The sequence below is a fragment of the Euryarchaeota archaeon genome (assembly GCA_016207515.1).
Lineage (GTDB): Archaea > Thermoplasmatota > SW-10-69-26 > JACQPN01 > JACQPN01 > JACQPN01.
In genome coordinates this window covers 57,672-115,342 of the sequence record JACQPN010000019.1, presented here as the reverse complement: position 1 = coordinate 115,342, position 57,671 = coordinate 57,672, and the positions used below count along the sequence as shown (strand labels likewise).

Below are 57,671 nucleotides of genomic sequence, written 5' to 3'. Positions count from 1 at the left end.
CGCCGGCGAAGGACGCGGCGTAGACGGCCCGTCAGTGACGTAGAAGTGTCATGCCAATCCCCCACGACTGCCCCGGGCGCCTTTACATGTCAGCCGCCCGGGGTGTTTTGGGGAGAAATGGCCAAGCGTCGCCGGACGTTCCCATAAATAGGTTTGGAGGAAAATAGTGCCCGTGGATCGAGACGCTACTCTTGTCGTTCTCGTCGTGTCAAGCCTAGTGATCGCCACGGTGGCGCTCCCTTTCGTTTCAGACAGTCTCTTTCCCCTTTCGCGCGACCGTGACGATTTTGTTGGAGACGACGGCCAGGCGCCACGGGCCTCGACGCCCGCAACAGGGCTTGCCCGCGCCGGAATCCCCGAACAGCCGGCGGAAGTGCTCCGGTCTCTTCCGGGTGAGCCGCTGGGCCCATTGCCGATGCCGCAGGATTTCAGTGGGCAACTCTGCCCGTTGGCGTTGGCGGCCGAGTCGCTGTATGCAAGCAATCAATTCAATCCTCCTGCGGAGTCATTGACGCAACTCCACGGCACAGCCTGCTCCTTGCCGTTGGAAATCCAGCGCCCAATCGCCAAGCTAGTGGCCGCGACCGCGCTTGCCACATCTCTTGAGCGTTCTGCGTGGAGCGCATTGACCACCGAAGATTGGAACGCGTTGGCCGAGTACGAGAAGCAAAGGGACGGACCGGATCCGCGCGCCCCGTCCAAACGCGCGCAATCAGCGCTAGCAAAGGTCGACATGCCGAGCTCAAGGATCGCCGCGGCGGTGATGCTCGAAGCGATCGCGGAGACTCGATCACAGTTCGTTTCCTATTCGTTGGCCAAGAGCCAGACGGAAGGGCTCTCGTCGATAACGCCAAACGGCGACGACGACACGGAGGACGACATCATCTTCTCCGACCCCACGGGCCTCATAATCGTCGGTGGGAGCGGGGCCACCACCTACGAGGGTCCGTACAACCCCAAGGTCGAGGTGCCGACCGTGAAATACGACCACACGGCAATCTTAATCGTCGATCTCGGCGGCAACGACACCTACAGCATGGCCGCCGGGGGAAGCATGGGTCTCCCCACGCAGCTCGGCGGCGATGGCATCATCGTATCGGCCGTTTTGGATATCGCCGGGGACGATACCTATTGGGGCACCGACTATTGCCAAGGCGGCGCCAGTGCGGCCATCGGCATCCTACACGATGAGCAAGGTAACGACACGTATTCTGGGATGTCGACCTGCCAGGGTGCGGGACGGCTTGCAGGGATCGGAATCGCCGTCGACATCGGGGGAGACGACAATCGTAGTTCAGGCGTCGAGTCTCAAGGCTCGGGCTTTTTCAGGGGTGTGGGCATCTTCCTGGATTACTCGGGAGATGACGGCAATTGGATTGTTTCGCAAGGTCAGGGTTACGCCTGGGGCGGTTTCGGCACGACGGGAGATCGGGCCATCGGCGTCTTCATCGACCAATCGGGAAGCGACACGCACAACGCCAGCATCTGTTGCGCGAGGGCGTACACCACGGGCGATCAAGCCTACGCAAGGTTCTCCGACCGTTCCGGTTTCGACAATTATTGGACCAAGGCCGCCTCGAATGGCTTCTCCCACGACGTGGGCGGAGACGCCGTTTTCCTTGACGAGGGCCCGGAAGCCGACTTCTACGATTTCGACCATAACGTCCCCGTCGGCCCTTGGGGCAATGACATCGAATGGGATCAGGGAGAATCCGGGCGCGGGGTGGGTCGCGATGGAACCGCCGCCTCCGGTACGGGAAGCCCGCCGGTTCGCGTTTGAAGGACGGGCGTCACCAAACCAGCGCGGCCTATATAGCCTTCGGCGCCCTTTCCGGAACGCCTAAATGTGGCCGCTCTTAGACTACTCAGACTCAGACCGCTGGAGAGGTGGAAGGGTCCGGTTGGTGGCATGAGCAAGAGATTGAGCGGAGACCAAGGGCAGGTCCAGGTCTTGGAGGCCGTGCTTGTCGGTATCTTGATCCTCGCCACGGTGCTCTTCGTATTGTCGTTCTCTTTGCCGTCGTCGCCGACGTCAAAGACGCGGGCCGAGCTCGAACTGCGGTCTAGCGATGCCCTGAACGTCGTCCACGAGCTCCCGGCCACTGACTGGAAGTACGGGGACAACACGCTCTCGAAGTACGTGGCGCAATCAATCCAAGGCGATTCGACGAACCTCACTAGCAAGCTCAATAACCTGCTTGGCGTCGGATCCATCTACAGCGTCTACATCGACAACGGGTACGAGCCGTTCGAGATATACAAGAAGCGGGACCCGCTGGGCGAAACCGTGACTGGGAGTCGCATCATCACGCCACAATGGTCGTACGACCTGGTGGTTCCCGATTTGAATTTCTACGACGGACTCGCCGAGATGGGCGTCTATTCCCTTCCTGTAAAAAGTTCGAAAGTCGAAGAGATGAGAGGCGAATTGTTGAATATCACGTTGGCGGGGGCCGGATTGCCGATGATCAAACAGCACGAAATCACGGCGGAAGGATCAACGTTGGCCCCCGTCCATTCATCGGAATTGTTGTTTACAAAGAATCAGAACCCACCGCATATTCCACAAGGTTTCAGGAAGATCTCGGTCACGGAGCTTTCGACGACCAGTTCAGTACCGATTACTTTTTTCATTCGCCTCCGCGAGACGCAAGATGGCACACTTCCGAACGGGAGCACACTTACCGTAATGCTTCCGCCCGATTGGGACGACGCGCTCCCAGACGACGTCACGAATAGTCAATACAACTGGGCGGCCGCCAAAGTAACGGGCAACAGCGACCTCGGATGGAACATCACGGCAAACCGAACCCTGCCATTGGTGAACGATACGCGTATTTTCAAATTTTCCACGGCAATCTACACGACCAAAGCGACCAAGCATTTCTACGAGTTCTCCGCCTTCCTGGGGAACGGCTCGTTGGGCCGCGCGCGTTTCATCGTCGAGATGCCGGCCGGCGTTGGCGCGGCATCACTTCGCCCGCTCGTCTCCACGGCCGTCCCGTACCCGCTAGGCGTCAACGCGCAAACGACCTTCACGGCCGGGTTCGCCAACGGCATCGCCGATGTGAACCTTGGTCGGTTCAGCGTGTCGTCGATCAACAATAGATCGCTCTTTGCCGGCGTCATCGGGTTGACGCCGTCCGCGAAGTTCGATCCGAATGTTGCCGTTCTCAACGCCAGCCGTGCCTTCGCCGCGACAGGCATCGACCGTGAGAACTTCTGGCTCATCGGTGGTGAGCGGGCGGGTTACGTGACGGCGGACATCACCCGTGTGAACGCCACGATGTTCCAATCGAACGCCACGTTCAGGCTGCCGGTGAACCTTTCGCACATGGCATACGCGCAGACGGAGAGCGATGGGTCGACGCTGCTATACGGCGGGAAACTGCTGTCGGGCTATTCGCCGTACGTCTATAATGTCCTCCCGCACAGTGGGGATTCGCCAGGCGAGGTGTTGAACCTCTCCGCCGATTTCACGACGTACGTCAACACGACGGCGTTGTCGAGCGATTTCGAATCGTCGCCGGGATGGACGTTCGCGTCGCAAAGCGACACCTACAGCGGCGCTCCGGGCGTCGACGGCGGCCTTGTGACGACACAAGCGCACGGCGGGTCGAAGAGTTACAAGATAAACCTGGCCGGGAACCAATCCAACGGTAACAGGACGTTCATCTACCGCAGCGTGACAGTCACACCGAACGTGCCCACGCTCGTGTCCGCTTGGATCTACGATGCCTACGACCCCGCGGGCGTCCTCAACAAGAAGTACCTGCGACAGTACCTCCAGATCGACGGCGACACCAAGGATCGACACGACCCTTGGAAAGGCAACGGGACCGCCGCGACCGGTTGGTTGCAGCTCTCCACCATGGTGGTCCCCACGGCGTCCACCATCAACGTGAGTGTCGGTGTTTCGACGATGAACGACTGGTTCGGCGCCACGCTCGACTATGACGCGATGACGACCACATACGTCGACGACGTGACCGTGGTCCAGCATTCATTGCCGCCGGCCCGGGCCGGCGCCAGCGCCGCGTTCGACGCGCGCGACCAGATCTTGTACGTCTTCGGCGGCTACAACGGCACCCAGTTCTTCAGCGACATAATGAAGATCGACCTCCCGAACCAGAAGATCACGCTCGCCGGGAGCCTTCCATCTGCGCGCGCCAACACGTCGGCGATGTGGGATCCAATAACGCGCCGGGCGTACACGTTCGGAGGGCACGACGGGACGAATTATCTCAACACTACCGTCATCTACGACGCGGACACCTCCATCGTCTCGGCGCCGGCCTCCGCGAACCTGCCATGGCCGATAGCCGGCGCGCTGCTCTTGAACGACGAGCAATTCCGCGAGGCATACCTGTTCGGCGGCCTGAACTCCGGTGGATACAACAGCTCAATCACGAAATTCCATTCTGAGACGGAGCGATTCATGGTCGAGACCCAACGCGTCGTCGTCACGCCGACGGCTTTTGCGCAGGGCGGCTTCCCGGCGGGGAATTCCTCCGCCCGGATACTCGGCGGCATCACCACCGGCCCGACGGCGGTCCACACGGGAACGAAATTCACGACGTCGGGGTGGCACCTCTTCAATGCCACGCGAGTCTATTGGACGGGAGCAAGAAGCGTGACAAAGACCACCGCCGCGGAATTCATCTTCAACGTGACGGCCAATGGTTATGCAACGGGGTTGCAAAACGACTCGTACGCATTCACACCTGTCACGTTTGATAACAGTTACCAGACGACTCTCGATCGGTTCTCGGCCTCCCCGTCCGTGTACTACCGCGACATCCCGCCCGACAAGGTCAACAGCACCAGCGGCGCCTTGATGTCCACAGGGTACAAGGCCCGGGATTCGACCACAAAACTTGTGATAAACAACACTTTCAATGTGACGTCGTCCCTTCTACTTGGAAAGAAGGCGGTCGCCGGAAAGACCACGTACGATGCAAACGGCGTTTCCACGTCCACGCTTGTGGGGACACTCCGTAGCGCTCTTTACAACAGCACCATGGACGTCGAGCGTCGCTACTACACTCTCGGCGGCAACGTGAACATCACGGTCCGGGCGCAGTCGCTCGTCGATCAATTGTCAGGGCTCGGGGCCTTGAACATCATCGAGACGACCAGGATCTACGGTCCTGCCTCTCTTGATAGCGGTGTCCCGATCAAGACCTTGGTCGGCGCCTATGCTGAGGGCACCGTGAGCGCGTTGTCGAAGGTCAACATCATCAATTCCAACGGCGCGGGGGCAAACGACGTCGTGGTCGGCTCGAAGACGGGTGTCGTCTACGCAATAGATGGCGATGGCGCGCATCCGCAGTTGTGGCAGAAGGGCGTCGCTTCGCAAGTGACTGCGATGGCGTCCGGCCGTCTGAGTCTCACGAACTACGGCACCGTGGTCGGCACGTGCGATGGGGCGCTTTACGCGCTTGCCGGGTCATCAGGGGACACGGTGTGGAGCTACCGGTTCAATTACAGCGTGAACGCAATAGCGCTCCACGACAACGAAGGCGACGGCATCATCGATTACGTCTACGCGGGCGCAGGTGGCACGTGTCAGAACTCCACGGTGTACGATGGACAACTTGCGAAGTTCACGTCGGCGGGCACACTCCAGTGGGCAAAACAGTTGCTCATACCTATCGGAAGCATGGCCTTGGGCGCCGTCGGTAACCACACGGGGAGCGCCACCTGGGCCCGTTCGGGCGGCCTCGTCATCCAAGGACTCGACGGCACAGTTGCGGGTTTCACGTTCGAAGGCGAGGGGAAGTGGACTTACACCCCCACGGGGGTCCCGCGTAGGAACGTCACGTACGGCGGTACACCGGTGGCCTCCACGGCGGCGCTCGACGGGCCGAAGCCACCGATCGTCGTTCCGAAGGTCGTCCAAAGCGACTTGAACGGGGACGGGATCAGCGACTACTTGACCCTCGCTCCCACGAGCAAGGTCCGCGCGTACAACGGGATCTCCGCGGGGAACGTCTTTTCGGGAGTACTCTCGTCCGGGTTCGTCGCGACGACCGTCTATGATGCCGCTTTCATCGACGAGGACCGTGGCCTCATCGTCGGCGATAGCGGAGGGACGGGGATACTCGCGCCCGTCGTACGCGGGACGCCACCCAGCTCTTACATCATCATCAACGCGTCCAAGACCCTGCGCCTCACTTCCGTCACCTACCCGACGACGAGTTTCTTCGCCATCGCGGGCGTCGCAGGAGGCGTCACCGAAGAATCGTTCGGGACGGACCCGCTCGAACTCGGCGACGGGTTGGTCTGGGTCTGCGACAACCGCGGCATCGAGGACCCGCGGTGCATTGATGCATTGGCGAACACCATGGACGGATCCAACTTCACCCTGTTCCCGAAAACACCCATCCACGCGATCCAATTCGTGAACGCAACGACGGGCTATTGGGCCGGTCATAACGCCGTGTACAAGACCAACGACCGCGGCGTCACGTGGACGAACGTCACCCCGACGCCCCCGAGCGTCGCAGGTGGGTACAGTTTCATCAGCGTCCACTTCGTAAGCGACACCTTGGGCTTCGTCGTGGGCGAGGACGGGTACGTGTTCAAGACGACCGACGGCGCCACGACGTGGTCGAGCCTGCAGATCGAGGCCGAGTCGGGCAAACCCTTCGGGCTTACGCTGCGGTCCGTGACGTTCGCGAACGCAACGCACGGCTGGATCGGGGCCGGCGGCCTCGTCGAACCGACCGAGGCGTACTGCACGCAGGTGACGGGAAGCGCCCAGTTCTGCGCGAGGGTCAAGGCCAACTTGACCGGGAACAACAACACGGCCGTCGCCGACATCTATTATACGACGAACGGTGGGACATCGTGGTCGCGCGGCTGGGTCGAGGGATTGAACGAGGTCGTGAATTCGGTGAGTTTCTCGAACGGCACGCACGGGTGGGCCGTGGGCACGAACTCCAGGCTTTGGAGGACGGTCGATGGAGGCCTCAATTGGCATTCGGAGCCGTCCCCGGGGATCAATAATTGGACCGTGGTAGTGACACCGGGCGCAAACTACACCTACGTCTACGGGGGCCGCTCCAGCGACACGAGCTACCTTATGGGCCATTCCCTTGTGGCGAGTTCCGAAACGTTGCGATCAAAGAAGGTCGGCTCCTTTGCGGGGCTCGAAACCATCGCCAACGTGTTCATCGAGGTCCCAAAGGACGAATGGATCCCGTACTTCGTCCCAGCATCGGGGTCGACGACGGCGCCAATAACGCTCGAGGTGTCAAACGACGGCGGCGCAACGTGGGTGACCGTGACCGGTAACAACAGCGTCATCAAGACCATCACCTTCGGGACCCTTGGCAACGACCTCCGCTGGCGCATGACCCTGGCGACAAACGCCCTGGGGCTAAGCATCGCGCCCCGCGACTACTATCTCAACCTGAGCTACAACGGCACCCTTGGCTCGTCCGCCGTATATCGCGAGGATTTCTCATCGACGACCAATTACGACGTGTCGGTCTCGGGGGCCGAATGGAACACGACGTTGAAAAGCGCCCGCCTGCAGACCTACGGCGACCTATGGAGCTGGGACGTCCAGTCGATCTACGGAACTAACGCGACGCTGGTCTCGAACACGTCGTCCCAGGTGCACGACATAGATTCGAGCGTGGACTTCACGGGAGACGGCGTGAACGAGACGCTTTTTGACGTCGGTGCCGAGGTCTATGTCGTCGACGGCCGAAAGGGGACGAAGGCACAGGTGCTAGATGGGGCGCTTCTCGAGCCCGACGCGGTTCCTTACATCATCAGGTCCTTCGCCGATGGCGTGAATACACGCGTGCTCATCGTGGCGTTGAACGATTCTACGGATGCGACGCCGGGTTACCGCATCACCCTCTACCAGACGACGACTGTGGCTGGTCAACCGATCTTCGGGTGCGGGCTGACTTTTGCAGGAGCGCCGGCACAGATAAACGACGTCGTCATCGGTGAACTCGTCACGTCCAACGTCGGCTTGGAAGTGGCCGTGGCGCGCGAGGACGGTGCGGTCGCCGTGTACTCCGCCGACCCGTGCGGGGGAACGGGAGACCCCCTGTGGACCAAGACCCCGCAGGCGATCCCCGGCAACTACCGACACTCGTGGACTATCCCACAGAATTCGTTCTTCGGCGCATACCCTGTCATAACCGAGATCTCATGGACGCAGGTGGTGGGCGTCTCGATCGCCGGGTCCGCCCGTCTCGTCGATTATTTCGTAGTGACGCTTCCCGACGGGACCGTGGCAGAGAACCCTGCATACAACGTCAAACTCGTCGCCTGGTTCGAGGATTGGGGCTGACGAGGAAGGAGCGTGTCCCGCTGCGACGAGGGGCTCCCGTGGGCCTAGGTTATTAGCAAGGGCACGGTTCGCTCCCCAACAATGGAACGCGAACTCCTCGCCCCGAAGGTCATCGAGGCCGTCTCGAAGCTCCCGGCATCGACGCTTTGCGATCGATGCCTCGGTCGGCGCTTCGGCAAGGTAGAGCACGGGCTCTCGAACCCCGAGCGCGGGCGGGCGATCCGGGAGGACACGAGCGTCCCCTCAGGCCCTTCGGAGCCGGATTGCGGGAATTGCGAGGGCGTCTACTTGGCCGTCAGGGAGTTCGTCGACGCCGGAAAGCGGGCGTTGGCCGGTCTTGAGTTCAGGAATCTCCTTATCGGGACCAGGCTTTCCAACGCGTTCGCGGATCGCGAGGCGGCCCTTGACGCGATCACCCCGGAGGAGACGCGGGAGGCAGCCACGTCGGAGATGAACCGTGAGATCGGAAAACGCCTCTCGATCGAGTTAGGCAAGGACGTCGAGTTCAAGAAGCCCGACGTCACCGTCATAATCGATACGCGCTTCGCCCATGCGACGGCAGAGATCTCGCCCATCTTCGTCTACGCAAGGTACCGGAAACTCGTGCGAGGCATCCCCCAGACAAGATGGCCATGTTCCAATTGCAAGGGTACCGGATGCCTCGAATGCGCCTTCACTGGTCGCCAATACCCTACGAGCGTCCAAGACATCGTGGCGGGCCCCTTCGTCCGACTTTCACAGGCGACGGACAACGATTTCCACGGGATGGGCCGCGAAGACATCGACGCGCGTTGCCTTGGGCGGGGACGACCGTTCATCCTCGAACTGCGGTCCCCGCGCGTGAGATCCATCGACCTCGCGGCCGCCGCCTCCGAGGTGAACCGCTCTGGTTCCGTTGAGATCGAGGGTCTCCGGTTCGCAGCGCGCGCCGAAGTGGCCGCCGTCAAGGAATCGCGGGCCGTGAAGACCTATCGGGCCAAGGTACTCTTCGACAGCCCCCCGGATGGCGAAAGGTTCTTAAAGGTGGTCGCGGCATTACGCGGGCGCGCCATCGCCCAGCGCACGCCACAACGGGTCACGGCCCGGCGAAGCGACCTCGTGAGGTCGAGAACCGTTCTCGACATGAGCGTGGAGTCCCTCGCAGGACCAGAGGCCACCGTGGTCATCAAGGGCGACGCCGGCCTGTACATCAAGGAACTCGTGAGCGGCGACGACGGCAGGACACGCCCATCGCTCTCGGAGCTGATGGATTCCCAAGCCCGCGTCGTCGAACTCGATGTCGTGGACGTCGAAGACCAGGAAACGGTCAAGACGACGTGACGCCCGGGCGCGCGAGTCCTTGGCGCAAGGCAGGCGCATAGATACGATCACCGGTCGAGCGCGAAAGACGATCGACCAACCCCCCGAAAGGAGGATCCACCCATGGCAGAGAGATCGAAAGGACCAAGGAGCAAGACCCGCCACAAGTTCCAGAAGAAGCTACGCGAGCGGGGACGGCCCCCCGTGACCCATTCGCTTCGAAGCTTCGACGATGGCGATCACGTCGCAATCGTCGTGAACCCCAGCGTCCACAAGGGACAGCCCCATTCCCGCTTCCACGGCCAGACGGCCGTCGTCACCGGCCGGCGCGGCACCTCGTTCGTATTGAGGGTCAGGATGGGCGGCAAGTACAAGACGGTGGTCGCCCGCCCCGAGCATCTTCAGATACACAAGGCGTCCCAAGTCCAGAAGGTGCAGTGATGCAGGTCCAGTCGACGGAGGGCCGCCGCGTCCTGCAGGCCGAGGTGCGGGACATCCTGGAGAAGGAACAGGCCGACCGGAAGGAGGAGCTCTCCTACGAGCAGAAGCTCGCGTTGGAGCACGCGAAGATATTCGGGCGCCTCCCGACCGAGACCGCCGCTGAACTCCTCAAGGCCGTAAAGGCGTTGAACGTGGTCGGCGACGAAGTCGCTTTCAAGATCGTCGATACCCTCCCGACCCACCCAGATGACCTGCGCGGGCTCTTCCACAAGGAAAAGACCAACCTGTCGAAAGAGCAGCTAGATAAGATTATTGAATTGGTCCTCTCTTACAAGAAGTGAGGTCGGCCGTCTTGGAGGAGTACGCTTACATATTGGACCACTTGCCCCAAGGCAGGCCAGACGACCCACGTCGCGGCCGTGACGCCCTGGCGTACGGCCTCGGAGAGCAGAATTTCGCCCTTCTTGAGATAGTGCCAAAACCGAACGTCGTCCTCGTCGGGGGCGAGCGCGTCTACGTCGGCAAGGACCAACCCGAAAAAAGGGAGAAGATCGACCATGTCCGTGGCCGAGTCCGCTTCGAGGAGATGACCCATGCGGCGCAATCGGAGCTACGCTTCGCGATCGAGGCGATGGTGACGAAGAACGAGGAGCGTTTCATCCGCTTCTACAACGAGGCGCCTCCGATAACCACGAGGTTACACGTCCTGGAATTGCTCCCGGGCCTCGGCAAGAAACTGATGTGGGCCGTCTTGAACGAGCGCAAGAAGGGTGTTTTCAAGGGCTTCAAGGACATGGAGGAGCGCGTCAAGCAGCTCCACCAGCCCGCGAAGCTCCTGGCGCATAGGATCGAGTTGGAGATAACGGACCCCAACCAGAAGTACCATCTCTTCGTCCGGCCCCCCGAGCCCCGGGACGCCTTCGGGCCCCAACACGGCGGAAGGATGCACTAGGGCCCTTCCCACCGAGGTGAGAACGCTTCCCAAGGGGGATCACTCCGACACGAGGGTCTGGGACGTTGAGACGGGTGCGGGGCTTGTCGGGCGCAAACGGGTCTTGCGCCCACGACCGAAACCTCCATCTTCAAAGGCACCTTCGCCTCCCTCGTGGCCACCGAGACCAAGACCGCAGTGATCGCCGCACTCCTTGGAAACCTCGCGATCGCGCTCGTGAAACTCTTCGCCGCCATCATCGGCGGGAGTTCCGCGATGCTAGCCGAGGCCGCCCACTCCTTCAGCGACGTGGGAAACCAGGTGATGCTCTACATCGGGCTACGCCGCTCCCATCGACCGCCCACAGACGAGCACCCGTACGGGACGTCCAAGGCCGCTTACCTATGGTCGTTCCTGGTCGCCATAATCCTCTTTGGGGTGGCGGGTGCTTTCTCGCTTTTCGAAGGAGTCGAGAAGATCCAGCACCCGCACGTGGTGGACGACATCACGCTCTCGCTCGGCGTCCTCCTTGGCGCGTTCATCCTTGAGGCGTGGTCCCTTTCGGTGGCCTTGGGCCAGGCGAAGAAGGCGGCCCGTGCCCGCAACATCGTCGGCTTTCGCCAGTTCCTCGAAGAGAACCGGGACGCGACCCTTCTCACCGTGCTCGTTGAGGACTCGCTCGCCCTGGTCGGGCTCCCAATCGCCGCCGCGGCCCTTCTTCTCACCCATTATACGGGGAATCCGGTCTGGGACGGCGTCGGGAGCATCATCATCGGCCTCATGTTAATGACATTCGCGGTGTTTCTTGCCAAAGAAGTGGAGGCGCTCCTCGTGGGGCGTGGCCTCTCCAAGCGGGACTTGTCGACCGTGCGGAAAGTGGTGGACGGCGACGCGGCGGTGGAGGGTGTCTTGTCGGTCGAGAGCATGTACCTGGGAGCGGACACCGTGCTGTTGGGGCTCGAAGTGGACCTCGTCGATGGGATGCCCTCGCACGAGATCGAGGCGACGCTCGTGAGGCTAGAATCCGCTCTCAAGACCGCGCTGCCGGTCCTCAAGTACGTCTACGTGGAACCAAGAAAGCTGGGCAAAGGCCCCACAGGGTGATAAGGCCGGAAAACCGCAAGACCATTCGCCTTTCCAGGAAACTAAGCCTTCGCCAAAGCGTCTCGCACGACTTCCTCGGCCCTCTTCATCGCCAAGGGAAGCTTCGATGCATCGGGCCCGCCGCCCTGCGCGAGGTTCGGTTTTCCACCGCCTCCTCCTCCCATCGCCTTGCACGCCTCCCGCACGACGTCGCCAGAGTTCACTTTCAGGTCGTCTGAGCGGGCCACCACGATCTTCGCCCCGCCCTTCGTTGACCCAAGGATGACGATGGTCGACGTCCCCTTCGTCGCTTCGCTGGCGAGGAGCACAAGGTCGTCCATGTCCGACTCGTCGGTCCGGACGGCGAGGCGCACGTTTCCGACGGTTGTCGCGGTCGAAAGAAGCTCCTGCTTATGCACGACGGCCGCGTAAGGCTTGAGGGCCTCCACCTGTTTTCGCAGCTCCTTCCATTCGGTGAGGAACCTTTCAGCGGTCTTTGGCAATTGCTCGGGAAGCACGTCGAACACCTGGGCTGCTTCCTTGAGTATCGCGTCCTTCTCCTGGATGCGGCGTAAGGCTGCGAGCCCGGCCGAGAATTCGAGCCGGATTATCCCGTCCTGGATACGCTCGGCCTTGAGGATCTTGATGGGTCCCACCTCGGTCGTGGTCTTCACGTGCGTCCCGCCGCAGCACTCAACGTCGAAGTCGCCGATCTTGACGACGCGGACCTGCCTCGTGGGCGGTATCCCGCCTTGGTAGAGTTGGAAGCCGAACCGCTTCTCCGCCTCGTTGCGGTCGAGCCACAGTTTCTCCACCGGGTAACCTTCAAGGACGACGGTGTTCGCGAGCGCCTCGATCTCGCGAAGCTCCTCCTCACTGATGTTCCTGAAGTGCGTCACATCAAGGCGCGACCTCTCGGCGCCTTTTTGCACGCCGGCCTGCCAGACATGCGGCCCCAGGACCCTGCGCGTCGAGGCCAGGAGGATGTGGGTGGCGCTGTGGTGGCGCGTGTGGCTGGTGCGTCGCCCCCAATCCACCCGGCCGCGCACGACCTCGCCGCGCCGAACCTTTGCGTTCTTCGGCTCTATCGTGTGCACGACCACGCCGTCTCGGATCTGTACGTCCTTCACTTCCGCCATCGCGTCGGCCGTCGACAGGAATCCGTGGTCTGCCGGTTGGCCGCCTTTTTCGGCGAAGAACGCCGTGCCGTCGAGCACGACCTCGTCGTTTTTCACGCCAAGGACGATCGCTTCGAACTCGCGCGTGTCCTGGCTCTCGTAGTAGATGAGGCGTGTCTTCGGGAATTCCATCTTGGCCTTGACCGGTTTCGTGGCCGTCTCCCTGCTGTGTAGCGCCGCGACGCGTTGATAGAAGTCGTCCGGGACTTCGACTTTGACGCCTTTTTCACGCGCGACCGCGCTCACGATGTCGGGCGGAAGACCGTGCGTGTCGTAGAATTCGATGAGTTTCTCTTCGGTGAATCCCTTCTCCTTGAGCTTCCCCGCTTCGCGCTCCACGAGGCGCGATCCCTTCTCCATCGTCTCGCGGTAGCGCTCCGCCTCGAGCGTGCACATCTCCAGGATGGTCTCGCGGGCCTGCGACAGTTCCGGGAAGTCGCCGCTAAGAGAATCGAGCTGTTCGCCGATGAGTTCCGCGAGCGTCAGGTCGAGTCCCAACTCGTCCAGTAGGCGCAGTGTGCGACGTATGAGAAGCCGCGCCAGGTACCCTTCCTTGACGTTCGACGGCACTATGCCGTCGCCTAGCATGAAAGCGACGCACCTCGTGTGGTCGATCACGGCGAAGATGGATTCGAGCGGGCCCATGATGGAGGCGAGCTCCGCTGGCGTGGTCTTCACGCCGCGTTCGGCAAGCCTCGCCGTCACGGCCTCCCGCAGCGACGCCACCTTCGCGCCTGTGTTCACTTCCATGAGGCTAGCTAGCCTCGCCGTCTCCGAAAGGATCTTTGCGTGTCTTGGGTCCTCAAGGTCGTGCGAGAGGCCGGCCTTCTCGACGAGGCGTTTGACCATGTCCGGGTAGATGGCGTCGTAGATCGTCGGGCTCCCGGTCGTCGCCCACACGAGCCGTTCAAGGCCGTACCCCGTGTCCACGATCTTGAGGTCCATCTGCTTGTACCGCTCGCCGTAGAGCTCGATCGGGCCCGCCGGGTCCGCCTCAAGCGACATGAACACGAGGGTCGCGACCTCGAGACCCCCGACGAGCACCTCGAAGGCCGCCCCGGCGTTGCCGCCTCCTGCCCAAGGCTTCTCCTTGTAAGTCACCGAAGCGCCCGGGATGCCAAGCTCCTTCGTGAGGAATTCGTGGCAGTACTTCGTGCATTCCTCCTTGAAGTATGGTTGGCCGAACTCCTTGCTGTTGAACGCGTGGTGCGCCATCATCTCGAAGTTCGTGAGGTGGCGACCGCTTTTGCCGACGGAGTCGACGTCGTTCAAGCGGATGCACGGTTGACTGATGCATAGTGGGTTCGCGGGCGGCGGGACCTCACCGCTCGTCACATGCGGTTGGAAGTCAGCGATCGACGCTATGGTGAGGTATATGTCGTCGCGCCAACGCGCCACAACAGGAAACCGTTTCACGCGCGTGTGGCCATGCGCCTCGAAGAACCGGAGGAAGGTCTCTCGCATCTCGCGGAGGTCTAGGGGTTTCTTCGCCTCCGGGGCACCGATGAAGGTGTACTCGTTGCATGGTGGATCCCCGCATAGCGTCCGCTTCTGGTCTTGGCTCCAAAAGTAGGAATTGCATTGGGCGCACTTGCGGCGGGAGAAGCCGTTTTCCTTGAAATAGCGGAGGTCGTACTCTGCTTCGAGCATCGACGCGGCGACTACGGGGACCCGGTATTTAGGCTTAGCGGGCCCGGTTCTTGGGCCATGGAAGCCCCCTCGCCGCGGGCCCGTCTAGTCGTTGAAGAACACGTCCACGTAGGTCCGGCGGCCCGCCTCGACCCCCGCCGCGGCCAATAGCATGAATACCGCGACCGCGGCGATCGTCGCCCCGGGCGCGGGGCCCGGGCCGGCTAACCAAGCGGCCGATTCGCCGGCGAGGCGGAAGGGAAGAAGCGTCCCGATCGTGGTGAGGGCCCCGCCGACGCCGGCCAGTTCTTCGGCGGGCGCCACGCTTCCGGCGATCTCGCGTTGCGCGGCGGAATATATCGAGATGACCGTCCCGGATGCGGCCAGCGTCGTGGCAAGGCCCAGCACGCTGATGAGAGGGACCAGTAGCGTCGGCCCATGGCGGGCACTCTTACGCCAGGAGTAGAGGACGTTCGAAAGCGCGAATGCTTCGAATACTATGAGGCCGACCGCCCCCACAAGGGCCAAAAAAGGCCCGAAGAGCACGGGAAGGAGCGACTCGCCCGGGATCGTCGCAATAACGTTCGGGAGTGCGAGGAGCGTGACGACGAGCAACAGGACACCCACGGAGAAGGTGATGCTCAACGATTTCGCGAAGTGGAGCCAATTCACGCCGACGGGGTAGGAGGCGAGGATCTTCACGGTTCCTCGCGTCACCTCGCGTCCGTAGAGCCTGCTTGTGAGGGTGACGAGACCTATGAAGGCCACGACGGCGCCGAAGGACAATTGCCCAGTCACCGACGATCTCACGCGTTCCGGCGCGGCGCGCGGCACCTTAGAGGAGTAGAAAACATCGAGCGTCTCCGTGTCCAGTTGGTCGACCTTTGCCCCGTCCTCGTCAAGCGTCAGGAGTCGGATGGCGTACAGCTGGTCTCCGAAGCGTTCGCCGCCGATCGACACCAGGTCCAGGCCGATCGACAGCCCGTCGTCGCCGGCACTTGCCGTCGATGGAATGGCGGTATGGGTCGGCGTCGATGGGAGTTCGTTGGATCGGGGGGCGATGGTGCGGATCGCGAGGCCGGCCTTCGATGTCCAGCCCGTACCGTTGGAGCTGGCATTCACCACGACAAGGTGCGGCGTCGCGACGGTCCCGCCGTCGCCTATTGTGGAAAGGAACCCTACGAAGAACGAACCGTCCGTGGGACGGGCCCTCGTCTCGACGACGAGCGTCAAGGAGTCCCCCGCGCCCGCGACGACTCTCGCGCCGAGGATGTCGTGCGAAGCGTCCCGTACGTCGCCTCCCGGTTCGCCTATCGGGCGCGCCTCTTCCCGCCCAGCGAGGAACACGGCCGCGAGGACCAAGGACAAAGCAAGGGCAGGTACGAGGATCCATTTCACGTCCCGCAGGTCCTTCGACACGATTCCGAGGACAAATGAGAAACGGTGACTAGGCGCCGCGACCACCCTCCGGATCGTTTCGAGGGTTCGGCCCGCGCTCGGCCGAGGCGCCGCGGCTGTCGGCGAGTTTGAAGAACACGTCTTCCATCGTGCCCGCCCCTCGTAGCTCCAGGACCCCGACGCCGCCTTCGACAAGGACCCGTACGACGCCGGCGGCAGACTCCCGCCTGTCGAACACGACGCGCAAGGCCGAATCGTCGTCCTGGACGTCGCGCACCGAAGGAAGGTCCTCGATCAGCCTTCGCGCTTTCTTGCGGTCCGTGACATCGAGGCGGAAGACCGGGAGAAGGAACTTCTCCCGAAGATCCTTCGCTCCCCCCACCGCGAGGATGCGCCCGCTCACGATGAACGCGAACCGGTCCACGAAGCCTTCGCTCTCGACCAGGTTGTGGGACGTGAAGATTATCCCATGGCCGTCCTTGAGCAGCGTCCGTAGGTGCTCTCGGATCCTTCTACGCATCTCCACGTCGACGCCGTTGAACGGCTCGTCAAGCACCAAGAGCTTCCTGTCAGGTATGAGAACGCGCGCTATCTCCATGCGTTGCCGTTCGCCGAGGCTCATGTGGACAAGCCTCTTGTCCATGAGTTTCGCGACGTCAATGAGCCGGCACACTTCATCGACGCGTTGCCTTGAACGCGCGCTCGAAAGGCCAGATACGCGGGCAAAGGTGCGTAGGTAATCGCGCGCGGTGAGCCCCTCGTAGACAAGGGGCGCCTCGAGGAGGATCGACATCTGGCCTCGCACGTCGTTCGGCCGCGCCACGGCATCGACGCCGCAGACCCAGATCTTCCCCTCGTCCGGTCGCGTCATGCCGGAGACGAGTCGGAGACTCGTGCTCTTGCCGGCCCCGTTGGGGCCGAAGAGACCGAAGACCTCCCCGGCGTTCACCTCGAACGAAACGCCGTCCACGGCGCGCCTTGCCTCGCCGTCCTTCTCGCTCGGGCGGTGAGGGTCGGGAGCCTCTGCGGCGCCCGTCGCATTGGAGCGCGCGCGGCTCCGCGTCGCCTGCCTGGCTCCAGGGTAGGATTTCACGAGTCCCCGGGCTTGAAGAAGCACGGGTCCCGAGACGCCCGAGCACCCGGAAAACGTTTGCTATTTTCCAGGTCACAAGTGGGACTGCAACGCGGCAAGACTAGCCCCGGTGTCGGCCTTGAAGCCCTGCTTGTCGAGGGCGGCCCCGATGACCGTGAGAGCCCCTGCGATGTCCCGCAGTTCGACCGTCCCCATGTGTCCAAGGCGGAAGATCTTCCCCTTGAGCCGGTCCTGTCCCCCGCTTATTATGACGCCGCGTTCGCGCAAGTACCCTCGAAACGCCGAATCGTCGACGCCTTTCGGGTACTTGATCGCGGTGACGGTGTCCGATTCGTAGCCCGGTGTCGGGAACAGTTCCAGGCCCATCGCCTTCGCGGCCGCCCGGGTCGCTTCACCTATCCGGTGGACGCGGGAGAAACGCGCTTCCCGCGTCTCCTCCCTTATCATGCGTAACCCTTCAAGGGCGGCGAGGAACATGTGGGTGGCGGGCGTGAACGGGTACTGGCCGTCCTTTCGTTGCCTCTCGAGGTAGCTGCGAAGGTTGAGGTAGAGCGACCGTGGGTGGGGCATCCTCTCCTCGGCCCGCTTCGACACACTCACGAAGGCAAGGCCAGGTGGTGCGCCGATGCACTTCTGGCTTCCAGTGATCGCGATGTCGATCCCCCAGTCATCGACGGGCACTGGCAGGCCGCCGATGGATGAGACGCAATCGGCCACCACGAGCACGCGGTGCCGGTGGGCCATCGCCGCGATCTCCTTCAGGGGGTTCGCGACCCCGCAGGACGTCTCGTTGTGCGTCAGGAAAAGCGCCTTGGTGCCGGGCTTCGCCACCGCCGCTTCCACCGCGGCCAGGTCCGGCGGTTGGCCCCATTCGAAGTGGAGGATCTCGGGTCTCCCGTAGAGCGAGACGAGGTCGGCCATCCTGTTCCCGAACTTGCCGTTTTCGATGGCCACGACGCGATCGGTCGGATCGAGCAGGCTCGACGCCGCCGCCTCCATCCCGGCAGTGCCGGATCCCGAGAGGACGACCACATCGTTTTTCGTCTGGAACACGTACTTGAGCAACTCGATGAGTTCCTTGTTCACTGCCGCGAACTCGGGGCCCCGGTGCGAGAAAGTAGGCGCGGTCATCGCCCCAAGGACGCGCGTGTGCATCTTCACGGGGCCGGCGAGAAGGAAGACATTGTCCTTGGGGTCGAATGGCACGGGTCTCGTCCTCGTGATTCCTTCGCTCCTATTTGGCGGTTGCCAATGTAAAGGCTGAAATCTTATCTTCATGTGGACGATGTGCGTTGCGTGAAAGTCGAGGAGCGGGTGCTCGCTACGACGAGTCTTTTCCACCTCGTCAACGACGGAGGCGGCGCGGTCGTGCCCGCCCTCATGCCGTTGATCCGCCTCGCCTTCGACCTCTCATACACCGAGATCGGTCTCTTGACCGCCGCCGGGCTCGTGCTCACGGTCGGCCTACAAGTGTACTTCGGCAAGCTCGGCGACCGTCGCTCGGCCCGCGGCCCCCTTGCCATGGGCATCATCCTCCTTGGGGCGGGAAGCCTCCTCGTCGCCATTTCCAACACGTTCTGGGCGCTTTTCGTTGCCCTCATGATCATCCGCATCGGATCATCGACTTACCACCCGTTGGGGGTCGCCTGGCTCTCGCGCACGTATGAAGGCGGGGGCCGCGAAAAGGCGATCGGGATAAACAGCAGCGCGGGAAACGTGGGCCACGTGTTCGCGATCACGGCGGCCGGGATCGTCGGCGCGGTCTACGGTTGGAACGCGCCTTTCATACTTTCGGGGACGATGATCATCTCGGCAGGTGTGTTGGGCCTCCTTCTCACGGCGCCGGTCAAGGAGACGTTTCCGGCTCGCACCGACCCGGCCCGGCGCGCACGCGACGAGGCGCGCCGCTTCGGGTCCGACCTCTTTCTCTTCGCAGTGGGGGGTGCCGCGTTCAACGTGGCCTCCAATTTCGGTCCGCTGCTCTTCGTCGACCGTTACGGCGTGGCTCCGAGGGACGCAGCGTTGCTCCTGGCGGCCGCCGTCGGTACGGGCGTCATCGGAGCGTACTTCTACGGTGAGTTCAGCAGCCGCGTCGGGCGCAGGAACGGCCTCATCATCTCGTACGCGGGGATGAGCGCGGCGTTCACGGCCATGTTCCTCAACACGTCCGCGGCGCTCCTCCTGCCGATCATGGTCTTTCTAGGCATGTTCCTCTTCGTGACCTACCCGGCCGTGTTCTCGCATGTCGCAGAGACCACGGCAGCCGCGGATCGTGGAACGGCGTATGGTGTCGTTTTCGCGCTGCAGCTTGGCGGCGGGGCCTTGATGGCGAGCATCGCGGGCGCAATAGCGGACGCTTACGGGATCGAGTGGCCCTTCCTGGTCGTGGCCGGGTTGTCACTCGTGTCGCTTGCGATGTTCGTGGCCTCGCCAAGGAAAGGAACAGGGATGGCGGGGGGGAAATAGGGGAAGGAATTGGAGGGGCCCCTTAGGGGCCCCAACCCAGTAGTCTAACTGGGGACCCCCGACCGGAAGGTGGGGGGCCTAGCAGCCAGTGTCCAATCAGCCGGGACAAAGCATAAGTCTTTCTCATCGCCAAATGGGGTCGGGCGCCGAGACTACGGCGCCACGCCCGGGTAGTCTAAGCTGGTAGGACGCTGGCCTGAAAAGCCAGTGGCGTAGCAGCCATGCGGGTTCGAATCCCGCCCCGGGCGCACACCTCTAGGCGTGCGCTGCATACGACTCCCCCAAGGGCGCCGATACTTTCGTCGGCGGGAGGGGGTGCAAGCTTACATATACCTCCATTTATCCATATACCCATGATGCCCAGCCTGAGGCCGCCCAAGCCCAAATTCGCCAAGACGGGCGCCAACCCGACGCTTGCGACGATTGAGCTCGTCCGGGCCATACTGCAAGAAGCCGAGGAGCCCATCAGTCGAAATGCGATTCTCGAACAGCTTGCGAGGTGGCGGCACTCGACCACGCGCCAGAGCTTGAACGCGATTCTCCGGTTTCTTGCGGAGGACGGCTCCGTTCTCGAAGGAAGCAAGGGGATTATTTGGGTCCCTGAGGCGTCGCCCGAACTCGCGGAAGCAATCCGAAACGGCCGCAAACTTTGACCGGCGTGCGTTCCCAGGACGTTTTCCTCACGGAGGAAGCCTTCGAAGGCCTTTCGCAGCTGGAGCGCGAGCATTCCAAGCGAGCCAAATCAATAGTTCGGCGCGTCAATGCGATAAAAAAGGCATTGCTCGCGGACGCGCTCCACGGCGAAGTCGTGCGAAGATCCGCCATTCCACCTGCGCTTCTCGGCAGGTACAGGCTTTCTTGCCTTTACGTCGAAGACTTGCCGTCGTTCTGGCGACTACTCTATACCGTGTTCAATCGCGCTGGCGTCCCTTGCGTTAGCGTTATTCGGATTGTGGACCACGAAACCTACAGCAAGTGGTTTCCGGGGAGGGGACGATAATGTGTTCTTGGACCTGTCTGGCTAGGCCAAGGCGCCCAGGCAGGACGCAGAGGCCCACGGAGTGGCGCTCCCTACTTCTTCTCGACGGACCACCGCACCCTCAGAATCCGCACATCTTGGCCGTCAACTGTGAACGTGACATAATCACCGGGCCCCACCTGCAGAACGGACATGACCTCGGAAGGTAGCGCTACCCGATTCTGACGGTCGATGAGTCGGGGCTTTCCGCGGTCTTCTCCTCTTCGTGGCATCCCCCTATAAGAATGCCATTCTGGCTTTCTCTTTATTTGTGGATGATTATTTATGGGGATTCCCCATTTACGCCTGATGGCGGGGTCGTGATGAATCGAAACGTTTTGCTGACCATTGGCCTGCTGATTGCGTTGCCACTCGCGGGGTGCACGAGCAACCCGGAGTTAACCAAACCGAACATCTCGCTAACCGTTACCGCTGCTTCGGCGCTGGTAGGCGGTTGCGTTTTCTCCGCGAAGGACAAAGTCTGCCATACGCTCACCGTCCACGTCTTGAACAACAATACGAAAGAGGATTTTTCCAACAACATGTTCTATTGGGAGGCGGCGAGTTCAAACGGAACCATCATAAAGACGCCCAATACGGAAGGGGCCGACGCAATTACGCCCGGAAATCAGGGGGACCTCACCCTCAGGTTTGACTCCACTGGCACTGCAATCCTGACTACACTTCGATACAGGGCGATCTGGATGAGCGAAGCCGCGACCGCCGCGATTCCCCCCTATGCGATAACGCCATGGACGGCCAACATCGGAATCACAGTAACTTCGGCCGAGAAGACGGTCGGGGGGTGCATCTTTGGCGACGACAAGACATGTCATACGATCATCGTTCACGTCAAGAACGACAACGCGAAGGAGAAGGTCGATGGAAGTCAGTTCTACTGGAAGGGCTTAAACGCGGACGGCAATTCCTTCAACGCCTATAACGTGGATGGGCCGGACGCAATCTCCCCGGGCAGCCAAGGCGACCTGACGATCCAGTTCGAGCCTTCCGGCGATTCAAACATCGCCAAGGTCCAGTATGAGGCCTCTTGGATGTTGGAGCCCGAGACCGCGGCGGTTCCGCCATATTGATTAGGCCGTGCCATGAGCCAGGACAGTCCAGTGGTTCCAAGCGTTCCCGGCCAGAATCTCACGCGCTGCCCCGACTGCGGGAAGGATGTAAGCAAAACGGCCCAAAGTTGTCCCAATTGCGGGCGCGTTTTGCGGACGGTGGAGATCAATTTCAAGGTTCCCAAGGGTTTCCGATGGGGGGCAGCGGTTGGCGGCGGCTTGATCGTGTTGGTCTTCGCCAGCTTCCACGCCACCTATCTCAGCGCCACCTGGCTCCCCATCGTGGTGGCGGTGCCGGCAGGCTACTGGATCGGGAAATCGAAATTCAGAGCGTGGCCCCGCATGTGGCTGATTTGCACGGTGCTTTCATTCCTCGTGCCGTTGAGCGCTACCGTTTTCGGGGCCCGACAGGTTGCTGATGCATCGGACGAGTCCGGGGGCGCAGCCTTGGGGGTGGCCGCGGGGGCCGGTCTTGGAATCATATTCATTGGTTTCATCTTCTTCTTCGTGGGGATCGTCTTCGCGATCGTGACCTACTTTGCGACCAAGGGAGCGAAGGAGAAGGAAGAAAGATGTCGTGCGGCTGGCGTCGACATCTGAGCTACTGATCGCTGCAGAAATGACTGCCGACCCCTGGCCGAGGTGTCCGTCCGAAATGCTGCCTGAGCTGTCGAACGATCTTTCCTTCGACGATCATAGGGCCCCCAAAACTAAGGGTAGGCCCGGTTCGTCGTTCTCGGAAACGTCGATGACTTCGCTTCGCTCGTCATCTTGTTTCCGCGCACTATGGGTACGCCCGATTAATGGTGCGCGGAAACGGCGTCGCATCCCTGATATGCTCGGCCTTCGTGAGCCACGTGAGAACACGCTCGGTGCCGAGCCCGAACCCTGAGTGCGGCACGCTGCCGTACCTCCTTAAGTCGAAGTACCACTCGTACGCCTCCAACTTGGCGCCCTCCGCTTCGAGCCTTTTTTTCATGTAATCGATGTCGAGCCCGCGTTCGCTTCCACCTATGATTTCTCCGTATCCCTCGGGGGCGATCATGTCCGCGCAGCGTGCATGGTTTCCCTCCTGCGCCATGTAGAAGGCCTTGATCTCGCTCGGCCAGAGTGTCACGAAGATGGGCTTCTCCTCGCCCTCGACGAGCGCTCTCTCGTGGGGTTGGCCGAAGTCCTCGCCCCACTCGAAGTCCGGGAAACCCCGTTTCTGCAGGATTTCGACGGCCTCGTCGTAAGTGTAGCGTCTGAAAGGCGCGGTCACCTTCTTCAGCGCGGCGGGTTCGCGGCCGAGTTCCACGAGTTCCGTCTCGCAAGTCTTCGCGACGTGTTGGGCCACGTGGGACACGAGTTGCTCCTGGATCTCCATGTTTCCTTTGTAGTCAACCCAAGGCTCCTCCGCTTCAAGGTGGCCGAATTCGGTGAGGTGTTTTGTCGTGCGGCTCTTTTCGGCGCGGAAGCTCGGCGTGAGGCACCAGACGTTGCCGAGGCTGAAGATGAGTGCTTCGAGGTACATCTGCGAGCTTTGGGACAGGAACGCCTCCTGTCCGAAGTAATCGAACTTGAAAAGCGTCGAGCCGCCCTCGCACGCGTTGGTCGTGATGACCGACGGCGTCGTCTCGCTGAAACCGTTCTCGTCGAACCAGTCCCGGAACCCATGGAGCATCTGTGCCTTGACGCGCATCATCTGGGTGAGTTTTCGAGAGCGTAGCCACAGGTGGCGCTTGTCCATGAGGTGCTCTGTCGATTGATCCTCGTAGATGGGGAAATCCGTGGAGCCGCCGATGATCTTGAACTCTTTCGCGCGGATCTCCTTCCCCCCGGGGGCCCGGGGATCGGCGTGGACGTCGCCGACGAGTTCCACCGACGCTTCGATGCTGGTCTTCGCGGCGCGTTGGAAGTCCTCCTCCGGCACGTTTCCCTTCTTCACGGCGACTTGAATGATGCCGGTCTCGTCGCGAACGACCGCGAACGCGATGCCACCGCTCGAACGGATGCGGTAGAGCCAACCTCGTAGCGCTACGCTTGCGCCCGGCTCTCCCTTGAGGATGTGGCTGATCTTCGTCCAATTGCGGGCGGTCATCGGCGTGTGTTAGCGTCGCGACGTTCAAGAATTTTTGTGCCCGACGGCCATGCGCCGATCACGGTCGCCGCGGCCCACCGTCACCCTTAAGTATCGAAACTTGATTCGTCGGCCTAACGGGTTTATAGGTCCGAAGGTGTGAGACGCTGAGCGACATCCTGATTGTTCCCCAACGATTCTTTGCGACTAGCGGGAAGGCCATCAGCAAGGTATCGGACCTCAACGCCTTCGACGAGGCGCTGATGCGCGCCCGCATCTCGGAACAGAACCTTGTGCCCGTGTCGAGCGTCCTTCCGATAGGCATCAAGAAGGTGGGTCGCACCAAGCTTCCCATGGGTGCCATCACCCATTGCGTCCTTGCGCAGCAGCGCGGAAGCGAAGGCGAGACCATCAGCGCGGGCGTCGCATATGGTTTTCGTGAGGACGGCCAAGGCGGCTACGTCGCCGAATCCCACGGCCACATGAACAAGCGAGCGCTGCAGGAGATCCTCCGGTGGAAGATGGAGGAGATCGCGAAACTCCGAGGCATCAAGCTCCTTCGCGTGCGCTACGTCATCGAGGAACTGAGCATCCCGATGGACCACTACGGCACATGCCTTGCGGCATTGGTGTTCGTTAAGTGAAGTTCGGCGTCGTGGCCTGCCCCGACTGCCGGACCGCGCGGATAATCGACCTTTCCCCCAAGACGTTCTCGTGCCAACGTTGCGGAAAGCGGCACGAGTCGGCGGCGATCAAGAAGTTCTACACGACCGATTCCGATGAGGAGGCGCGTCGCGCCCTCGGCGAGTTGAATGTCCGCCTTTCTGGGAAGCTCGAGGCCTACGAGGAGTTCCGCGAGGCCCAAAGCCGCCCCGTGCCGATGGGCGTCGAGGCAAGGCGCGGGGAGGCCGCGACCGTGGATTCACTTGTCGAGGGCATGCGCGGTGGCGTGGTCGAATTCGACGAGAAGGGTCTCGCGCAAAGGCTGGAGGCCGAAGGCATCGACGGAGATCGCGCCGCTTCCCACATCGAACGGCTGGTGGCCGGCGGAGTGATCTACGAACCCACGCCCGGAAGATTCCGTTTCGTCTGACCGGGATGTCCCTCAGGGCGCCACTTGTAGCCCCCTAGGTCGCGCTCTTGACGGCATCTCGAACGCGTTTCCTACTCGACCTCGTCTCGCGCTTGTTTCCTCTTCGCCCTTCGAAGCTGGCGCCTAGCCTCGTCGTCGAGGCCTTCGGGAAGGATCTTGTCCGTCGCCCAATAGAAGAGGGCGAGCCCGTAGGCTAGCATCATCGGGAGGTAGAGTAGCGCCCTTCCCCGGTCGAACTCGAACATCATCACGTAGAGCGGCGCCGTCAAGACGACCGCCAATGCGCACGCGTGGAACGGCGTTTTCTGCAGCACGCCCCGACCGATCGCGCTCCCTGTCGCGAAGTGGACGAGGAGCAGGCTCACTCCGACGATTATCACGTAGAACGCGGGTTCGAACGTGTCGAAGGTCTGGAAAGCGGGATCCCTGGCACTTCGCACGAGCGAGAGCATCGCCGCGAGTCCCACGCCGAAAGCACCACCGTAGAAGACGATCGCCCGATCGTCCTGGTGCTTCTTCCGGTTGAGTATCGCGGTCTTCGCCAGCTGTTCGACGCCGGGAAAACCTAGAAGCGCCATGCCGCCCGGCGAGATGAAAACCGTGAAGGCCTCGAAAAGGGCGAGGAGAAAGCCGGCCACAAGGCCGCCCATGAACATGAGGAAAAGCGTCTCGTCCTTGAACCGCCGGTCGAACCGGGAAAGGGCCGCGACAAGGATCACGAGCGCCGGCACTATCGTGATGATCCCGCCGATCGTCGTTGCGTAACGGGCGAGGTCGGCCACGCTCCGCACTATCCGCGGCCGGACTAATTTACCTTGGCGTGTCAGAGCCGCCAGAAGGCGCTTGTGAGTCGAAGGCGGGCGAAGCGGGCCACGAGCATATACTTTGACGGGTGCTCATATCCAAATGAGAATTTGTTCTGATAGATGGGTCCGCCGAGGGCCAACGCGGCCTCCACAACCAACTCTCATGTCACCGACGCCCCCCAGCGGGTCGCATCCCGCATAGACCGGTCTATTCCGACGCGCTCTCCCTCATGTACCTTTCAGCAGCGGCGAGCGTCTTTGCGTTGTCGTGCGAACCGGAGAGTCGGCCAAGATAATCGTGCGACATTGATTTCATCTCGAAGGCCGCCGAGGCCATGTTCGGCACCGCTCGCGTTACGTTGTCGACGATCGTGATGGTGGCGGCGCGGGCTGTGCGCGAGAGTGGGTTTAGGTCGATGGCGATCACGGTCTTTCCCATCCTCACGAGCGCCTCGCAACGGTCCCCGTCCTCAAGGGGCACTACTACCACATCGGCGGAGAACATCCCGTCCCTGTGGCACTTGGCCCTCGCATGGTCGATGCCCGGTATCATCGCGTCCGGGGGACCGGACAGGAGATGGTCGCAGCTCGATCCCCGTAGATGCTCTTCGATGGCCGCGACGCGCTTCTCCGTCCGGTGGAAAAGGTTCACCTCCAACGGCGCGCCCGTGGCCTTCGAGAGCAGGCCCAAAGCGTCGGGCACAAGTGCTGCGGCGTTGCCGTTCACGGAGATCACAGGGTGCTTTGCGGAAAGCAGCGCGGCCGCGCCGCTACGCGCGGCGAGAAGGGCGAAGTCGCGGCTCGCCTCGCCGAGAAGATAATCGTATGCCTCGCCGCGACCGTGGGCGATGAGCCCCTCCTCGACCACTATCCCTTCGCGGAAGGCCGCCACGAGCTTCTCGCGGGTCATGAGGCTCTCGTAGCGGGGGTGCGAGCGCGGGATGTCCACAGGTGTCGAAACCACCGGGGGGTGAAAACGGTTTGCGCCCGTCACACGGCGTCGACGGCGAATCCGCCTTGGCCGTTGAAGTTGGAGAAGGCGATGACGATCGTCCAAGTGCCCGGCGCACCTGCGCCCGTGGTCTTGCTGTTTCCCGCCTGCGCCGCGCCGCCGAACGCGTCGGAGAGTACTCTCGTGCCGGCGCTATCGGTGATCTGGACGGTGAAGGTGCCGGTCCCCTGTCCGCCCCAGTTGACGCTCGCCCTGGTCTTCGTGTTCTCCCATTTGAAGGTCTCTTCCCCGGACTTGGAGCCTTGAAGCCCGTAGGCGAAATGGTCCTTCTGGTTAGACACGCCCGCCTGACCGCCTGCCCCCTGGTTGAAGGTGCAACCGGAGAGAAGCCCCAAAACACATAGCGCTGCAAGCAAGGTGGGTTTAGTCATCGAAGTCCCTGGCCGTGGAGCCCCTCTACCATAGATAAAATCAACGTCCAGCGGGGAAGGGCTGGACCTTCACGTGGAGGCGGCGATCCCCAGCGAGCCCGAGCCGGTGAGCCCCTTGAACTCGATCATTATCCTCCAAGAGCCTGGGATACCGGTAGGGGTCACGACGCTACGTGTTGGCTTGGGTTCGGCCCGATAGACTTCCCGGCCTGTAGCGTCCTGTATCACGACGATGAGCGTTCCCCCTTGCTGCGCTTGGCTGAGGCCCACCGTCGCCTTGGTCTTCGAGTTCTCCCACAGGAAGTCCTCGGAGCCGGTGTGGTTCACGGCCGAGTACGTGAACCCGAACGAGTCCTTCGCATTGCCGACGCTTTTCGAGTACGTTGGTTCCTCCCCCGTACCCTTGGGCAGGTTGGTGCACCCGGCCGAAAGTAGCGCAAGCGCCAGGAAGAACGCCATCGCCGAAACCGTGTTTCTCCTCATGGGACCCGGTACTTGCACGCGAAAGGCGGAGATAAAACCAACGACGTAGCGCTCGCCGAGAGTACGTATAAGTACCTACATCGGGGCGTTGTCCGTCGCATACGTTAATAGAACGGGCTTCGTTTCCCGAGACGATGAGTGTCGCAATCCTCCTCGGAAGCAAATCCGATTTCGAGGTCGCGAAGAAAGCCGGCGCCGTCCTCAAGGAACTGGGGATCAAATACACCATCACGGTCGCCTCTGCTCACCGTAACCCCGAGCGCGTCGCGGAGCTCGCTCGAAGGCCAGAGATCGACGTCTTCATCGGGATCGCAGGAATGTCCGCAGCCCTCCCCGGGACGATCGCCGCCCACACAACAAAGCCCGTCATCGGCGTGCCGGTCTCCGGCAAGGTGAACCTCGACTCGGTCCTTGCCGTGAGCCAGATGCCGCCCGGCATCCCCGTCGCGGCCGTGGCCATCGACGGCGGCGAGAACGCGGCGGTCCTTGCCGGCGAGATGATCGCGCTCAAAGACTCCAAAGTCGCGAAGGCCGTCGAGGCCTATCGGCAGAAGATACGCGAAAAGAACATCGCGGATGCGAAGGACGTAGAAGCAAGCGAGGGGGCGTCGTGGAAATGAACGTCGCACGCGAGGGAACGACCCCTATCGCCGGAGTGTCCTGACTTGTTCAACGCCGCCAAATTCATCGAGGAACAGACCGCAGAGGTCAAGAAGACCATCGGCAACGGGCAGGCCGTCATCGCCCTCTCGGGCGGCGTGGATTCCAGCGTGGCCGCTGCGATCGTGAGCCGCGCCATCGGCGACCGCCTCGTCTCCGTTTTCGTCGACACGGGTTACATGCGGAAAAACGAGGCGGCCGAGATCCAGCAGAACTTCGGACATCTCCCGTTAAGACTCAAGATCGTGGAAGCGAGCCACGAATACTACGCGGCGCTCAAAGGTGTCACGGATCCCGAGAAGAAACGGAAGATCATCGGTGAGAGGTTCATTAGGATATTCGAGCGCGAAGCGAAGGGGACGGGCGCCGAGTTCCTCGTACAAGGCACGATAGCCCCGGACTGGATAGAATCCGGCGGAGGTTTGCGAGACACGATCAAGAGCCATCACAATGTTGGTGGACTTCCGGCGGATTTCGGCCTGAAGCTCGTCGAGCCGCTGCGCGACCTCTACAAGGACGAGGTCCGCAAAGTAGCGCGGGAACTGAAACTTACCGTCGCGGAAAGACAGCCCTTCCCCGGCCCGGGCCTCGCCATCCGCGTCCTCGGCGAGGCGACGCCCGAGCGCACCGAGGTGGTTCGCGAGGCGTGCGCCATCGTCGAAGAGGAGATAGAGAAGGCGGCGATGGCCAAAAGAATCGAACGGCCATGGCAGTACTTCGCCGTCCTCATCCCCGTGCGGACCGTCGGCGTCCATGGCGATATCCGGGCCTATGGCGACACGATAGTCGTGCGTTGTGTGGAGAGCCTCGACGCGATGAGCGCGAACTACATGCACATCCCGCACGAGGTGCTCGATGCCATCTCCGTCCGGATCACGAACCGGTTGAAGGACAAGGTGAACAGGGTGGTCTACGACATTACCCACAAACCGCCTGGGACGGTCGAATGGGAATGAGACCGTCACAGGGTCAGTGGACGAGCCAAGTGAGTCCACCAGGGCCTGGGACGGTCGAATGGGAATGAAGGGAAAACCGATGCGCCGCGATTGTCCGCGAGACCACACTCCATTGAAGCCGGAGCAGCGAAAGCGCGGCCTGTCGAACGTCACGATCGACGCCTGTTCCGAATGTGACGGGATCTTCCTCGACGTCGGCGAGATACGCAAGCTCACTGGAAACCGGGACCTCAACGCACTCCTCACGAAGTATCTCGGCATCGATACGGGATCGCAGCTCGTCTGCCCGTCGTGCGGCGGCCTCATGGACGACGAGAAGGCGGGAGACGTCATCCTCGACGTATGCATCTCTTGCAAGGGCGTGTGGCTCGATACGGGCGAGTTGAAGAAACTCGCCGAATCCAAGGAGGATTTCTCGAAGTTGAGCCCCGAGAAGTGGGCGGAAGTCTACGACGAGATGATAATGAAGAAGAGGGCCAGCGCGGGAAAGGGCCTCCTTGGCGGGCTTTTCGGGCCGCTACGCCGCCGATGAGGCGACTTAGGCGACGCCCGCGGCGGATATGAAGGCGAGGTCCGTTTCGTCGAGTCCGTAACCGCGACGGCCGTTCCTGCGCGCCGCCTCCCTCCCATCGACGAAAAGAACGAGCGTCGGGACGACGGGTATCCTGAAGGCGTCCCACCTCACGTCCTCCTCGTCCGAGATATCGGCCAATGCCCACGCCGTCTCGTGATGTCCGCCGGCGAACGCGACGAATCCGGGCATGAACTCCTCGCAATATCCGCACCAGTCCGCATGGAAGAGCACCGCGACGGCGCCGCCACGCGTCAGACGACCGTCTGGCGTGAAATCCGCGGCGGGGATCGTCTCGAGGGAGGCAGCCATCTTCGGCCCTCCCTATCCCGACCCCGCAAGATGTAGGTTTTGGGTCATCCCCGGGAGAAACGCGCCCTTTCCCGTTGTCCGCCCAAGCGTTTTTCACACTGTCACCCGATCGCGGTAACCCGATGTCACTTCTCTCGCGACAGTTACAACTTGTCACCATGGCGGCAGGCTACGCGTGCGGAAATCTAGGGAATCCTTATGTCGACTTCCGGACGGCGGCCGGGGCCCTCGTGCCCGGCCGACGATTCCCCATTGTAACCACCCATCAGTAACTCTTATCCATCCCCACCTCTGTCTTCGGAAAAGCGGAAGAAGGCGCGCGATGCACTATTACAACAACATCCTGGAGACGATCGGCAACACTCCCCTCATCCGGCTCAACAAGGTAAACGATGGACTCAAGCCCCTGATACTGGCGAAGGTGGAGAGCTTCAACCCCGGAAGTTCCGTGAAGGACCGCATCGGAATCGCCATGATCGAGGACGCGGAGAAGAAAGGCCTTCTCAAACCGGGCGGCACCGTCGTCGAGGGCACGTCAGGAAACACCGGTGTCGGGCTTGCGATGGTCTGCGCCATCCGCGGCTACCGCGCGATCTTCACCATGCCGGACAAGATGAGCATGGAAAAGATCCGCCTCCTTCGGGCGTACGGGGCCGACGTGATAATCACGCCCACCGCCGTCCCGCCCGACCACCCGGAGTCCTATTACACCGTCGCGAAAAGGATCCAACGCGAAACGCCGAACTGCCTCTACCCGGACCAGTACAACAACCAGGAGAACCCGCTCGCCCACTACAGGACGACCGGACCCGAGATCTGGAAACAGACCGATGGGAAAGTCGACGTGTTTGTCTGCGGCGTCGGCACCGCCGGCACCATCTCTGGGGTCGGGAAATATCTGAAGGAAAAGAATCCCGCCGTGAAAGTCATCGGCGTCGATCCCGAAGGCTCGATACTCAAGGACTACAAGGACAGCAATGGGAAGATCATCGGCAAGACCTTCCGCACCTACAAGGTCGAAGGGATCGGCGAGGACATCATCCCTAAGACCCTCTGGGTCGACTACATCGACGAGGTCGTCCGTTCGAATGACACGGAAGCGTTCAGCTACGCGCGCCGTCTCGCCCGGGAGGAGGGGATGGTGATGGGCGGAAGCGCCGGCTCCGCCATAGCGGGGTGCATGAAATACGTCCGCGCCCAGAACCTCGGCGAGGACAAGGTCGTCGTCGTGCTCCTGCCAGATTCGGGAGAGCGGTACTTGTCGAAATTCTACAATGACGACTGGATGAGGGAGAACGGATTCCTGACTGACCAGCCGAACCTCGTGCAGATACTCGACCGAAAGCACGGGCCGCGCGAGATTATCTCGGTGAAGCCCCACGACAAGGTGAGGAAGGCCATTGAACTCATGAACAAGATGGGCGTGTCGCAGCTTCCCGTCGTCGACGACGCGGGCGTTTCCGTTGGACTCGTCACGGAGACAGAACTCATGACGGCGGCGCTTGAAAAGGCGGCCGTCCTCGAATCCGACGTTGACAAGGTCATGCAAGGAAGCCTCCCGATCCTCGACGGCGCTTTGGACATCGGGCACGCGCTGGCCCTATTGAAAAAGCATCCGGCGCTACTCGTATCGAAGGCCGGGAAGCTGCAGGGGATATTGACGAAGTACGATTTCGTGGAGGAGTTCGCGAGGCGGTAGATCCGGAACCCCCATATTGAAAAACGCGCGCCAGGTCACACCTGGCGTTGCCCCGCTTCACACGCCCAGTGGAAGTCAGTCTTCGAGATTTCCGCGGAAGCGCTTCCGTCCGGCGCTGTCCTCTCCCGACTTGATGATGATGCTTGGCCCGGGCCGCTCAATCGGCCCCGCCTTCCGGACGCGGGATTTTGGCCTCTCGTTCATGCGTGTTCTCCTATCTGTCGCCACAATATATAAGCAAATGCCATGGAGTAGACCACGACGGCGCCGAGCCACAGATTCTTCACGTGTGTTTTTCAAACTTCGCCCACGTAATCGTCCGAAGTTGCGAGAGATGTTGGGAATTGATGATCGTTGGATCCAAGAACCAAGTGAGTACCCAGTGGTCATGGACGTGGATCTGCCGAAAACCCACGAGAGCGCCCGTCTTCGGGTCGCCAAGAAGCGGGTTCGCGGTCACGGCTTTCATCTTGGTTCGCAGCGGGTCTTTGAGGTCGCCATTTTTCGAGAGCGCACCCAGGACTTGTCGCTTGAATTCCGGGGTCTGCTGGACCCGCCACCCAGTTGTTGCCAAGCGCCACCCTAGTCGAGGCCCAGATCGGCAAGCAGGCTGTCTGTGGTGTCGTACTTGAGAACATTCCCCGCTTGTATCCGTTTCTTTGCGTCCAGAAGACTCTTCTCGAGTTCAACCGTGGTCCGGAAACCGGGCTCTTCCAGTAGTGCATTGAGATCCAGATCCTCGCCGAAATTGGCTTTTTCCCACGCGCTTGTGGTTTTTCCGATGATACTCAATTGCTCGGTCGTCAGGTTCTTGGTCCATTCATGGACTTCCCCCAGGAACCGTTCCTCGTCAGGCGTGAGCGGCACGGCCTGAACGGAATGCTCGGGGAAGAAAACCACTGTGGATTCGCCTCCCACGGTCATGTCGGGCGCCGGCTTCAGATCCTCCATTTGGCTCAAGGCAAGGGAAGCGACTTCGCTGTAGACGCCGTAGAAGTAGCGCTTGAACGTGATACCCAACAACGGTTTCCCCGTCCGTTCGAGGCTGTAGAGTTCCGCGAGAAAGAGCAGTTTCTGGATCCTCTTCTCGTGGAGGTAGCGATAGTGCTGCGCCAGCACCCTGATCGCCGCTTGGACCTTGGCGACCGATTCCCCGGAAGCCGGGGCGGATCCGGTGTCAGCGTCATGGGTCATTCGTTGGTCCTCCGTAGCGGTCTTATCATTTCTAATCCGCCTTCTCGATATTTAAGGGTGGTGCACGGTCCCGGCGGCGAATCTGATTGCCGACGGGGGCTTATGGGCGGCCGCCGAGATGGCAACGCTCCGGTGCGCCGCACCCACTTGGCCGCCGCGTGTTCCGGGAGAATGACCTAGAGTTTCGCTGGAACCGGACCGGCGAGGCGTCCATTGTGGTTCTCGAGACCTGACGCCCTGCCCCCCACCACTTTCCGTCACCCAGGACGCGCCTTTTTGAGAAAGAGTAAAGCTTATTGTCCGGTTGTTGGCGGTGGTGGTGGCGCTTGTCGGACGGTAGTCAAATCGAATGGACTGACGCGACCTGGAACCCCGTGACGGGGTGCACCAAGGTCAGCCCCGGGTGCAAGAACTGCTACGCCGAGCGCTTCGCAGAACGATTCAGGGGCGTCCCAGGGCATCCGTTCGAACAGGGGTTCGATATCAGGTTGTGGCCAGATCGCCTTGAGGAGCCCCTCCATTGGCGTCGTCCAAGGCGCGTGTTCGTCAACAGCATGAGCGACCTGTTCCATCCGGAGGTGCCGGACGAGTTCATCGAGGGTTGCTTCAACGTCATGAACGAGGCGAACTGGCACCAGTTCCAGGTGCTCACCAAGAGGCCGGAAAGGGCGCTGGAGATCGCGAATCAGCTGGAATGGGGACCAAATATCTGGATGGGGGTGAGTGTGGAAAGCCAGCTCTACACGAAGCGGATCGCGACCCTGAAGCAGATTCCGGCGAAAGTGCGGTTCTTGTCGTGCGAGCCTTTGCTGGGGCCGCTGAAGCTGAACCTTCGCGGGATCCATTGGGTGATTGTGGGGGGCGAGAGCGGGCCGGGATCAAGACCAATGCTCGAGGAATGGGTCAAAGACATACGGCGACAATGCCGCGTCAGCCGCGTGCCGTTCTTTTTCAAGCAATGGGGCGGTGTGGTCAAGAGTAGGACGGGGCGCTCTCTGGATGGCCGCACGTACGACGACATGCCGCGACAACTTTTGGCGGCCGCCTAGAACAGGGTGTCCTGGCCAAACAGAATACTCTCAAGCGTGCGCCCGCTTATCCAGTCGACTCGTTTTCGTAGGTCCGTCGCGATTTTCCAAAGCCATTCGTTTCCGCCCTTCGTTTGGGCCGCTGAATAGACTATCTCGTATGCGTATCTACTCTTGCCCGATTTGACATCGAAGGCCACGGTCGCGGGTCGACCGATGTCAGCAAGGCGCGTCTCAAAGAATCCTTTCACGGCCTCGTCGTTTCCGCCTTGAGGCCAAGCCGGCGTCCCGAAGAATCGAGTTGCGCTTTCCTTGGCGCGGTTAACGCCCTGAAATTGAAAATTGAAGATGAAATCGCCTCGACCTACGTTCGTCAAGGCTCCAAGGTCGGTTAAAGTCACTTCGCCGAGCCCTTCGGGGTCTGCGACAGCCAGAAAATGAGGTTTGGTCGAACGAGCCTTCATCGCCTCGATGATTCCAGGGATAGCGGCCTCGGCCGGCTTCCGATACGTTCGAATCCTTTCGGGTGGCAGAAGCTTTTTCAAGCGTTGGTCCAGCACGTTGGATTTTCTCAACCCGGGTTCAACGAAATGGTACAAATCGAATCCAGGCTCATTAGCGCCTATGAGGGCACTGCCGGCCAACGTAATGCTTTTTGCGCGTGGCCCGGTTTTCCGCGTTCCAAGTTTTTTTGGTGAAACGCGGGTGAGGCCGCTTCCAGCGCACAAGTCAACGTAGTGGAGGGAATCCCAGCGGCCAGCTTCCCGCTGATTGGCCATGATCTTTACGTATGGGCCCACGAGGTATTGCATGATGACTAACTTGACGGCGGGCCAGTACCCCTGCTTTTCGTAGCAAAAGTCGGGCTCGATATCTGAGATTTTGCCACCCAATTCCGAAAGGATTCCGACGCGCTTCCTCCACCAAATGTCATCCTTTGTCCTTTCGGGCAATTCTTCGATCTCACTCTCGCCATCCGGTTTCTAGGTCTGGTCGGATTTGCCGGCCCCTTCACGGTCCTTCCGATTCGATTGACGCGTCGGTGATCAAAGATTGTTGCCGCAGCGGTTTGCCGAAAGTATCATGGGCCGCACCCGTTGAATCCGGCCGAAAGTCGAGCAACCGCCATCCCCTTATGACGCGAAGGCCGTTGGCGCCATAGAAACGTATGCCCCGCGGCCGTCCCCGAAAGTCCATCGCCAAAAAAACCGCCGAGAAGGTCCGCCCCCTCATCGGCGCCGTGGACCCGGTCTCCGATTATCGCCACGACACGAAGCGCAAGAACATCCCTTGGTCCCGCCGTCGACCCAGCGACAAACAAGGCGACAACGATTCTCGTTTCGAGTACCGGAAGTGGCAGCGACGGGTTCTCGCGAACATGAAGAGGAGCGGGCGATTCAAAGCGCTCTGATTTTCCCGATTCTGGCACCCCGTCGCTAGCGCCCGGCCTTTGTCCGACTCCCACGAGTCGGCTCCGACGCCCCCTCTTCTCTCGTGCGTAGCAAAAACAACCCACGTTCTACCGCATTGGATAGACTCGAGAACTCTCTCCCGGGGCCGATTCGGCTGCCGACCCACTTCAAGAGATCGACATCGAGAGCAACACTCCGTTTTTGTTTTGGGCCGCTCGGGGAGGCAGGCCGACGGGGCATGGCGGATTAAATACCACCGAACCGTTTAGCGAAGGGTAGGAATTATTCCTACCAAACGGGCATTGGATGAGCGAGGGAACTAAGGACGCAGGCAAGGCGGATTTGGCGGGTCCGACCCATCGGCGGCGGGAATCCGTTCGGCTCGTCTGGAATACGAAGCCCAAGAAACCCCCGAACCCCCGAGAACTCGAATTCCAACCGGCCGAGATTGTCTATCCCAACAAGGCTGCCGAGGGCGGCCAGGAGATGCTTTTCCCCCGCACGCCGCAGGGCGAAGTGGACGACACGAAGATGAATCGCCTGATCTGGGGCGACAACTTGCTGGCGATGCAAGCCCTGCTTGCTCAAGGCTATGCGGGCAAGATCCAACTGATTTACATCGACCCGCCGTTCCTTAGCAGTTCGGACTACTCGCACAAGATGAAAATCGAAGGCGCGGGCGACGTGGTGAAGGCGCCAAGCATCCTAGAGCGTCTAGCCTACAAGGACACTTGGATCGACGGCGACGATAGCTACTTCGACATGCTCTATCCGCGCCTCATACTGATGCGTGAGCTCCTGTCCGACACGGGTACCATCTACGTGCACCTTGGTCCTAACGTGGCATCTCACGTCACGGTCATGATGGACGAAATCTTCGGCAAGGAAAACTGGCGCGCAAAAATCATTTGGCAAAGAACTTCGGCGCATTCGGATACGCATAGCTGGGGGATGAACTATGACGAAATCTTGGTCTATAACAAGAGCAGTCGCTACTCCTGGAATCCGCAGTATCTCCCATATTCCAAGGACTACGTAGACGGTTTCTATCGCTATATTGACCCCTCAAGCGGCCGGCGCTTTCGGTTGGGCGACCTAACCGCCGCCGGCTCGCGAACCGGCGACTCAGGGAAAGCCGTCATAATCAACGGTGAGTCCGTCGCTCCGTCTCAGGGGCGGCATTGGGCGCTGGGTCTCCAAACCGGAGAAACGGTTCAGGCGGCGATGGACCGACTAATTCGAGAAGATCGCGTCCAGTATTCGCGTGGAAAAATGCCGGCCTACAAGCGATTCCTGGATGAAATGCCCGGCGTGCCTATTCAAGCCATCGTCACGGACATCCCCCCGATTGGTCCGGGGGCCAACGAGGACACAGGCTTTGATACGCAGAAGCCCGTCGCACTCGTTGAGCGTATCATCAAGGCGTCCAGCAACGAAGGCGACCTTGTAGCCGACTTCTTCCATGGCTCTGGAACGACCGGACTCGTCGCCGAGAAACTTGGCCGCCGCTGGATTTGCACAGACCTTGGCAAAGTCGGCGTCCAGATCACCCGCGCCCGCCTCGTCGCGCAAGGGAGCCGCCCCTTCGTCCTGGAGAACATCGGCAACTACCAGCGCGAACTCATCTACCGCGAGGGCGGCAACATCAGCCTGATGCAAAAAATCGTGATGCGGCTTTACGGCGCGAAACCTCATCCGAATCACGCCGACCTTGGCGTGTTCGAAGAAAAAGGGGTCAGAAAACTTGTGTACGTCGGCTATCCCGATCGTCCGCTTACGGCAAAGAAGACGGCCGAACTCGTAAAGACCGCCCGCAGCCTCGACGGCGAGGGCTACGACAAGCTCGTGCTGCTGGCGTGGGATTACGAATACAACTACGATCAGAACCTGGAGGAACGCCGGCGCGGTTTCGGCGTGGATGTAGAGCCGCGCCTTATTCCGCCGAGCATCTACGAATATCTTCGCAAATCCAAAAACGAAGATGATCTCCAGGAGAAATTCGCCTCCAAGATCGTGTTCGGCGCCAAGCCGTATCTCAAACTTGGTCCCCTCCAATCGAAGGCATTGAACGAGACGGAGCATAACGTCGCCGTTGCAATCGACCGCTACGTGTTGGCTGAGATCCCCGTGGATGATGAAGAGGACCGCGCTGCGCTTCAGGAAATTAGTCACGGCGACAAATTTCCGGTCCTCATCGACTATTGGGCGGTCGATTGGGACTACGACGGCAAGACGTTCCGAAGCCGGTGGCAGGACTTCCGCGGAAACGGAAAGAACACGAAGGTGGTCGGGACGCGGGCGAATACCACGCTTGCGGGAGGCAAGAAATACGACATTGCGGTCCGCGTGGTAGACGTGTTCGGAAATGACGCGACCGCGACCACCAGCGTCGATTTGAGGTGACCCGATGGCAAGGACAACTCTTAGGGCGCCGGGCGAGGAGGTTTCCCAACTTCTCCTCAGCAAGAGACTGGCCGATGAGGTCGACCAATGGGCGAGCGATGACCTCTCCGTGGATTTGCGTTGGAAGGGTACAACGGAGACGACGCATCAACTGCTAAGGTACTGGTTCAGCCGCGACGAGGAGGCTACAACCCGATTTCACGACTGCCAACGGCGAGCCATTGAGACGCTCATCTACTGTCACGAGGTGCGGAAGGTCGATGGTCGTCCCTTTTCTACGCTACAAGACCTCTATTCACTGGCGCCCGACGCCCTCGCGGCGCACGCTCATATCGCGGACGCGGCCGGCAAAGGCGAGTACCCCAAGTACTGCCTGAAACTCGCCACGGGAACCGGGAAGACCTGGATTCTGCAGGCGGCCCTTGTTTGGCAATACTTCAACACGATTAGAGGAGAAAGTCAAGTTCCGTTCAGCCAGCACTTCTTGGTGGTCACGCCAGGCCTCGTGGTGCTCGAGCGACTTCTCGATGCCTTTTTGGGCAAGAAAGATCAGGCCGGGAATCGAGACGCGAACACGAAGGACCTCTACCATCATGCCGACCTATTCATTCCTCCCGAATGGCGTCGAGACTGGCGACTCAAGATCTTCAAACCAGAGGACCTCAACGCAAGTTCGCCAGCATTGGACGGGCCTTTTGTTCTGCTCTTGAATTGGCACAAGCTCCTCCTTCGCGAAGAAAAGCGGAATCTCGCCGACGAATTGTTCGGAGCCGAGAAGGAGGATTCGGCGTTCGTCTATCGTGATTTCTTGGCGGCCTACCCAGACCTCGTCATCTTCAATGATGAAGCGCATCACGTCCACAGCCGAGCAAAAAGCGCAACCACCAAGGATCTGGACGCGAAGTGGCTGGAAGCCATCAAGGACCTTCGGGCCGACATCCACGAAAACCATCGCCGTCCCGGACTGTTCATGCAGGTGGATTTCTCGGCAACACCGTTCTACGGTGAAAGTGCGGAAAAACGCGAGTATTTCCCACACATAATTTTCGACTACGATCTGAAGAATGCGATGCACGGCTACTCGCCCGTGAAGAAGACCGACGTTCCCCTTCCGCTCGTCAAGCAGCTTTTCCTTGAGAAACGTCAAGCCGTCGGCGGCGAAGATGTGGGGGCCCTCGATTTCCGCGCCGTGCGAGAAGCCGAGGACGGCAAGAAACGCGGCGCGGTCATAGCGCTTTCCAAGGGACAGATCCTGCTTTTGGAAATCGGGATCGAAAAGTTGGACAAGATTGCGGCGGAGTTCGAAAAACTGGGTCAAGATAAGAAGCCCGTCCTCTACGTTGCATGCGAAGAAAACGACGTGGCCAACCTGGTGGAGGAACACCTTAGGGGCAAAACCGACACTCGTGGTCGGCCACTTTCCGAACAACTGCTAGTGATACACAGCGACAAGAAGCACGACATGGCGATTGAGGATTGGGAGAAGCTTCGCTTCGACCTCGATACCATTGACCAACCCGAGGACGTGAACAAGAAGCGCATCGTGGTCAGCGTCATGATGCTTCGCGAGGGCTTTGACGTCCGCAATATCTGTGTGGCGGTGATCCTTCGCGCGAGCGAATCGCCGATTCTTTTGGAGCAGATGGTGGGCCGTGGGTTGCGTCTGATGTTCAACGGTCCCGATTACTTTGATTCCAAACTCCAATCACTTAAGGAAATTCAGGGCGGCGACCAACCCGCGGCCCTTTTGGATTTCCTTTTCATCGTCGAACATCCCAAGTTCCAAGCGTTCTACGACAACCTTCGAAAAGAGGGCTATCCGGTTTTCCAGGGCGACAGTACTGGGCTGGCGACGACTGGCGATTTGGTCAGCGTGCGGGCAGAACAGGATCGTATCGCACGCTTCGACCTTGGTTGGCCTGTACAGTTTCACGAGGAAGGCAGGGCGCCCGATCCACACCTCATCGACGTTTCAACGCTGAAGCCATTTCCACTTTCCTTCGAGCAAGCCAAGAAAAGTTTTGGCGCGATTGTGATTGCAGACCTTCACGAGCCGAGCAATAAGATAACTTCCACGTGGAGACTCGACACTAAGATCTTCGACTACGCCTTTTTCCTGCGCGAACTGTCAAGACGCATAGTAGTTGCGGGCGATCGGGCAATTCTTTCGTCCCGTCAAGCCGACTTGATGGCGGCCCTCGACGATTACGTTTCGCATCGCCTGTTCGAGGCGACTATTGATTTCAGCCAGGAGGAGAACTACAGACTTCTCATGCACGTTGAGTTGCATGAGCATGTCTTCAACGTGATGCGGGCGGCGTTGCAGGACCTCTTGGGGAAGGTTGCCTATGAGTACGATCCCAAGGCGCTGTGGGAAAGAGTTTCAAAGGCTCCTGAAATCCTTGTCCGGACCTCAACGGCGGTGGAGACGCAACGCTCGATCTATCCGCGACAGGCGCCGCATCCAAAGGGTGGCGGATTCGAGGCGCGCTTCATGGCCCAGTGTCTTGGGCGAGACTCAAGCATCAAGGCGTTCGTCAAGTTGGACCAACATCGTCACCGGTTCGCCATCCGATACCGAAACGAGTTCGGCATCGCACGAGACTATTTCCCCGACTTCCTGGTCAAAACGGCCGATAAGATGTACCTCGTCGAAACCAAGGCGGACAAAGACATGCTTTCCCCCGTAGTTTCCCGAAAGGCCCGTGCAGCCCAAGGCTGGTGCGAAGGCGCGAGTCGCATCAAGCCGCCGGCCGAATTGGACCAGCCTCAGTCGTGGGAATACGTCCTACTTTCCGAGAAGACATTTGCCCGCCATGCAGGCGCCGGCTTCGAAGCACTACTCGGTGCGTGTCGCGTTGAACTAGAGCAGTTAATGTCAATCGGGTCGGGAAGACTCTTCTGAATTAATATCTCAACGACGGTCCATGGGGGGACCGGACGATGCCAGACGACCGGTCTTCCCGTTCCTACCCTATCTCCACCGCCAACTTCTCCTTGCCCTCCGGGTGCACGTAGACCTCTTGGCCCTCTTCGAGGTTCAGGAACTTAGCGACGTCGGCCGGGACCCTCACGACGAGCGAGTTGCCGGAGCGCGAGATCTTGAGTTTTCGGCCGAGGCCCCAGACACCGACATCCTTCGCGCGGGCTTCGATCGCCTTCATCACGGTCTCGTCCACGAAAGACTCTCCGCACGAGCCGCAGACGTCTGCGGGGAACCGGCCGAGCTCGATCCCGTACATCGTCTCCGTTGTCTTTGAGCGTTTCAAGGCGCCCTTGCCGCAAGACGGACAGTTCTTCATGACGTCACCACCTTGGAACCACCGTGATGACCACGATGTTCGGGCCGGCCTTCCGGTACACCACCTCGAAATAGGTGAATGCGGCGACGAGTTTGTCGCCTTGGACCCTCTTGGTTCCGGTTCGTAGACATTCCAACACTTCAGAAGTCGAGATTCCACGCTCCACCATCCGCAAGCGGGCGTGCCGCGTGAAGTGGACTTCCATTACACGTATCTACATTCACTTACATATAATACTTTTTGCCCGCTGGGACGCCTCGCGCCAAAATGACGGACGTCAAACTCCGCGCTGCTCCCAATACGCCTCGCGAAGCGCATAAGTCGTCTCCATGTACTGGATCGCCTCGGCGGGCTTAGGGGGAGGAATGGATTCGCCTTTAAGATATGCGACCGCCGCAGGAACTATTTCAGGACCGACGTAGCCCCAACCCATTTGGACCCAGGGAGTGGGGAGGATGGGGGCCGTGTGCGCCCAAATGACGTCGTCGCTGGGATCGCTGTAGCCGGCACCGAAGGGCTCCCAATCGGACGTGTTGAAGTAGGGGGCCGTCACGTTCAGCGACAATCTCAGTGGCCGCGCTGCATCACCCGCAGTGGCCCAGGTGCCATTCTGTCGCATCTCTGCAAGGATTCTAGCCGCTGTCCCGGCCACGACTGGTGCTGCGAGGCTCGTTCCCGATGCCATCGAGTATTCATCGGTGGAAAAAGCTGTCGGAAGAAAATGAACGGCCTCAGACACGAAATCGATTCCCTTTGACGGACCAATGTTGTCGCCGCTTTCGTTCCGTATGGCTGCTCCGACGCTTATCACCGAAGGGGGACCATTAGTGGCCGACCCCGTGGCGTGTCCGGGTTCGTTGGAGACAGCGGCAAAAAATAGTTTTCCGCTTCGGTCTACTGATTTGACGGCCGCCGAAAGGTCGGCATCCCATACGGTTGGAGCGTTTCCGGGCGTTCCTTGGGAAAACGAGACGATGTCGATCCATGGCTGGTCGGCAACCCATCGGAGGGCTCGCGCGAAATTCGGGACCGCTTCGGCTGAATTCGCGTAGTAGTCGCTCGGAATCTTGACTACGAGCACCAAGGCTTCTGGAAAGGCATCCACGAGGGTCCCTACTACCTGTGTGCCATGACCCTCTTCATCCAGCAGTCCCGTAGAGGTAGCAGGATAAAGCGATTGAGAGATTGGATCCGCCGGGGCATATGTGGACGGAAGTGTGACGCCGAGGAACCGCGTGCCATCAATGAAGTACAGGTTTCCGGGCGCGAGTGAATTCCAGGTGGCTCTATCTCTTTCGAGTCGCTGCGAATAGGTTTCCGCCGAGTTTCCGGTTGAGACGCTGACCGTCGTTATTTTCACGCCGTCCGCCACGAGCTGATTGATAACCAAACGAGCGTTTGTAGAATTGAAATTCCGGAAGTGAGAATGATAAGGGTTGACGCCAGTATCTACCACTGCGATGATGACGGGTCTTGGAGGATTTGCATCATCTAGCCGTTCCGTGAAGACTGCATCGTCGGCTGCTGGCGGCGAAATACATCCCGCCAAGACCACTGTTACGGCTAGAAATCCGTACCGTCCGCGTCCCACGTTGGTTCTCCAGTTCATGCGCCCTTAAGAGGCTTCTAGAACGACAGATACCCGATTCGGACATCATATAAGCTTTTCCCCGAAGGACTGGGGCGGCCGGGTCTTTTCCTGGCAAACATTCTTGATATGGCTGGTCACCTCCAACTCGAGGTTTGGTGGTCAGAATGAAACGGTTGGTGTTGAGCTTGCTCTTGGTGATCGGCTTGGTTTGTTCGATTGTGCCTTTGGCCGTGGCGAGTCCGCCGCAAGGGCCAGAGAAAAGCGCCGGTGTGGTTACGGCATGCAAAGGCGGGCGCCTAGGCAACGTTGACTTGTGGGCGTGTGTCGCGAGCGTTCAGACGTGTACCAACCTCAAGAAGCCATGTCCAATCTACGTCCCTTGCAAGTCCCGAGACTATTGTCCGCCGGAGAACTAGGGCCGGAGTGGACGCGGTTGGCATTCCAATCTGCGCGGCTTGGGGCGCTGTTCTTCGCGATAGTGACGGCTCTGACGCCGGCTGTTGGGGCTGATTTCGTGATTTCATCGGAGAACGGCGAAGTCGCCCTTCACAACGGGCAACCCGGTAGGTGCGGTCTTGATCCGCAAGTCGATTCGTGCGGGATTCGTGCCGACGATAGCGCGGGTTCCGATTTGGGCGACCAGGGTGTGTATGTAACCCAAGATGTGGGGGCCTTTGACGCTACGGTAAACGACTTGCCGTTTGTGCCACGCCAACATGCGAGCGCCCAAGCCGAAAACGAAAACTGGACCATGCGCCACCCATTGTTTGAAACGTATTCGACAACGGATGATTTCCGCCATTCCTCGCTTTCCGAAACGACCGGGCTTTGGCTGGAGTTCAATCGAAGCGAGGCGGCTTTGATCTTGCCTGATGCCGTCTCTCCATTTGCCGCCAGAGAATGGCCCGTCTCTGAATGGGACGATTCGGACCACGAGGTCAATTACACGTCTCTATCAACCCCGTACTATGGGACTAATCCTAATTCGTCCGATGGTCAACTCTGGAACGAGCAGGGTAAGAAGTCCGTCGTTTGTGGCGAGGACGAGTCGAACCCGTGCGTGTTCGATGATTATGCATGGGTCGATGGAGCCGGTCGTGAAATGAGCCCCAACGCACACGTTTCGTTATTCTATCGCCGCGTGACGGTCGAAGCGGACACTTACCAATCAACAGACCTTGACTCGGGTGGCATCAACGCGCGGGCGTCGGGCGGGAATATCACGGAAATCGATTCGACGGGCTTCGCTCCACGCGCGGCGAATGTCGCCGACCTCGGGGGCGCTTGGATTCCCGTGAAAAGGACGCTCTATGAAGATTCACCTCGAACCACCAAAAGTTACGCCACGAAGCAACCCACACTTCCTCCCGCGGGACCGCTGTCGTTAACCAATACTGAACTCCTGGAAGTGATGTTTTCTCTGGGACTGCCATGGATTGCCTTCGCCCTCTACCGCCGTCTCCACGAGCGTAAGATCCTCGACAACCCGATCCGTCAAGAGATGCTTGCCTTGATCAAGAAGAACCCTGGCATCTCCGTGTCTGACACGGCGCGTCTCTTGAACGTCGATTTCAAGACCGCCCTTCATCATTCTCGTGTTCTCGCCGACTATGGTCACGTCGAGTTGGCGAGGAAGGGTCGTTTCATTCGGTTGTTCGAGAACCACAACTCGTTTGGCGTCAACGAGAAGGGTTACATCCTTGCCTTCGACTCGGAGGTGCGCCGTAAGATCGCGAAGCTTGTGCTCCTCGAGCCGGGAATCACGCAGGCCGAGATGAGGGGACGTCTCGCCTTCGCGAAGAGCACCGTGAACTTCCACGTGTCACGTCTAGCATCGAGTGGGATCGTCCAAGCGCATCCGGAACGACCGGCAGGGTACGTCGTCGGGTCTGAGATCCGCAACAAGGTCATCGATGCGCTGATGACCGCGACCGAAGGATCAATCATCGTCCCGACGACGTCAATCCTCAGCGGTTCCAGTCCGTCCGCGTGAAAGTTTCGAGACCTCGGCGGGCCTGTCACGAAGATCAGGGATATGATGGCCACGCTGGCGAGGAGGACTCGACGGCAGATTTCAAGCGGTGCGAGTCAGATTACGCGATTGCGCCGGCGCTGCGTGAGCGACGCGGCCGTGGGTGAGAAGAGAGCGCACCGACGGGCTTGGCCACCGGTCCAAATCACACCTCGTTTCCCTCCTTCACCGCGCAATTTCCTTTATATACAAACGGTTAAGTAACCGAATCCGAATAGCGGCGCTCGGTGGTGTCCTGTGCCTACTGTACTTGAGACGTACTTCCCTATCCTCGTCTTCGGCCTGATAGTGGCAGGCATCGCCTTCGTCACGCTCAACATCGGGCGCCTCCTCGGTCGGCCGCACCGTCCGGACCGGTTCAAGCAATCGACGTACGAGTGCGGCGAGGAGCCGGTCGGTGACTCGCGGATGGGCGGCGTAGATGTCCAGTATTACATGTACGTCCTGATCTTCCTCGTTCTCGACGTGGAAGTCCTGTTCCTCATCCCATGGGCGCTCCAATTCGCGAAGCTCGGCATCGCCGGGGTGATCGAGATATTCATCTTCGCAGGCCTTCTCCTCGTGGGTTGGCTCTACGCGTGGAAGAAGGGGGCCTTGAAGTGGGCGGAGTAGCGAGCTTGACTGCCGATTGCCTGGAAACTGGCGGCTCAAGCGACATGGTCGCGGCTTGGACACGGCGCTACGGGCGGTCGGGACGCACCCGCGGGCATCTTGTTTTGGAGGCCTGAAGTGGCCCAGATCGTCGAGACCGAGGAGATCGGCGCCGGGGGAGCCGGCGGCGAAGGGATCACCATCACGACACTCGACAAGCTCGCCAAGTGGGGCAGAGCGAATTCCTTGTGGCCGCTCCAGTTCGGTCTCGCGTGTTGCGCGATCGAGATGATGGCGACCGTAGGAGCGACCTACGACATCGCCCGGTTCGGCTCCGAGGTGTTCCGGGCCTCGCCTCGTCAAGCCGATCTCATGATCGTGCCCGGGACGGTCGTGAAGAAGATGGCGCCGCGGATAAGACGGCTTTACGATCAGATGCCCGAGCCGAAATGGGTCATCGCAATGGGCGCTTGCGCGACGTGCGGAGGCCCTTACCAGAACTCCTATTCCGTCGTAATGGGCGTTGACAAGATAATTCCCGTGGACGTCTACGTCCCCGGTTGCCCGCCGAGGCCGGAAGCGCTTCTCGAAGGAATCATGAAACTCCAGCAGAAAATCGTGGAATCGAAGGAGATCTCCATTTCGAGGCGGAAAAGATGAGCGTCGAGACGCCGTCGCCAACCGCGCCCATCCCGAAGCCCGCGGCATCGCCCGCAAGCCCGGCCGCAACCGCGCCGCCAAAGCCCGCGGCCTCGCCTCCCAAGCCGGCGATTGCCCCTCCCGGGCCAGCTCCTCCCCCGCCCTTCCCGTCAAACCACCTGAGCGACCAGTTCGAGGCCGCGTTCAAGGCAGCGATCATCGAGCGCGTCGCACAGACGAACAAGCCGATGTACGTCGTGGATCCGGCCCAGTTCCTTCGGATCATCCGGCACTGCCACGACGTGTTCAGGTTCGAGCATCTCGCATGCGTCACCGGCATCGACATGCCGCCCTCGACCATCGAGGTCGTCTACAATCTCTACAGTTACGAGCACAAGGTCCACCTTGCGGTCAAGCTGCGCCTGCCGCGTGCGAATCCCACGATGGACAGCGCGGTCCCCATCTGGTCGGGAGCGAACTGGCCGGAGCGTGAGATCTATGATCTTCTGGGCGTGACGTTCAACGGCCACCCCGACCTCAAGCGCATCCTCCTCCCGGAAGGCTGGCAGGGGCACCCGTTGAGGAAAGACTACGACAGGTCGAAGGAGCAGTTCGTGAACATCGCTCCAGACGGCGACGACCTCGTGACGACCGACCCAAGCAAGGGGTGGTAAGCGATGGACTCTGGAAATCAGGGGCGCGTCGCGACTCTTGACGGAGCGTGCCCGTGATGCAGGCCGAAAAAGTCCTCACCGTCAACATGGGGCCCCAGCACCCGTCGACCCATGGCGTCTTGCGTCTTCGCGTGAAACTCGAAGGGGAGATCATCCGCGATGTGGAACCGATAATCGGTTACCTCCACCGCGGCGTCGAGAAACTCGCAGAGGACGGTTATTATCTCCAATTCATCCCGCTCACGGACCGCGACGATTACCTCGCCGCCATGCACAACAACATGGGGTTCTGCCGCGCCGTCGAAGAGCTCATGGGGATCAAGACGCCGGAGCGGGCCGAGTACATCCGCGTCATCGCGCAGGAACTGAACCGGCTCGCGAGCCACTACGTGTGGCTTGGGACCTTCGGCCTCGACCTTGGGGCGGTGACACCGTTCTTCTGGTGCTTCCGCGACCGTGAGGAGGTCCTCGGACTACTCGAATCGATGTGTGGAGCGCGCCTTACCTACAGTTACATGCGCTTTGGCGGCGTGCGCTTCGACCTTCCCGACGGCTTCGAGGAGAAGATCGCGGATTTCCTTCCGAGGGCCGAGAAGCGCCTCGCCGAAATGGACCGGCTGCTCACGAAGAACGAGATATTCGTCGCGAGGACGAAGGGCGTCGGCGCGATCTCGAAGATTGACGCGATCAACGCCGGCCTCACCGGGCCCGTGCTACGCGCTTGCGGCGTGAAGTTCGACATCAGGAAGGACGACCCGTACAACGTCTACCCGAAACTCGACTTCGAGGTCCCGACGCGCACCGCCGGCGATTGTTACGCCCGCTACGAGGTGCGGATGGAGGAGATGAAGCAATCCATCAGGATACTCCACCAGGCGATGAAACAGATCCCGCAGGGCCCTTACCTGAGCCCGGATTACGACAACGCCGTCAAACAGATGAAGCTACGGCCCATGAAGGGCGAATCATACGCCCGCATCGAGTCGCCGCGAGGGGAACTCGGCTACTACGTCGTCGCAGACGGCGGCTACAAGCCCTTCCGCGTGAAGATCCGCGCCCACAGCTTCCAGAACCTCTCCGCCCTTCCACAGATGGTACGAGGCCAGAAGGTGCCCGACCTCGTCGCGACGTTGGGTTCCATCGACATCGTGCTCGGCGACATTGATAGGTGACCCGAATGGAGCGCATTGAAACCTTCCGCTGCGAAACACAGGGGTGCCCCAGATCGCGATAGATGTGGAATGGAACGGCGGGCTCATGGGCCTCTTCAACTGGCTCTTGGGCCTCGTCGGTCTCACCATCGACCAGGGGATCCTCTACGTCCTCGTCGTGATCGTCGAAGCGGTCCTCGTGGTCGGGTTCATCCTCACTTTCGCTCCGATCTTTTCCTGGGTCATGCGAAAGGTCATGGCCAGGATGCAGAACCGCCAGGGCCCGATGCGCGTCGGCCCACAGGGCCTCCTGCAGCCGCTCGCCGACGGCGTCAAACTCGCAATGAAGGAGGACGTCGTCCCGACGAGGGCTGACAAGTTCGGTTTCCGTCTTGCACCGTATCTCGTGTTCATCCCCGTGTGCATCGCCTTCGCGCCGCTTCCGTGGTCTGGCGGCATCATCCTTTCCGACATCCGGTACGGGCTTCTCTTCATCATCGCGGTATCCGCGATCGCGCCGCTTGGCGAGATAATCGCAGGTTGGTCGTCGAACAACAAGTTCTCGACGTACGGTGCGCTTCGGGCCGCAGCGCTCGATGTCTCCTACGAGATCCCCATGGTTTTCTCGGCTGCGGCCATCATCCTCCTCGCCGGTTCTGCCTCCACGCAATCCATCGTGGCGGCCCAGGATGGAAGCGTCTGGTTCATCGTCCTTCAACCGCTCGGTGCCCTGATCTTCTTCATAGGGGCCCTTGCGAAGGTCGGCATCGTCCCGATGGATCTGCCGGAGGCGGAGTCCGAGATAGTCGCCGGTTATTTCACCGAGTACAGCGGCATGCGCTTCGGCGTGTTCTTCCTCACGGTGTTCGTGAACATCTTCCTCATCTCCGCCGTCACGGTGACCCTCTTTTTCGGCGGTTGGAGCGGGCCCTTCCTCCCGCCACTCGTGTGGTTCCTCCTCAAATCCATCCTCTTCACGCTTGCCGTGCTCTGGATCTGGTTCACGCTTCCTCGCGTACGTATAGACCAGTTCCTGAAAGTGGGCTGGACGGCAATGTTCCCTCTTTCGATAATCACCGTCGTCATAGCAGCGCTCGAGGTCTACTTCATGAGAGGCGGCCTCGCATGACCATCCCGCTCACGAGTTTCATCAAAGGCTTCGCGGAGACCATCTCGCGCGCCTTCGAGAAACCTGTGACGATCCAATACCCCGACGAGTTCCGTGAGATCTCCCCGCGTTTCAGGGGCCGCGTACAACTCCGGCCCGAGGCCTGCATCGGCTGCACGCGCTGCTCCGACGTCTGCCCCAACGCAAGCTGTACGATGGAGAAGGGCGAGGCGCACTCGAAGAACCGTCGCGGCCTTTTCCCTCAAGTCGAGATATCCCGGTGCATGTACTGCGGCCTTTGCGAAGAGGTGTGCCCGACCGACGCGATATACCTCTCCAACGAATTCCGACTCTCCCACTACACGCGCGGTTACACGGATTATGACAGCAAGGAACTCGCCGCGAACGAAGGCGCCAACCGTTTGAAGAGGTCCGACCATGTTTGAGGAAGCGGTCTTCGCGGTGCTCGCCGCGATCATCCTGGGCGCGGCCGTGATGGTACTGCGCTCGCGTGACCTCATCCACGCGACGTTCTGGCTTTCGATGACGCTCATCGGCGTGGCCGGCCTGTACCTGAGCCTCAGCGCGGAGTTTCTCGCGGTGGTCCAGGTCCTCGTCTACGTCGGCGCGGTGGTCACGTTGATCCTCTTCACGATACTCCTCATCTCGCCGGAGGAAGCCGAGATGGAAGCAAAGGAAACGCCGACGGAGCGTCTCCCGCCGCCGGCGGCCGGAGCGAAGGTGCCCTTGCCGGAGGAACCGTTATGAGCGCAAGCGGATCCAAGCGGGCGGGGGCGCCTCCCGTCGTGCCGCTCAAGGAGGATCTCAAGACCTTGGCCGTGGGCCTCGTCTTCGTCCTCGTCTTCCTATCGGTCGTCAACATCAACCTCGTCGCGTTCTCACAGGGGAAACCGGATTGGGTGAGCGTCTGCAAGGCGTGCCCAAGCCATTGGACGAGCGGGACCGGGGGGATGGAGGACATGGGACTTCTTGCGGCCGACATCTTCGGCAAGTACGTGCTTCCCTTCGAGGTGCTCTCGATCGTGCTCCTCGTGGCCCTCATCGGAGCGATAGTCATCGCGAGAAAGGAGGCATCCTAGGTGGCAGCGGTGCCCGTTTATTGGTATTTCGTGCTCTCGATGGCGCTTTTCTCGCTCGGGGCGTACGGTTACATCTCGCAGAAGTCGGGGATCAAGGTCCTCATGTCGATAGAGTTGATGTTGAACGCCGCTGCGATAAACTTCGCGGCCTTCTCCAACGTCTTCGGGGCACAGGACGGATATGTGTTCGTGCTCTTCGTGATAGCCATCGCCGCCGCAGAAGCGGCCGTAGGGCTTGCGATCTATGTGAACCTCTTCCGGACGCGTAAGACGATCACGATCTCCCGCGTCGACTCGTTGAGGTGGTAAGTTGATCGAGAACGCGTGGCTCATCCCCGTCCTTCCCGCGGCCGCCTTCCTCATCATCGGGGCTTTCACGATGATGAAGCGCGAGCTTCCGGAGGGCGGGGGCCCCATCGCGCTTCTTGGCGTGGGCGGCGGTTTCGTCGTCTCGATAGGCGTGGTCCTCGACGTCTTGGGAGGCAAGGTCGAATTGCCTTACCACGCGACGGCGAGTTGGTTCGTGTCGCCGCCGTACACGTTCACCGTAGGGATCTTCATCGATCGGCTCACGGCGTTGATGCTAATCGTCGTGGGGCTTGTTGCGACCTTGGTGGTCGTCTACAGCCATTCCTACATGCGCGAGGAAGGCCTCGGCCGGCGGCGTTACTACGCGGAGATATGCCTCTTCGTCTCGTCGATGCTCGCCCTCGTCATCGCTGACAATTATCTCGAGGTCTTCATCACTTGGGAGCTCGTCGGCCTTTGCTCGTACCTGCTCATCGGATACTGGTACAAGAAGCCCGAAGCCGCCACCGCCGCCAAGAAGGCGTTCCTCGTCACCCGCATCGGCGACATCCTCTTTCTCATCGGCATAATCATCCTGCTTGCGACATTCAAGACGTTCGACTTCACGACGCTCTTCTCCATGACGGTCCCCGCGGATCAGACCCCGATCCTCACTATCGCGATGCTCTGCATCTTCGGCGGGGCCGTGGGGAAAAGCGCCCAGTTCCCGCTTCACGTCTGGCTACCGGACGCGATGGAGGGCCCGACGACCGTCTCGGCCCTCATCCACGCCGCCACGATGGTCAAAGCGGGCGTCTACCTTGTCGCGCGCTCGTACCCGTTGTTCACGCAAGCCCCCGACGCGCTCATGTGGGTGGCGATCATCGGCGGCTTCACGGCGTTCCTCGCGGCGTCCATGGCGCTCGTCGCATACGACATCAAACGGGTCCTCGCCTACTCCACCGTGTCGCAGCTTGCGTACATGTTCCTCGGTCTCGGAGCCGGCGCGGCCCTCGTCGGCACGACGGTCGCGGCCGAAGGGTGGACGACGTCCCAGTTCCACCTCATGAACCACGCGTTCTTCAAAGCGCTCCTGTTCCTGGGGGCGGGAAGCGTGATACATGCCGTGCATACGAATGATATGCGTGAGATGGGGGGGCTCCGCAAGTTCATGCCTGTCACCGCGATCACGTTCCTTCTCGCGTCGCTCTCGATCGCCGGCATCCCGCCGCTTTCCGGATTTTGGAGCAAGGACGAACTGCTCGCGACCGTTTTCCTTGCGACAAGCCACCCGACGTACGGGACGACGTTCCTCATACTGTACGTCCTAGGCGTCCTGACCGCGCTCATGACGGCCTTCTACATGTTCCGGCTCTACTTCATGACGTTCGAGGGAAAGCACCGGGGCGCGACCCACGTCGCGCACCACCCCGGCGAACATCACGGCACGCCGCATGAGTCCCCGTTGAAAATGACAGGACCACTCCTTGTCCTGGCCGTCCTCGCCGTGGGCAGCGGATTGTGGGCGGTGTCCACTGGCGGGTTCGCCTCGACGTTCCATGTGGGCGAGGCCGAGCACCATTCGGCCGGTTTCGGCGAGATCCTCGCCGAGACCTTTGCAAGTCCTCTCACCTACGTGAGCATCGTCGCCGGGGTCGGCGGCATCCTCCTTGCGTACCTCGTCTACTCGAAGGGCTCCATCGACCCCGACCACGTGAAACGGACCTGGGGTGCGCCTTTCCACCTTGTCCTCACCAAGAAATACTACATGGACGACCTCTACGGCGCATTCGCAAATCGCGTGGTCCTCGGCGCCGCCGCGGTCATCGACTGGTTCGACGAGCACGTCATCGACGCGGTCGTGAATGGGATCTCGACCACCGGGCAGTCCGGCTCCGAGAGTGCCAGAAAGCAGACGAGTGGCAACGTACAGGACTATGCCGCTTGGATGATCGGCGGCCTCGTGGTGCTCTTCATGTTCGTCATCTACATCGTGCCAAGACTGCCGCGGGGAGGCCTCTAGCATGGCCACCGATTACATCTCGTTGGCCCTCGCGATACCGTTCGTCGGCGCTGTACTTCTCTTCCTCGTCGGCAAGAACAATACAATCGTGAAGTACACGGCGTTCGCAGTCAGCCTCGTCGCCTTGGCGGTCTCGAGTTGGATGTGGCTCAACCTCAACACGCGCATACCGTACGATTATGTGGCGACGTATCCGTGGATCCCAACACTCGGCATCTCGTACTCGGTCGGCCTCGACGGGCTCTCCATGCCGCTTTTTTGGCTCACCGCCCTTCTCACGACGCTCTCCATCTGGTTCTCGTGGGACGTCACGGAACGGACGACCGAATTCTTCGCGCTTCTTCTCGTTCTTGAGACGGCCGTCATGGGCGTCTTCTCGTCTCTCGACTATTTCCTGTTCTACATTTTCTGGGAGGTGGTGCTCATCCCCATGTACTTCATCATCGCCATATGGGGCGGTCCCCGGCGGAAGTACGCGGCGATCAAGTTCTTCGTCTACACGTTCACCGCCTCGCTCGTGATGCTCCTCGGCTTCATGGCCATCTACTTCGAGACGGGTGTGGGAACTTTCTCGATGGTGGAGATAGCGAAGGCCGCGCCGCTTATCCCACATGCAACTCAGATCCTCATCTTCGGCTCCCTTTTCATCGGCTTCGGCGTGAAACTCCCGATGGTCCCGTTCCACACGTGGCTCCCCGATGCCCACGTGGAGGCACCGACGGCCGGTTCCGTGATGCTCGCCGGCGTTTTGTTGAAGCTCGGCGCATACGGATTCCTGCGGATCGCGCTTCCCGCCCTTCCGTTCGGCGCCCAATGGTTCGTCCCGTGGTTTCTCGTCATCGGCATATTGTCCATCCTCTACGGCGCGATGATATGCCTCTCACAGAAGGACTTGAAGAAGCTCGTCGCCTACTCTTCCGTGTCGCACATGGGCTTCGTCTTCCTTGGCATCGCGGCTAGTCTCGTTACCGGCGACCCCATCGGCATCAACGGCGCCATCTTCATGCTCTTCGCCCACGGCCTCATCTCGCCGGCCCTCTTCATGATGTGCGGTCTCGTGGGGCACGCCGCCGGGACGAGGCAGATTCCCGAACTAGGGGGCCTCGCGCAGAAGATGCCCAACGCCACTTTTGCGATGGTCGCCGCGAGCCTCGCCTCGTTGGGGCTTCCCGGGATGGCGGGTTTCGTCGCCGAACTCCAGGTCTTCATCGCCACGTGGGACGCCTTCGGATGGGTGATAATCTTACCGATCGCCTCCGTCGCCGTCACCGCGGGTTACTACCTGTGGGCATTGGAACGGTCGTTCTTCGGACCGCTCACGACAAAGGTCGAGACGCACCATCTCACGGATTGGCACGCGTTCGAGGCCATTCCCCTCATGATACTCATCGTGTTGATTGTCGGCTTTGGGCTCCTCCCGTCGTACCTCAACGACTTCAGTAACCCTGCAACGGCCGCGATACTCGCGGCCGCGAGAGGTGGACTATGACGAGCGAGGCCGCCCTTGCACCGGAGCTACTGCTCTTGGTCTTCGCCGTGGCCCTTCCCGTCGTCGGCCTCTTCGTGGAGAACAAGAGGCTTCTTGCTTGGATGACGGCGCTCGCCCTCCTTATCGCGGGCTGGTGGACCTTCGGGACGCTTTTCCCTTCCGGACTCACGTCGTGGATACCGGAGGCGACGCTTGCGGGCCCGCTGCTTTTCGGCGTCTACGAGATCACCCCCTTCGCGCAAGTGATGAAACTCATCTTCATCGCCGTCGCTTTCCTCATGGTGCTTGGAAGCCCCGCATACCTCCAGAGACTCAGCGGGACCACTGCATCGTCGAGGAACGTCGGGCGCGGTAACGAAGGCGAATACTACGGTCTCATCATCTTCAGCACGGTCGGCATGATGGTCATCGCCTCTGGCCGCGAACTATTGACGATATTCCTGGGGCTCGAACTCGCGTCCTTCGCCACTTACGTTCTCGCGACCTACCACAAGAAGGACGCGAGGTCGCCGGAGCGAAGCGTCGAGCCACTGGTCGACCCGTCGCGCGGCGACGCCGGTCATGCGATGGAGGCCCATCGAGGACCTTCGGCGACCGCTTCCCCCGGGGAGGCCTCCGCCTCCGCGGAAGCCGGGATGAAGTACTTCATCGTCGGGGCGTTGTCGAGTGCCCTCATCCTCTATGGCATCAGCATGATATATGCCATCACCGGCACCACGGACATCGCCGCGATATCACGGCTTCTCACGGGCGCGCCCGCGTTCAACCCTCTTCTCGTATTGTCCACTATCCTGCTCCTCGCCGGCTTCGGCTACAAGGTGGCGATGTTCCCGTACCACCTCTGGGCCCCTGATGTCTACGAGGGCTCGCCGACGCCGGTCTCAGGCCTTCTTGCGGCCGGTACGAAGAAGGCGGGTTTCGCAGCACTCTTCAAGATACTCTTCATCGCCCTCATAGGAGTCAAGGCGAATTGGGACGTCGCCATCGCCATCTTCGCGATACTCACGATGACGGTCGGGAACCTCGTCGCCTTGAGCCAGACGGACATCAAGAGGATGCTTGCGTACTCATCCATCGCCCAGGCCGGTTACATCCTTATAGCGTTCGCCGTTGGGACCGTGTACGGTGTCACAGGCGGAATCTTCCAGATCCTGACGCACGCGCTCATCACGATGGGCGCTTTCATCGTCGTCGCCGGGCTCGCCGTTTCTGGTTTCTCGGGCAGGATCGAGGATTTCCGAGGCCTCGGAAAGAGAGCGCCTCTCATCGCGTTCGCCATGGCGCTTTTCCTCATCTCGCTTGCGGGCCTCCCGCCGCTCGCGGGCTTCGCGTCGAAGTTCGTGCTGTTCTCCTCCGCCGTTTCGGTGGCGGGCCTTCCCGGGAAGGAATGGCTCCTTTGGTTGGCCATCGCCGGGATATTGAATAGCGCGCTTTCGCTCTTCTACTACGCCCGGGTCGTGCGTTACATGTACGTCGAGGAGACGATAGCGACCGGGCCCATCGCGATGCCGAGGGGCGTCACGGCGGCAGTCGTCCTTGCGATGATCGCCGTCGTCGTCATCGGCGTCTACCCGAATCCCATCATCGAGTTGTCGACGCGGGCGGCGCAGAGCCTCCTTGTCCTCGCCCCGTGATGGCGCTTTTCGTAGTTCCACTGCTTTTCGCGACATCAGCATTGACCGAAAATCGACGTTTTCGCCGACTTTGGCGAGCGCTTCACGCTTTTGAGCCACATCGTCGGCACCCCGCCACGAGTGCCTCAAAGACCGGGGCCGACCCCCGGAATCATTTGAGACCGATGCGTCGTCACCGGGTCACGGATGCCTTGGGGGCGGACATGTTAGGGTCGCGGCGCGAAGGGTCCGATGCGTGACCGATGATTCGCCGGAACCGTTTTTCTGACGTATTCGCGGCCTCCCGTCAAGCATATGCTTTCGCTATTTTCGGACAAGTTTACCATCAAAACGCAACATATTTAGACCGCTGGGCCCTTATCCCTATAGCAGCGCGTGCCTTCATCTTTCAGCCTCCCAATAATTTTAAAGCCGCGCTGCCTCCCTTTCGACCCACTTTTGAGTCTATGACGTGGTGGACGACGGTAACGCACTGATCGGCATGGAGTGACAGGGGCCCCAAACGGATCCGCACGGCGTCTCCGGCTCGAAGAAGTCGTAGATCCGCTTCATCGACATCCGTGTGTCCGCCGAGGATGACCACAGCCTTCTCGAAGGCGGCCCTGTCCAGGTCCTCGCCACCCTCCGACAGGATCACACGCGTGAGGTCGGAGAATTCGGCTTTGAAGAGCGCCTCGTCCGCAAGCGCCACTGCGATGCCGGTTGCCACTTCCAGCCAACCGCCCGGTCCCACGGGGACGCGCGAAGCGGCCTGGACCAGGGTAGCGGCGCTTCGCTCGTCGGGGTTCAGGTTCTTCAAGGACGCCCCGTCGAAGCGCAGCACCTTCATGGGCCCCGGAGGACCGCGAAGAAGAAGGTACACCGCCGTGTCTTTCCTGATGCCGTTGGAGATCAGGAGCCCGGTCGTGAGGCAACGGGCCAGGACGTCGAGCCGGCCACTTGTTCCCGGGACGTCCTTGAGGTTGAAATCGCCGTCGGTGCGGGCCTTGTGCCCCACGATGAGGAACCGGCGCGCCCAAGTCGAAAAGGGAGGGCCCGCGGGGCCCGGTCTTGCCGGGGTCGAAGCGTCTTCCACGACTGGCGAAGCCCTTCCCACGGTTATTCCTTGCCGCCTCCACCGGCAGCGACGACGGCTGGTTTAAGCCCGCCCCGCCCGATGCCGCGGTGTGGCCCCGAAGCAATCCCGCCTCGGCGAGTTCTACCAAAGCGCCAAGGGCCACCCGTCGCCCGCCGCACCCGCCGACGCCCCGTTCAAGATCGTGGACGGCCACGTCTCGCATCCGATGATACGGGCCGGGGCCGTCGAGGCGCGCGAGTACCAGGTCGCAATCGCTGCGCGGGCAATACGGGAAAACCTCCTTGTCGTCCTTCCGACGGGCCTGGGAAAGACGGTGGTCGCGGCGTTGGTCATCGCGGACGCGATAATCAAGTCCAGCGGCGGAAAAGTGTTGTTCTTGAGCCCGACGCGTCCCTTGGCGCAGCAGCACAAGGACTCCATGCTCGCCCTTATGAAGGAGACCCCGACATCCCTCTTCACTGGAAGCGTCCCCGCCCAAGAGCGCAAGGATCTGTGGGACGCCTCGCGCATCGTCCTTGCAACGCCGCAGACCGTCCGAAACGACCTTGAGGCAGGACTCTACACGCTCGACGATTGCGTTCTCGTCATCTTCGACGAGGCCCACCGGGCGGCCGGCGCCTATGCGTACGTGGACGTGGCCGCACGCGCTCTCTCTGTCCCCGAGCCCCCGCGACTCCTCGGGATAACGGCGTCTCCAGGCTCATCGAGGGCAAAAATCGAGAACGTGATGGCGGCCTTGGGGCTCACGTCCGCCGAGATCCGCACCGAGGCGGACGCCGATGTGGCCCCGTACGTGGCGACGATCGACGCCGGGATCGTCCGTGTCGAACTCCCCGGGTACATGAAACGCCTCGCGACGCATTTCGATGCGACATTGCGGGAACGCGTGAAGAGACTCCAGGCCAGAGGTTTCGTGCCCCCTAAGCCCCCCGAGTACGTCGGCAAAGGCGACCTCATCAAAGCGGGCAACGCCCTCCGGGCGGCGATAG

General features: G+C 60.8%; 53 protein-coding genes and 1 tRNA gene (2 of these 54 cut by a window edge). 37 read left to right on the top strand and 17 right to left on the bottom strand.

Annotation, left to right across the window (positions count from 1 at the left end; genetic code table 11):
* The 8 genes from HY556_08045 to HY556_08010 all read left to right on the top strand — a co-directional run.
* Positions 1–43, top strand: the end of a protein-coding gene (locus HY556_08045) for a hypothetical protein (protein MBI4393728.1). 1,547 nt of this gene lie to the left of the window's left edge; only the last 43 of its 1,590 coding nucleotides appear in the window; its start codon lies off the left edge, out of view; the stop codon is at positions 41–43.
* Positions 44–172: 129 nt separating this feature from the next.
* Positions 173–1,780 (top strand): hypothetical protein, encoded by a 1,608-nt coding sequence (locus HY556_08040; GenBank protein MBI4393727.1) that lies wholly within the window; start codon positions 173–175, stop codon positions 1,778–1,780.
* 129 nt (positions 1,781–1,909) lie between these two features.
* Positions 1,910–8,317 carry a hypothetical protein gene (locus tag HY556_08035; GenBank protein ID MBI4393726.1) on the top strand — a complete coding sequence of 2,136 codons (6,408 nt, stop codon included), beginning with the start codon at positions 1,910–1,912 and terminating at the stop codon, positions 8,315–8,317.
* A gap of 81 nt (positions 8,318–8,398) precedes the next feature.
* Positions 8,399–9,637, top strand: coding sequence for a tRNA pseudouridine(54/55) synthase Pus10 (locus HY556_08030; protein ID MBI4393725.1), 1,239 nt, complete (start codon positions 8,399–8,401; stop codon positions 9,635–9,637).
* A gap of 102 nt (positions 9,638–9,739) precedes the next feature.
* Positions 9,740–10,057 carry a 50S ribosomal protein L21e gene (locus tag HY556_08025; protein MBI4393724.1) on the top strand — a complete coding sequence of 106 codons (318 nt, stop codon included), beginning with the start codon at positions 9,740–9,742 and terminating at the stop codon, positions 10,055–10,057.
* Positions 10,057–10,398 (top strand): hypothetical protein, encoded by a 342-nt coding sequence (locus HY556_08020; GenBank protein ID MBI4393723.1) that lies wholly within the window; start codon positions 10,057–10,059, stop codon positions 10,396–10,398. The genes HY556_08025 and HY556_08020 overlap by 1 nt, the downstream gene beginning before the upstream one ends.
* A gap of 11 nt (positions 10,399–10,409) precedes the next feature.
* Positions 10,410–11,009 (top strand): DUF655 domain-containing protein, encoded by a 600-nt coding sequence (locus tag HY556_08015; GenBank protein ID MBI4393722.1) that lies wholly within the window; start codon positions 10,410–10,412, stop codon positions 11,007–11,009.
* A gap of 153 nt (positions 11,010–11,162) precedes the next feature.
* Entirely contained in the window at positions 11,163–12,092 is a 930-nt protein-coding gene (locus tag HY556_08010; GenBank protein ID MBI4393721.1) for a cation transporter, read from the top strand.
* Positions 12,093–12,133: 41 nt separating this feature from the next.
* On the opposite strand, the gene alaS is transcribed toward HY556_08010, so the two are convergent.
* From alaS to HY556_07990, 4 genes are all read right to left on the bottom strand, one after another.
* On the bottom strand, positions 12,134–14,899 hold the full coding sequence (alaS, locus tag HY556_08005) for an alanine--tRNA ligase (protein MBI4393720.1): 2,766 nt from the start codon (positions 14,897–14,899) through the stop codon (positions 12,134–12,136).
* An 84-nt stretch (positions 14,900–14,983) separates the two neighbouring features.
* Positions 14,984–16,297, bottom strand: a complete 1,314-nt coding sequence (locus tag HY556_08000) for a hypothetical protein (protein ID MBI4393719.1) — start codon at positions 16,295–16,297, stop codon at positions 14,984–14,986.
* Positions 16,298–16,325: 28 nt separating this feature from the next.
* A complete protein-coding gene (locus HY556_07995; protein ID MBI4393718.1) occupies positions 16,326–17,393 on the bottom strand; it encodes an ABC transporter ATP-binding protein in 1,068 nt (355 codons plus the stop codon).
* Positions 17,394–17,441: 48 nt separating this feature from the next.
* The gene (locus HY556_07990) at positions 17,442–18,575 is read right to left on the bottom strand and encodes an alanine--glyoxylate aminotransferase family protein (protein ID MBI4393717.1); all 1,134 of its coding nucleotides are present in this window, start codon (positions 18,573–18,575) and stop codon (positions 17,442–17,444) included.
* Positions 18,576–18,665: 90 nt separating this feature from the next.
* Here HY556_07990 and HY556_07985 point away from each other — a divergent pair, with 90 nt between their 5' ends.
* From HY556_07985 to HY556_07965, 5 genes are all read left to right on the top strand, one after another.
* A complete protein-coding gene (locus HY556_07985) occupies positions 18,666–19,835 on the top strand; it encodes an MFS transporter (GenBank protein MBI4393716.1) in 1,170 nt (389 codons plus the stop codon).
* A 164-nt stretch (positions 19,836–19,999) separates the two neighbouring features.
* A tRNA-Phe gene (locus HY556_07980) sits at positions 20,000–20,083 on the top strand.
* 105 nt (positions 20,084–20,188) lie between these two features.
* A complete protein-coding gene (locus HY556_07975; GenBank protein ID MBI4393715.1) occupies positions 20,189–20,488 on the top strand; it encodes a hypothetical protein in 300 nt (99 codons plus the stop codon).
* Positions 20,489–21,098: 610 nt separating this feature from the next.
* Positions 21,099–21,944 carry a hypothetical protein gene (locus HY556_07970; protein ID MBI4393714.1) on the top strand — a complete coding sequence of 282 codons (846 nt, stop codon included), beginning with the start codon at positions 21,099–21,101 and terminating at the stop codon, positions 21,942–21,944.
* Positions 21,945–21,956: 12 nt separating this feature from the next.
* Positions 21,957–22,523 (top strand): zinc ribbon domain-containing protein, encoded by a 567-nt coding sequence (locus HY556_07965; protein ID MBI4393713.1) that lies wholly within the window; start codon positions 21,957–21,959, stop codon positions 22,521–22,523.
* Positions 22,524–22,707: 184 nt separating this feature from the next.
* On the opposite strand, the gene asnS is transcribed toward HY556_07965, so the two are convergent.
* The gene (asnS, locus tag HY556_07960; GenBank protein MBI4393712.1) at positions 22,708–24,003 is read right to left on the bottom strand and encodes an asparagine--tRNA ligase; all 1,296 of its coding nucleotides are present in this window, start codon (positions 24,001–24,003) and stop codon (positions 22,708–22,710) included.
* 155 nt (positions 24,004–24,158) lie between these two features.
* Between asnS and HY556_07955 the strand changes: the two genes are divergently transcribed.
* Positions 24,159–24,626 (top strand): pyruvoyl-dependent arginine decarboxylase, encoded by a 468-nt coding sequence (locus HY556_07955; GenBank protein ID MBI4393711.1) that lies wholly within the window; start codon positions 24,159–24,161, stop codon positions 24,624–24,626.
* Positions 24,623–25,075, top strand: coding sequence for a hypothetical protein (locus HY556_07950; GenBank protein MBI4393710.1), 453 nt, complete (start codon positions 24,623–24,625; stop codon positions 25,073–25,075). The genes HY556_07955 and HY556_07950 overlap by 4 nt, the downstream gene beginning before the upstream one ends.
* Before the next feature lie 71 nt (positions 25,076–25,146).
* Here HY556_07950 and HY556_07945 read toward each other — a convergent pair whose 3' ends face one another.
* The 4 genes from HY556_07945 to HY556_07930 all read right to left on the bottom strand — a co-directional run bounded on the left by HY556_07945 (position 25,147) and on the right by HY556_07930 (position 27,747).
* Complete coding sequence (locus HY556_07945) at positions 25,147–25,857, bottom strand: hypothetical protein (GenBank protein MBI4393709.1); 711 nt, start codon at positions 25,855–25,857, stop codon at positions 25,147–25,149.
* Positions 25,858–26,089: 232 nt separating this feature from the next.
* The gene (locus tag HY556_07940) at positions 26,090–26,791 is read right to left on the bottom strand and encodes a phosphopantothenate/pantothenate synthetase (protein ID MBI4393708.1); all 702 of its coding nucleotides are present in this window, start codon (positions 26,789–26,791) and stop codon (positions 26,090–26,092) included.
* 80 nt (positions 26,792–26,871) lie between these two features.
* Positions 26,872–27,264, bottom strand: coding sequence for a hypothetical protein (locus HY556_07935; protein MBI4393707.1), 393 nt, complete (start codon positions 27,262–27,264; stop codon positions 26,872–26,874).
* 69 nt (positions 27,265–27,333) lie between these two features.
* The gene (locus tag HY556_07930; protein ID MBI4393706.1) at positions 27,334–27,747 is read right to left on the bottom strand and encodes a hypothetical protein; all 414 of its coding nucleotides are present in this window, start codon (positions 27,745–27,747) and stop codon (positions 27,334–27,336) included.
* A gap of 134 nt (positions 27,748–27,881) precedes the next feature.
* Between HY556_07930 and purE the strand changes: the two genes are divergently transcribed.
* The 3 genes from purE to HY556_07915 all read left to right on the top strand — a co-directional run bounded on the left by purE (position 27,882) and on the right by HY556_07915 (position 29,895).
* A complete protein-coding gene (purE, locus tag HY556_07925) occupies positions 27,882–28,367 on the top strand; it encodes a 5-(carboxyamino)imidazole ribonucleotide mutase (protein MBI4393705.1) in 486 nt (161 codons plus the stop codon).
* A gap of 45 nt (positions 28,368–28,412) precedes the next feature.
* Positions 28,413–29,363 (top strand): glutamine-hydrolyzing GMP synthase subunit GuaA, encoded by a 951-nt coding sequence (gene guaA, locus HY556_07920; GenBank protein MBI4393704.1) that lies wholly within the window; start codon positions 28,413–28,415, stop codon positions 29,361–29,363.
* A gap of 64 nt (positions 29,364–29,427) precedes the next feature.
* Positions 29,428–29,895, top strand: coding sequence for a zf-TFIIB domain-containing protein (locus tag HY556_07915; protein ID MBI4393703.1), 468 nt, complete (start codon positions 29,428–29,430; stop codon positions 29,893–29,895).
* Between the two features lie 6 nt (positions 29,896–29,901).
* Here the strand turns inward: HY556_07915 and HY556_07910 are convergent, their stop codons facing one another.
* Complete coding sequence (locus tag HY556_07910) at positions 29,902–30,246, bottom strand: thioredoxin family protein (protein ID MBI4393702.1); 345 nt, start codon at positions 30,244–30,246, stop codon at positions 29,902–29,904.
* A gap of 322 nt (positions 30,247–30,568) precedes the next feature.
* On the opposite strand from HY556_07910, the gene HY556_07905 reads away from it, so the two are divergent.
* Positions 30,569–31,945 carry a cystathionine beta-synthase gene (locus HY556_07905; protein MBI4393701.1) on the top strand — a complete coding sequence of 459 codons (1,377 nt, stop codon included), beginning with the start codon at positions 30,569–30,571 and terminating at the stop codon, positions 31,943–31,945.
* Between the two features lie 283 nt (positions 31,946–32,228).
* Here the strand turns inward: HY556_07905 and HY556_07900 are convergent, their stop codons facing one another.
* Both HY556_07900 and HY556_07895 read right to left on the bottom strand, forming a co-directional pair.
* Positions 32,229–32,519, bottom strand: coding sequence for a hypothetical protein (locus HY556_07900; protein MBI4393700.1), 291 nt, complete (start codon positions 32,517–32,519; stop codon positions 32,229–32,231).
* Positions 32,520–32,527: 8 nt separating this feature from the next.
* Positions 32,528–33,139 carry a DUF4065 domain-containing protein gene (locus HY556_07895; protein ID MBI4393699.1) on the bottom strand — a complete coding sequence of 204 codons (612 nt, stop codon included), beginning with the start codon at positions 33,137–33,139 and terminating at the stop codon, positions 32,528–32,530.
* Between the two features lie 326 nt (positions 33,140–33,465).
* Here HY556_07895 and HY556_07890 point away from each other — a divergent pair, with 326 nt between their 5' ends.
* Positions 33,466–34,188 (top strand): phage Gp37/Gp68 family protein, encoded by a 723-nt coding sequence (locus tag HY556_07890; GenBank protein ID MBI4393698.1) that lies wholly within the window; start codon positions 33,466–33,468, stop codon positions 34,186–34,188.
* Here the strand turns inward: HY556_07890 and HY556_07885 are convergent.
* The gene (locus tag HY556_07885) at positions 34,185–35,120 is read right to left on the bottom strand and encodes a hypothetical protein (GenBank protein MBI4393697.1); all 936 of its coding nucleotides are present in this window, start codon (positions 35,118–35,120) and stop codon (positions 34,185–34,187) included. The genes HY556_07890 and HY556_07885 overlap by 4 nt on opposite strands.
* Before the next feature lie 215 nt (positions 35,121–35,335).
* On the opposite strand from HY556_07885, the gene HY556_07880 reads away from it, so the two are divergent.
* The 3 genes from HY556_07880 to HY556_07870 all read left to right on the top strand — a co-directional run bounded on the left by HY556_07880 (position 35,336) and on the right by HY556_07870 (position 40,887).
* On the top strand, positions 35,336–35,578 hold the full coding sequence (locus HY556_07880) for a hypothetical protein (GenBank protein MBI4393696.1): 243 nt from the start codon (positions 35,336–35,338) through the stop codon (positions 35,576–35,578).
* Positions 35,579–35,885: 307 nt separating this feature from the next.
* The gene (locus HY556_07875; protein MBI4393695.1) at positions 35,886–37,982 is read left to right on the top strand and encodes a site-specific DNA-methyltransferase; all 2,097 of its coding nucleotides are present in this window, start codon (positions 35,886–35,888) and stop codon (positions 37,980–37,982) included.
* 4 nt (positions 37,983–37,986) lie between these two features.
* Positions 37,987–40,887 carry a DEAD/DEAH box helicase family protein gene (locus HY556_07870; GenBank protein ID MBI4393694.1) on the top strand — a complete coding sequence of 967 codons (2,901 nt, stop codon included), beginning with the start codon at positions 37,987–37,989 and terminating at the stop codon, positions 40,885–40,887.
* Between the two features lie 64 nt (positions 40,888–40,951).
* On the opposite strand, the gene HY556_07865 is transcribed toward HY556_07870, so the two are convergent.
* The 3 genes from HY556_07865 to HY556_07855 form a co-directional block, all read right to left on the bottom strand.
* Complete coding sequence (locus HY556_07865; GenBank protein MBI4393693.1) at positions 40,952–41,284, bottom strand: YgiT-type zinc finger protein; 333 nt, start codon at positions 41,282–41,284, stop codon at positions 40,952–40,954.
* Positions 41,285–41,288: 4 nt separating this feature from the next.
* Positions 41,289–41,489 carry a DUF4258 domain-containing protein gene (locus tag HY556_07860; GenBank protein ID MBI4393692.1) on the bottom strand — a complete coding sequence of 67 codons (201 nt, stop codon included), beginning with the start codon at positions 41,487–41,489 and terminating at the stop codon, positions 41,289–41,291.
* A gap of 72 nt (positions 41,490–41,561) precedes the next feature.
* Positions 41,562–42,893 (bottom strand): S8/S53 family peptidase, encoded by a 1,332-nt coding sequence (locus tag HY556_07855; protein MBI4393691.1) that lies wholly within the window; start codon positions 42,891–42,893, stop codon positions 41,562–41,564.
* 1,084 nt (positions 42,894–43,977) lie between these two features.
* Between HY556_07855 and HY556_07850 the strand changes: the two genes are divergently transcribed.
* The 13 genes from HY556_07850 to HY556_07790 all read left to right on the top strand — a co-directional run bounded on the left by HY556_07850 (position 43,978) and on the right by HY556_07790 (position 55,604).
* Positions 43,978–44,868 carry a winged helix-turn-helix transcriptional regulator gene (locus tag HY556_07850; protein ID MBI4393690.1) on the top strand — a complete coding sequence of 297 codons (891 nt, stop codon included), beginning with the start codon at positions 43,978–43,980 and terminating at the stop codon, positions 44,866–44,868.
* A 276-nt stretch (positions 44,869–45,144) separates the two neighbouring features.
* Positions 45,145–45,519, top strand: coding sequence for an NADH-quinone oxidoreductase subunit A (ndhC, locus tag HY556_07845; GenBank protein ID MBI4393689.1), 375 nt, complete (start codon positions 45,145–45,147; stop codon positions 45,517–45,519).
* A gap of 126 nt (positions 45,520–45,645) precedes the next feature.
* Positions 45,646–46,158, top strand: a complete 513-nt coding sequence (gene nuoB / locus HY556_07840; protein MBI4393688.1) for an NADH-quinone oxidoreductase subunit NuoB — start codon at positions 45,646–45,648, stop codon at positions 46,156–46,158.
* Positions 46,155–46,811, top strand: a complete 657-nt coding sequence (locus HY556_07835; GenBank protein ID MBI4393687.1) for an NADH-quinone oxidoreductase subunit C — start codon at positions 46,155–46,157, stop codon at positions 46,809–46,811. The genes nuoB and HY556_07835 overlap by 4 nt, the downstream gene beginning before the upstream one ends.
* A gap of 47 nt (positions 46,812–46,858) precedes the next feature.
* Positions 46,859–47,983 (top strand): NADH-quinone oxidoreductase subunit D, encoded by a 1,125-nt coding sequence (locus HY556_07830; GenBank protein ID MBI4393686.1) that lies wholly within the window; start codon positions 46,859–46,861, stop codon positions 47,981–47,983.
* A gap of 43 nt (positions 47,984–48,026) precedes the next feature.
* On the top strand, positions 48,027–49,091 hold the full coding sequence (nuoH, locus tag HY556_07825) for an NADH-quinone oxidoreductase subunit NuoH (GenBank protein MBI4393685.1): 1,065 nt from the start codon (positions 48,027–48,029) through the stop codon (positions 49,089–49,091).
* Complete coding sequence (locus HY556_07820) at positions 49,088–49,516, top strand: NADH-quinone oxidoreductase subunit I (GenBank protein MBI4393684.1); 429 nt, start codon at positions 49,088–49,090, stop codon at positions 49,514–49,516. Before nuoH ends, HY556_07820 begins: the two co-directional genes overlap by 4 nt.
* Positions 49,509–49,838 (top strand): NADH-quinone oxidoreductase subunit J, encoded by a 330-nt coding sequence (locus tag HY556_07815; GenBank protein ID MBI4393683.1) that lies wholly within the window; start codon positions 49,509–49,511, stop codon positions 49,836–49,838. The genes HY556_07820 and HY556_07815 overlap by 8 nt, the downstream gene beginning before the upstream one ends.
* Positions 49,835–50,170: an NADH-quinone oxidoreductase subunit J gene (locus HY556_07810; protein MBI4393682.1), complete on the top strand. Its 336-nt coding sequence runs from the start codon at positions 49,835–49,837 to the stop codon at positions 50,168–50,170. Before HY556_07815 ends, HY556_07810 begins: the two co-directional genes overlap by 4 nt.
* Positions 50,171–50,479 (top strand): NADH-quinone oxidoreductase subunit NuoK, encoded by a 309-nt coding sequence (gene nuoK, locus HY556_07805; protein MBI4393681.1) that lies wholly within the window; start codon positions 50,171–50,173, stop codon positions 50,477–50,479. It abuts the gene before it with no gap.
* A gap of 1 nt (position 50,480) precedes the next feature.
* A complete protein-coding gene (nuoL, locus tag HY556_07800; protein ID MBI4393680.1) occupies positions 50,481–52,481 on the top strand; it encodes an NADH-quinone oxidoreductase subunit L in 2,001 nt (666 codons plus the stop codon).
* 1 nt (position 52,482) lies between these two features.
* A complete protein-coding gene (locus tag HY556_07795; protein MBI4393679.1) occupies positions 52,483–53,970 on the top strand; it encodes a NuoM family protein in 1,488 nt (495 codons plus the stop codon).
* Positions 53,967–55,604, top strand: coding sequence for an NADH-quinone oxidoreductase subunit N (locus HY556_07790; protein MBI4393678.1), 1,638 nt, complete (start codon positions 53,967–53,969; stop codon positions 55,602–55,604). Before HY556_07795 ends, HY556_07790 begins: the two co-directional genes overlap by 4 nt.
* A 388-nt stretch (positions 55,605–55,992) precedes the next feature.
* On the opposite strand, the gene HY556_07785 is transcribed toward HY556_07790, so the two are convergent.
* The gene (locus tag HY556_07785; GenBank protein MBI4393677.1) at positions 55,993–56,679 is read right to left on the bottom strand and encodes a tRNA (pseudouridine(54)-N(1))-methyltransferase TrmY; all 687 of its coding nucleotides are present in this window, start codon (positions 56,677–56,679) and stop codon (positions 55,993–55,995) included.
* 91 nt (positions 56,680–56,770) lie between these two features.
* Between HY556_07785 and HY556_07780 the strand changes: the two genes are divergently transcribed.
* Positions 56,771–57,671 carry the 5' portion of a DEAD/DEAH box helicase gene (locus tag HY556_07780; GenBank protein ID MBI4393676.1) on the top strand. The gene runs 725 nt beyond the window's last position, so 901 of the gene's 1,626 nt are visible here — the first part of the coding sequence; the start codon lies at positions 56,771–56,773; its stop codon lies off the right edge, out of view.

What these genes read in the sequence shown, in the direction of transcription:
- HY556_08035 (MBI4393726.1), top strand. Translation starts at nt 1,910, where the DNA reads ATGAGCAAGAGATTGAGCGGAGACCAAGGGCAGGTCCAGGTCTTGGAG.
- HY556_08030 (MBI4393725.1), top strand. Translation starts at nt 8,399, where the DNA reads ATGGAACGCGAACTCCTCGCCCCGAAGGTCATCGAGGCCGTCTCGAAG.
- HY556_08025 (MBI4393724.1), top strand. Translation starts at nt 9,740, where the DNA reads ATGGCAGAGAGATCGAAAGGACCAAGGAGCAAGACCCGCCACAAGTTC.
- HY556_08020 (MBI4393723.1), top strand. Translation starts at nt 10,057, where the DNA reads ATGCAGGTCCAGTCGACGGAGGGCCGCCGCGTCCTGCAGGCCGAGGTG.
- alaS (MBI4393720.1), bottom strand. Translation starts at nt 14,899, where the DNA reads ATGCTCGAAGCAGAGTACGACCTCCGCTATTTCAAGGAAAACGGCTTC.
- HY556_07975 (MBI4393715.1), top strand. Translation starts at nt 20,189, where the DNA reads ATGATGCCCAGCCTGAGGCCGCCCAAGCCCAAATTCGCCAAGACGGGC.
- HY556_07970 (MBI4393714.1), top strand. Translation starts at nt 21,099, where the DNA reads ATGCCATTCTGGCTTTCTCTTTATTTGTGGATGATTATTTATGGGGAT.
- HY556_07965 (MBI4393713.1), top strand. Translation starts at nt 21,957, where the DNA reads ATGAGCCAGGACAGTCCAGTGGTTCCAAGCGTTCCCGGCCAGAATCTC.
- asnS (MBI4393712.1), bottom strand. Translation starts at nt 24,003, where the DNA reads ATGACCGCCCGCAATTGGACGAAGATCAGCCACATCCTCAAGGGAGAG.
- HY556_07940 (MBI4393708.1), bottom strand. Translation starts at nt 26,791, where the DNA reads ATGACCCGCGAGAAGCTCGTGGCGGCCTTCCGCGAAGGGATAGTGGTC.
- HY556_07935 (MBI4393707.1), bottom strand. Translation starts at nt 27,264, where the DNA reads ATGACTAAACCCACCTTGCTTGCAGCGCTATGTGTTTTGGGGCTTCTC.
- HY556_07930 (MBI4393706.1), bottom strand. Translation starts at nt 27,747, where the DNA reads ATGAGGAGAAACACGGTTTCGGCGATGGCGTTCTTCCTGGCGCTTGCG.
- purE (MBI4393705.1), top strand. Translation starts at nt 27,882, where the DNA reads ATGAGTGTCGCAATCCTCCTCGGAAGCAAATCCGATTTCGAGGTCGCG.
- HY556_07915 (MBI4393703.1), top strand. Translation starts at nt 29,428, where the DNA reads ATGAAGGGAAAACCGATGCGCCGCGATTGTCCGCGAGACCACACTCCA.
- HY556_07910 (MBI4393702.1), bottom strand. Translation starts at nt 30,246, where the DNA reads ATGGCTGCCTCCCTCGAGACGATCCCCGCCGCGGATTTCACGCCAGAC.
- HY556_07905 (MBI4393701.1), top strand. Translation starts at nt 30,569, where the DNA reads ATGCACTATTACAACAACATCCTGGAGACGATCGGCAACACTCCCCTC.
- HY556_07895 (MBI4393699.1), bottom strand. Translation starts at nt 33,139, where the DNA reads ATGACCCATGACGCTGACACCGGATCCGCCCCGGCTTCCGGGGAATCG.
- HY556_07880 (MBI4393696.1), top strand. Translation starts at nt 35,336, where the DNA reads ATGCCCCGCGGCCGTCCCCGAAAGTCCATCGCCAAAAAAACCGCCGAG.
- HY556_07875 (MBI4393695.1), top strand. Translation starts at nt 35,886, where the DNA reads ATGAGCGAGGGAACTAAGGACGCAGGCAAGGCGGATTTGGCGGGTCCG.
- HY556_07870 (MBI4393694.1), top strand. Translation starts at nt 37,987, where the DNA reads ATGGCAAGGACAACTCTTAGGGCGCCGGGCGAGGAGGTTTCCCAACTT.
- HY556_07865 (MBI4393693.1), bottom strand. Translation starts at nt 41,284, where the DNA reads ATGAAGAACTGTCCGTCTTGCGGCAAGGGCGCCTTGAAACGCTCAAAG.
- HY556_07860 (MBI4393692.1), bottom strand. Translation starts at nt 41,489, where the DNA reads ATGGAAGTCCACTTCACGCGGCACGCCCGCTTGCGGATGGTGGAGCGT.
- HY556_07855 (MBI4393691.1), bottom strand. Translation starts at nt 42,893, where the DNA reads ATGAACTGGAGAACCAACGTGGGACGCGGACGGTACGGATTTCTAGCC.
- HY556_07850 (MBI4393690.1), top strand. Translation starts at nt 43,978, where the DNA reads ATGAGCCCCAACGCACACGTTTCGTTATTCTATCGCCGCGTGACGGTC.
- HY556_07835 (MBI4393687.1), top strand. Translation starts at nt 46,155, where the DNA reads ATGAGCGTCGAGACGCCGTCGCCAACCGCGCCCATCCCGAAGCCCGCG.
- HY556_07820 (MBI4393684.1), top strand. Translation starts at nt 49,088, where the DNA reads ATGACCATCCCGCTCACGAGTTTCATCAAAGGCTTCGCGGAGACCATC.
- HY556_07815 (MBI4393683.1), top strand. Translation starts at nt 49,509, where the DNA reads ATGTTTGAGGAAGCGGTCTTCGCGGTGCTCGCCGCGATCATCCTGGGC.
- HY556_07810 (MBI4393682.1), top strand. Translation starts at nt 49,835, where the DNA reads ATGAGCGCAAGCGGATCCAAGCGGGCGGGGGCGCCTCCCGTCGTGCCG.
- HY556_07795 (MBI4393679.1), top strand. Translation starts at nt 52,483, where the DNA reads ATGGCCACCGATTACATCTCGTTGGCCCTCGCGATACCGTTCGTCGGC.
- HY556_07790 (MBI4393678.1), top strand. Translation starts at nt 53,967, where the DNA reads ATGACGAGCGAGGCCGCCCTTGCACCGGAGCTACTGCTCTTGGTCTTC.